At 44.0% G+C, this 57671-nt stretch carries 47 protein-coding genes and 1 pseudogene (1 of these 48 running past the window's edge); 26 read left to right on the top strand and 22 right to left on the bottom strand.

Translation table 11 applies throughout. The features are described 5' to 3' along the window. The 5 genes from RIN70_RS08500 to RIN70_RS08480 all read left to right on the top strand — a co-directional run. A protein-coding gene (locus RIN70_RS08500; protein WP_272144831.1) for a Cna B-type domain-containing protein crosses the window boundary here: on the top strand, nucleotides 1-2936 show its 3' portion. It extends 2464 nt beyond the left edge of the window; the window shows 2936 of its 5400 coding nt (coding positions 2465-5400); its start codon lies off the left edge, out of view; the stop codon is at nucleotides 2934-2936. Between the two features lie 333 nt (nucleotides 2937-3269). Then, nucleotides 3270-3872, top strand: a complete 603-nt coding sequence (locus RIN70_RS08495) for a hypothetical protein (protein ID WP_021153833.1) — start codon at nucleotides 3270-3272, stop codon at nucleotides 3870-3872. After that, the gene (locus RIN70_RS08490) at nucleotides 3872-4663 is read left to right on the top strand and encodes an energy-coupling factor transporter transmembrane component T (protein ID WP_173018767.1); all 792 of its coding nucleotides are present in this window, start codon (nucleotides 3872-3874) and stop codon (nucleotides 4661-4663) included. The genes RIN70_RS08495 and RIN70_RS08490 overlap by 1 nt, the downstream gene beginning before the upstream one ends. Continuing rightward, on the top strand, nucleotides 4639-5475 hold the full coding sequence (locus tag RIN70_RS08485; RefSeq protein WP_129823936.1) for an ABC transporter ATP-binding protein: 837 nt from the start codon (nucleotides 4639-4641) through the stop codon (nucleotides 5473-5475). The genes RIN70_RS08490 and RIN70_RS08485 overlap by 25 nt, the downstream gene beginning before the upstream one ends. Then, nucleotides 5462-6262: an energy-coupling factor ABC transporter ATP-binding protein gene (locus RIN70_RS08480; protein WP_003005192.1), complete on the top strand. Its 801-nt coding sequence runs from the start codon at nucleotides 5462-5464 to the stop codon at nucleotides 6260-6262. The genes RIN70_RS08485 and RIN70_RS08480 overlap by 14 nt, the downstream gene beginning before the upstream one ends. A gap of 81 nt (nucleotides 6263-6343) precedes the next feature. Here the strand turns inward: RIN70_RS08480 and RIN70_RS08475 are convergent, their stop codons facing one another. Then, a complete protein-coding gene (locus RIN70_RS08475; RefSeq protein ID WP_155200357.1) occupies nucleotides 6344-6496 on the bottom strand; it encodes a hypothetical protein in 153 nt (50 codons plus the stop codon). Beyond that, a complete protein-coding gene (locus RIN70_RS08470) occupies nucleotides 6477-6638 on the bottom strand; it encodes a hypothetical protein (protein ID WP_001062367.1) in 162 nt (53 codons plus the stop codon). The genes RIN70_RS08475 and RIN70_RS08470 overlap by 20 nt, the downstream gene beginning before the upstream one ends. Nucleotides 6639-6861: 223 nt before the next feature. Here RIN70_RS08470 and RIN70_RS08465 point away from each other — a divergent pair, with 223 nt between their 5' ends. Next, a complete protein-coding gene (locus RIN70_RS08465; RefSeq protein ID WP_129823937.1) occupies nucleotides 6862-7800 on the top strand; it encodes an AEC family transporter in 939 nt (312 codons plus the stop codon). A 49-nt stretch (nucleotides 7801-7849) separates the two neighbouring features. Here RIN70_RS08465 and RIN70_RS08460 read toward each other — a convergent pair whose 3' ends face one another. The 3 genes from RIN70_RS08460 to RIN70_RS08450 are packed head-to-tail and all read right to left on the bottom strand — an operon-like array spanning nucleotide 7850 to nucleotide 9242. Next, the gene (locus tag RIN70_RS08460; protein ID WP_031574580.1) at nucleotides 7850-8182 is read right to left on the bottom strand and encodes a hypothetical protein; all 333 of its coding nucleotides are present in this window, start codon (nucleotides 8180-8182) and stop codon (nucleotides 7850-7852) included. 34 nt (nucleotides 8183-8216) lie between these two features. Then, nucleotides 8217-8687, bottom strand: coding sequence for an HXXEE domain-containing protein (locus RIN70_RS08455; protein WP_129823938.1), 471 nt, complete (start codon nucleotides 8685-8687; stop codon nucleotides 8217-8219). Between the two features lie 15 nt (nucleotides 8688-8702). Then, nucleotides 8703-9242, bottom strand: coding sequence for a TetR/AcrR family transcriptional regulator (locus RIN70_RS08450; protein WP_155200358.1), 540 nt, complete (start codon nucleotides 9240-9242; stop codon nucleotides 8703-8705). Between the two features lie 132 nt (nucleotides 9243-9374). Here RIN70_RS08450 and RIN70_RS08445 point away from each other — a divergent pair, with 132 nt between their 5' ends. Next, complete coding sequence (locus RIN70_RS08445; RefSeq protein ID WP_129823939.1) at nucleotides 9375-10277, top strand: cation diffusion facilitator family transporter; 903 nt, start codon at nucleotides 9375-9377, stop codon at nucleotides 10275-10277. Between the two features lie 78 nt (nucleotides 10278-10355). Next, nucleotides 10356-11393, top strand: coding sequence for a zinc-binding dehydrogenase (locus RIN70_RS08440; protein WP_129823940.1), 1038 nt, complete (start codon nucleotides 10356-10358; stop codon nucleotides 11391-11393). 58 nt (nucleotides 11394-11451) lie between these two features. Here the strand turns inward: RIN70_RS08440 and RIN70_RS08435 are convergent, their stop codons facing one another. The 4 genes from RIN70_RS08435 to RIN70_RS08420 all read right to left on the bottom strand — a co-directional run bounded on the left by RIN70_RS08435 (nucleotide 11452) and on the right by RIN70_RS08420 (nucleotide 17373). Continuing rightward, nucleotides 11452-14166, bottom strand: coding sequence for a DEAD/DEAH box helicase family protein (locus tag RIN70_RS08435; RefSeq protein WP_129823941.1), 2715 nt, complete (start codon nucleotides 14164-14166; stop codon nucleotides 11452-11454). 149 nt (nucleotides 14167-14315) lie between these two features. Beyond that, nucleotides 14316-15734, bottom strand: a complete 1419-nt coding sequence (locus RIN70_RS08430) for a VWA domain-containing protein (protein ID WP_238676484.1) — start codon at nucleotides 15732-15734, stop codon at nucleotides 14316-14318. A gap of 301 nt (nucleotides 15735-16035) precedes the next feature. Continuing rightward, nucleotides 16036-16911: a LysR family transcriptional regulator gene (locus RIN70_RS08425; RefSeq protein WP_129823942.1), complete on the bottom strand. Its 876-nt coding sequence runs from the start codon at nucleotides 16909-16911 to the stop codon at nucleotides 16036-16038. Nucleotides 16912-17022: 111 nt separating this feature from the next. Then, the gene (locus RIN70_RS08420) at nucleotides 17023-17373 is read right to left on the bottom strand and encodes a helix-turn-helix domain-containing protein (RefSeq protein ID WP_070595451.1); all 351 of its coding nucleotides are present in this window, start codon (nucleotides 17371-17373) and stop codon (nucleotides 17023-17025) included. A gap of 392 nt (nucleotides 17374-17765) precedes the next feature. On the opposite strand from RIN70_RS08420, the gene RIN70_RS08415 reads away from it, so the two are divergent. Together RIN70_RS08415 and RIN70_RS08410 are read left to right on the top strand one after the other, a co-directional pair. Continuing rightward, a complete protein-coding gene (locus RIN70_RS08415) occupies nucleotides 17766-19391 on the top strand; it encodes a malolactic enzyme (RefSeq protein ID WP_070466726.1) in 1626 nt (541 codons plus the stop codon). Nucleotides 19392-19473: 82 nt separating this feature from the next. Next, nucleotides 19474-20421: an AEC family transporter gene (locus tag RIN70_RS08410; RefSeq protein WP_049506358.1), complete on the top strand. Its 948-nt coding sequence runs from the start codon at nucleotides 19474-19476 to the stop codon at nucleotides 20419-20421. A 100-nt stretch (nucleotides 20422-20521) separates the two neighbouring features. On the opposite strand, the gene RIN70_RS08405 is transcribed toward RIN70_RS08410, so the two are convergent. Both RIN70_RS08405 and RIN70_RS08400 read right to left on the bottom strand, forming a co-directional pair. After that, nucleotides 20522-21331 carry a Cof-type HAD-IIB family hydrolase gene (locus RIN70_RS08405; RefSeq protein WP_070588681.1) on the bottom strand — a complete coding sequence of 270 codons (810 nt, stop codon included), beginning with the start codon at nucleotides 21329-21331 and terminating at the stop codon, nucleotides 20522-20524. A 12-nt stretch (nucleotides 21332-21343) separates the two neighbouring features. Beyond that, entirely contained in the window at nucleotides 21344-22087 is a 744-nt protein-coding gene (locus RIN70_RS08400; RefSeq protein ID WP_070588684.1) for a DeoR/GlpR family DNA-binding transcription regulator, read from the bottom strand. Nucleotides 22088-22264: 177 nt separating this feature from the next. Here RIN70_RS08400 and RIN70_RS08395 point away from each other — a divergent pair, with 177 nt between their 5' ends. The 10 genes and pseudogenes from RIN70_RS08395 (at nucleotide 22265) to RIN70_RS08350 (ending at nucleotide 36826) form a co-directional block, all read left to right on the top strand. Beyond that, on the top strand, nucleotides 22265-22834 hold the full coding sequence (locus RIN70_RS08395; protein WP_031574556.1) for a sugar O-acetyltransferase: 570 nt from the start codon (nucleotides 22265-22267) through the stop codon (nucleotides 22832-22834). Further along, nucleotides 22831-23595, top strand: a complete 765-nt coding sequence (locus RIN70_RS08390) for a nucleoside phosphorylase (protein ID WP_070588686.1) — start codon at nucleotides 22831-22833, stop codon at nucleotides 23593-23595. The genes RIN70_RS08395 and RIN70_RS08390 overlap by 4 nt, the downstream gene beginning before the upstream one ends. 31 nt (nucleotides 23596-23626) lie before the next feature. Next, nucleotides 23627-25009, top strand: a complete 1383-nt coding sequence (locus tag RIN70_RS08385; RefSeq protein WP_070588687.1) for a TrkH family potassium uptake protein — start codon at nucleotides 23627-23629, stop codon at nucleotides 25007-25009. Nucleotides 25010-25018: 9 nt separating this feature from the next. Continuing rightward, nucleotides 25019-25684 carry a potassium channel family protein gene (locus RIN70_RS08380; RefSeq protein WP_023919047.1) on the top strand — a complete coding sequence of 222 codons (666 nt, stop codon included), beginning with the start codon at nucleotides 25019-25021 and terminating at the stop codon, nucleotides 25682-25684. 352 nt (nucleotides 25685-26036) lie between these two features. After that, nucleotides 26037-26132, top strand: a pseudogene (locus RIN70_RS08375) (CPBP family intramembrane glutamate endopeptidase); the annotation flags it as partial. 146 nt (nucleotides 26133-26278) lie between these two features. Continuing rightward, nucleotides 26279-28510, top strand: coding sequence for a glycoside hydrolase family 31 protein (locus tag RIN70_RS08370; protein ID WP_070595446.1), 2232 nt, complete (start codon nucleotides 26279-26281; stop codon nucleotides 28508-28510). Between the two features lie 69 nt (nucleotides 28511-28579). After that, nucleotides 28580-30187: an alpha-glucosidase gene (locus RIN70_RS08365; protein WP_070588689.1), complete on the top strand. Its 1608-nt coding sequence runs from the start codon at nucleotides 28580-28582 to the stop codon at nucleotides 30185-30187. 331 nt (nucleotides 30188-30518) lie between these two features. Further along, nucleotides 30519-32768, top strand: coding sequence for a 5-methyltetrahydropteroyltriglutamate--homocysteine S-methyltransferase (gene metE, locus RIN70_RS08360; RefSeq protein ID WP_070588691.1), 2250 nt, complete (start codon nucleotides 30519-30521; stop codon nucleotides 32766-32768). Between the two features lie 113 nt (nucleotides 32769-32881). Further along, the gene (gene metF, locus RIN70_RS08355) at nucleotides 32882-33757 is read left to right on the top strand and encodes a methylenetetrahydrofolate reductase [NAD(P)H] (protein WP_070588693.1); all 876 of its coding nucleotides are present in this window, start codon (nucleotides 32882-32884) and stop codon (nucleotides 33755-33757) included. 132 nt (nucleotides 33758-33889) lie between these two features. Next, nucleotides 33890-36826: an ATP-binding protein gene (locus RIN70_RS08350; RefSeq protein ID WP_070588695.1), complete on the top strand. Its 2937-nt coding sequence runs from the start codon at nucleotides 33890-33892 to the stop codon at nucleotides 36824-36826. A gap of 143 nt (nucleotides 36827-36969) precedes the next feature. Here RIN70_RS08350 and hutG read toward each other — a convergent pair whose 3' ends face one another. From hutG to RIN70_RS08310, 8 genes are all read right to left on the bottom strand, one after another. Next, the gene (gene hutG / locus RIN70_RS08345; protein WP_024054987.1) at nucleotides 36970-37962 is read right to left on the bottom strand and encodes a formimidoylglutamase; all 993 of its coding nucleotides are present in this window, start codon (nucleotides 37960-37962) and stop codon (nucleotides 36970-36972) included. Nucleotides 37963-38044: 82 nt separating this feature from the next. Then, entirely contained in the window at nucleotides 38045-39586 is a 1542-nt protein-coding gene (hutH, locus tag RIN70_RS08340; RefSeq protein ID WP_070595442.1) for a histidine ammonia-lyase, read from the bottom strand. A gap of 215 nt (nucleotides 39587-39801) precedes the next feature. Further along, nucleotides 39802-41145: an APC family permease gene (locus RIN70_RS08335; RefSeq protein WP_031576513.1), complete on the bottom strand. Its 1344-nt coding sequence runs from the start codon at nucleotides 41143-41145 to the stop codon at nucleotides 39802-39804. 21 nt (nucleotides 41146-41166) lie between these two features. Further along, entirely contained in the window at nucleotides 41167-41745 is a 579-nt protein-coding gene (locus tag RIN70_RS08330; RefSeq protein WP_003008647.1) for a HutD/Ves family protein, read from the bottom strand. Nucleotides 41746-41760: 15 nt separating this feature from the next. After that, nucleotides 41761-43434, bottom strand: a complete 1674-nt coding sequence (locus RIN70_RS08325; RefSeq protein ID WP_313790520.1) for a formate--tetrahydrofolate ligase — start codon at nucleotides 43432-43434, stop codon at nucleotides 41761-41763. Between the two features lie 35 nt (nucleotides 43435-43469). Further along, nucleotides 43470-44099, bottom strand: a complete 630-nt coding sequence (locus RIN70_RS08320; RefSeq protein WP_070588699.1) for a cyclodeaminase/cyclohydrolase family protein — start codon at nucleotides 44097-44099, stop codon at nucleotides 43470-43472. Between the two features lie 12 nt (nucleotides 44100-44111). After that, complete coding sequence (ftcD, locus tag RIN70_RS08315) at nucleotides 44112-45011, bottom strand: glutamate formimidoyltransferase (RefSeq protein ID WP_003008641.1); 900 nt, start codon at nucleotides 45009-45011, stop codon at nucleotides 44112-44114. An 83-nt stretch (nucleotides 45012-45094) separates the two neighbouring features. Next, entirely contained in the window at nucleotides 45095-47125 is a 2031-nt protein-coding gene (locus RIN70_RS08310; protein WP_070588700.1) for a urocanate hydratase, read from the bottom strand. A 199-nt stretch (nucleotides 47126-47324) separates the two neighbouring features. Between RIN70_RS08310 and hutI the strand changes: the two genes are divergently transcribed. The 3 genes from hutI (at nucleotide 47325) to RIN70_RS08295 (ending at nucleotide 53733) form a co-directional block, all read left to right on the top strand. Beyond that, on the top strand, nucleotides 47325-48572 hold the full coding sequence (gene hutI, locus RIN70_RS08305) for an imidazolonepropionase (RefSeq protein WP_070588702.1): 1248 nt from the start codon (nucleotides 47325-47327) through the stop codon (nucleotides 48570-48572). A gap of 290 nt (nucleotides 48573-48862) precedes the next feature. After that, on the top strand, nucleotides 48863-51247 hold the full coding sequence (locus RIN70_RS08300) for a phosphoketolase family protein (RefSeq protein WP_049483799.1): 2385 nt from the start codon (nucleotides 48863-48865) through the stop codon (nucleotides 51245-51247). Nucleotides 51248-51636: 389 nt separating this feature from the next. Further along, nucleotides 51637-53733 (top strand): surface-anchored 5'-nucleotidase, encoded by a 2097-nt coding sequence (locus tag RIN70_RS08295; RefSeq protein WP_272144001.1) that lies wholly within the window; start codon nucleotides 51637-51639, stop codon nucleotides 53731-53733. A gap of 66 nt (nucleotides 53734-53799) precedes the next feature. Here the strand turns inward: RIN70_RS08295 and RIN70_RS08290 are convergent, their stop codons facing one another. Genes RIN70_RS08290 through RIN70_RS08280 form a run of 3 tightly spaced genes read right to left on the bottom strand, consistent with a single transcriptional unit; the run spans nucleotide 53800 to nucleotide 56129 of the window. Next, a complete protein-coding gene (locus RIN70_RS08290) occupies nucleotides 53800-54207 on the bottom strand; it encodes a hypothetical protein (RefSeq protein WP_272144006.1) in 408 nt (135 codons plus the stop codon). Further along, the gene (locus tag RIN70_RS08285; RefSeq protein WP_021153798.1) at nucleotides 54188-55090 is read right to left on the bottom strand and encodes a phosphodiester glycosidase family protein; all 903 of its coding nucleotides are present in this window, start codon (nucleotides 55088-55090) and stop codon (nucleotides 54188-54190) included. The genes RIN70_RS08290 and RIN70_RS08285 overlap by 20 nt, the downstream gene beginning before the upstream one ends. Then, nucleotides 55077-56129 (bottom strand): bifunctional glycosyltransferase family 2/GtrA family protein, encoded by a 1053-nt coding sequence (locus RIN70_RS08280; protein ID WP_049488552.1) that lies wholly within the window; start codon nucleotides 56127-56129, stop codon nucleotides 55077-55079. The genes RIN70_RS08285 and RIN70_RS08280 overlap by 14 nt, the downstream gene beginning before the upstream one ends. A gap of 304 nt (nucleotides 56130-56433) precedes the next feature. Here RIN70_RS08280 and rpsF point away from each other — a divergent pair, with 304 nt between their 5' ends. From rpsF to rpsR, 3 genes are read left to right on the top strand one after another with little or no spacing between them, the layout of a single operon-like run. Continuing rightward, nucleotides 56434-56724, top strand: a complete 291-nt coding sequence (gene rpsF, locus RIN70_RS08275; RefSeq protein ID WP_003005040.1) for a 30S ribosomal protein S6 — start codon at nucleotides 56434-56436, stop codon at nucleotides 56722-56724. A gap of 20 nt (nucleotides 56725-56744) precedes the next feature. After that, nucleotides 56745-57242: a single-stranded DNA-binding protein gene (locus RIN70_RS08270; RefSeq protein WP_003008622.1), complete on the top strand. Its 498-nt coding sequence runs from the start codon at nucleotides 56745-56747 to the stop codon at nucleotides 57240-57242. A gap of 41 nt (nucleotides 57243-57283) precedes the next feature. Beyond that, on the top strand, nucleotides 57284-57523 hold the full coding sequence (gene rpsR, locus RIN70_RS08265; protein WP_000068664.1) for a 30S ribosomal protein S18: 240 nt from the start codon (nucleotides 57284-57286) through the stop codon (nucleotides 57521-57523). Nucleotides 57524-57671: the final 148 nt, after the last annotated feature.

The raw sequence follows: 57671 nt of genomic DNA, 5'->3' as shown, positions 1-57671 counted from the left end.
GACCAGTGACAGCTCCAGAAGGATGGACGGTCTACTATACAACTGATACAGGCGTTACGACAGATACCATGGCGCAAGCTGCTGACAAAGATATCTGGACGACAGCTGTGGCTGATTACAGTCAAGTAACAGGAATCAAGTTAGTTGCAAATGCAGGAACCACGATTCCTGCGCGTGGCGAAGCCAGCTTTGGTGTCCCAGTTGTAAATCCAAGTGAATTGACTGATGAAGTCAAGGCTTTGATGCAAAAACGTACCAAAGACAACGAAGACAACGGCGGTCGTTCTGGTCTTGTTCAAGCTCATAACCAGTTTGGTTACAAGGCGAAAGGTCATGAAGGAAATCGTGAGTCTAATACCGTAACTGCACAAATCTTCTCGGCTGCTTTCCAAGTCAAGAAGGTGGACAAGGATGATCCTAAGAAAGTTCTTGAAGGTGCTGAATTTACCTTAACTGATGCAAATGGTGCGGTTGTTGCGACGGCCACTTCTGATAAAAAGGGAGAATTCTCCTTTAACACCTTAACAGAAGGAACCTATACGCTCAAAGAAACCAAAGCACCTGAAAACTACAAGTTGGATGAAACAGAACATGCTGTGGTTGTCAGCTATGATGCGGACAAACAAATCTACCACGTCACGGTGGATGGAAAAGCGGTTGGCTCAAAAGCAGTCCCAGTTGAGATCGCTAATGAAGCAGATATCAAGTATATTGATCTTGAAGCTTCAAAAGTTTGGGATGACCAAGACAACCAAGAAGGGCTTCGCCCAGCAAGTGTGGAATTCCAACTCTATAAGAATGGCAAAACTCAAGGAAAACCAGTCACGGTTTCAGCCGCAACAGACTGGAAAGCCCACTTTACGAATCTTCCAGATAAAGACAGTGATGGTAAGCTCAATACCTACACTGTTAAAGAAGTGAAAGTTCCGACTCATTATACGGTCGATACAGAGGAAGCCAGCTTCACAGATGGAAAAGCCATCATAACCAACAAGCGCACTCCTGAGACCACGACGGTTACAGTCAAGAAAGTCTGGGATGATGCACAAAACCAAGATGGTCTTCGCCCATCTACCATCAAAGTTCACCTCTTGGCAAATGGAACAGAGGTGCAAGCTCTTGATCTGACTGGTGAAGGAGATGAATGGACTCATAGCTTCACAGACCTACCAGTCTATAAAGATGGTCAAAAAGTTGTCTATACAGTGACAGAAGACAAAGTGGACAATTACACTACTAAGATTGATGGAACTACGATTACCAATACTTACAAACCAGGTAAGACAAGCCTTACTGTTACGAAAAACTGGAAGGATGCCAATAACCAAGATGGCCTTCGTCCAAAAACAATCAAGGTTCAATTGTATGCTGGTGATCAAAAGGTTGATAAGGCTGTTGAATTGTCAGCAGATAACAAATGGACCCATACCTTCTCAAACTTAGACGAGAAGAAAGCTGGCCAAGTTATCAACTATACAGTCAAAGAAATCGATGTTCCAGAAGGCTACACACAAGCCGTCGAAGCTACGAACCCAGGTCAAGTAGTCGTGACCAATACGCACGAACCAGAAAAGACCAAAGTAGAAGTGAGCAAGAAATGGGAAGATGGAGACGACCAAGATGGTCTCCGTCCAGCCAGCATTCAAGTTCAATTGTACAAAGATGGCCTTCCAACAGACCAAGTATTAGAACTTTCAGCCGCGAATGACTGGAAAGGTGCATTTGAAAACCTTGATGCCAAGGCAGCTGGAAAAGCAATTGCATATACAGTCAAAGAAGTAACTGTCCCAGATGGTTACAAAGTAACGGTAAATGATAAGGACAAGGCTAATGTTGTCTTGACCAACACGCATGAACCAGCTCTTACAGAGATGAAAGTCACTAAGAAGTGGGATGATGCCAATGACCAAGATGGCCTCCGTCCAAAATCCATCAAGGTTCAATTGTATGCAAATGATGAAAAAGTAGGAGATCCGGTTCAATTGTCAGCGGACAATCAATGGACCCATACCTTTAGCAAATTAGCTGAAAAGAAAGCTGGTCAAGCGATCAGCTACCGTGTGGAAGAAGTAGATCTTCCAAAAGGCTACCAAGTCACTGCTGATACTTCTGATCCTGCTCACACGATCTTGACCAATACGCATACGCCAGATGTGATCGATATTCCAGTGACTAAGATCTGGAATGACCAAGACAATCAAGATGGTCTACGCCCAGCAAGTATCGTGGTAAATCTTCTAGCCAATGGTGAAAAAGTTGCTCAAAAAGAACTCACGAATGCGACCGATTGGAAAGAAAGCTTCACAGGTCTACCAAAATTCAAGGATGGAAAAGAAATCGTCTATACTCTTCAAGAAGAGAAGGTAGCTGAATATACGACTACAATTGATCAGGCTGCTTATACCATTACCAATACCCATGCACCTGGTAAGACAAGCGTCACGGTCACTAAGAAGTGGGATGATGAGAATGACAAGGATGGAATTCGTCCGAAGAGTATTCGCGTTCAACTCTATGCCAATGATCAAAAAGTCGGTCAAGAAGTAGAATTGTCAGCTGAAAACAAGTGGACCCATACCTTTGCAGATTTAGATGAAAAAGCAAATGGAAACACCATCACTTATACAGTGAGAGAAGTCAGTGTTCCAAAGGGCTATGAAGCTCGTAACGACGAGGATGGTAAAGGAAATGTTGTGATTACTAACAAGCATGTTCCAAAAGAAACTCCAAAACAACCAACTCCTCCAAGTTCATCTGAACCAAAGAAACCGGGTCAACCTGAACCTAAAAAACCAAGCCAACCAGAGCCGAAGAAACCAGGCAAAATCTTAGGATTCTTACCAAATACAGGTACGACCATCTCTATTATTAGCTTAGTTTTAGCCTTTGTCTTGGCAAGCATTGCAGCTTATATTTTGAAGAAAAAGAAAAAATAAGCTAGTGCTTCCTTTATAAAATGAAACAAACACCAGAAATGGTGTTTGTTTTTTTATAGTGGCCTATTATAATTGTCTAGCGATCATTCTCATGGGCGCTTGCTCTATTTTTCAATTCCCGAACGTTTTCAAAAAAAATTCAGAAAATTCTTGACTTCTATGAAAATAGGCGTATGATTAGTTGTGAACTGTTGAACAATCCTTTTCAAGAGAAACCCTGATGTCGACTAAGGGATCTGTGAAAGGTGAAGCGGTTCAACTATAAAAATCTATAGAGCGTTGCGTCCGAAAGTCTAAACAGACACGGCTCTTTAAAAACAAAAGGAGAAGATTATGAAAACAGAACCGATTCATCGTACCAGTATGTGGAAATTTAAGTTAAGTGCTGCCACCATGACTTTGATTCCCGCTGCCGTGGGGATTAACTATGTTGCCAAAGCCTTGGCGGAGGGGTTAAAGTTGCCCGTTTGGCTGGGGTCTTTGGGAACCTTTCTTGCCAGCATGTTGGCTGGGCCGGTTGCCGGTGCCATCAGTGGTTTCATCAACAACGTGATCTATGGGCTGACCTTATCGCCAATTTCAACCGTGTATGCGATTACCAGCATCGGAATTGGGATTGCTGTCGGAGTTTTGCACGCCAATGGGTGGTTCTCGTCAGCGCGACGAGTATTTGTTTCTGCTATTATTATTGCCATCGTTTCAGCTGTCATTTCAACGCCACTCAACGTCATCTTTTGGGGTGGTCAGACCGGTATCGCTTGGGGTGACTCATTGTTTGCGGTAATGGTCGCCAATCATGCACCAGTGTGGCTGGCCTCATTTACCGATGAGTTTGTCTTGGATATTTTGGATAAAGTCTGCGTGGCCTACCTGGCCTTCTTCATCTATCGTCAGCTGCCGAAGCGGATGGTGCACTTCTTTAGCGGTGATAAATGATGACTGATCAAACATTGATTTCTGGAGCGCCACGGGTCAAGCTCAAGTGGTACCAGGTGATCGATCCGATTACTAAGCTCTTGTTCATCGTGGACATGACGTTGTTGAGCTTTGCCAGTATGAATTTATTGCTTCAGGCCGGATTAATTCTTGTCGCAACACTGCTATTGTTATTTTCCAAATTGAGTTCTACCATCTTTAAGGCGCTGGGATTCAGCCTGTTTCTGATTTGCACCATGCTGATCATCCAAGGGTTATTTTACAGTCGGAATCAAACTTTGCTGTTTTCTGTGCTTGGGGTGTCGTTCTACAAAGAAGGCCTGATTTACGCCACCACTCTGGGTTGTCGAGTATTGGTGATTATTTTGACCAGTGGCTTTTTTATGGTGACCACGAGTATTTCAGAAAACGCGGCCTATTTGGAACTGTCCGGATTGTCTTATAAAACCGTCTACGTTCTGATGTCGGTGTGTTATATTTTGCCGGAAATGATGCGCAATATGCGGAAAATCCAGCAGGCACAAAAAGTTCGCGGAACCAATCCGCAAAAAACGTTGATTCAGAAATTAAAGTCAGTCCTGCCGGTTCTAATTCCATTGGTGATTAAGACCTTGGATCAATCGATGGCGCGGTCGATTTCTCTCCAACTGAGAGGTTTTGATAATCCCAACCGGACTGTCAGAACCTCCCAGCGCGTGTATCGCCTGTCGCGGACGCTGCACATTGGTCTGACTGGATTGGCAATTTTATTGATTGGGTGGAAGATATGGACGAAGATAAACGGATTGTAATTGAAAATTTGACCACCCGTTATCCGGGTACTGAGCAACCACAACTGCGTCAGATTAACGCGGAGGTTCATGCCGGCCAGGTGGTTGGGATTATCGGGAATAGCCACTCCGGCAAATCGACTTTGTGCCGTGTGCTGGCAGGGGTCATTCCCAAAATGGTGTCTGCTGAGATTGAGGGCGACTGGCACATGTTTGGCCAGCGATTGTCCGACAATTGGCCCGTTTATAATGCCATGAATGGAGTTGTACTGCAAAATCCAGCTGGCCAACTAAGCGGGTTGGCAGACACGGTTGCCGATGAAATCGCCTTTGACTTGATTAATCAGGGAATGGCTGAAGGACTGATTCAAAAACGGGTTGAAGAAGTTGCAACGCAAATGGGGCTGATTGAACAGCTGAATTTGCGTCCCGAGAGCCTTTCCGGTGGTCAGAGCCAGCGGTTGGCAATTGCCACGGCGATTGCGGCTAACCCGGCTGTTTTGATTATGGATGATCCGACCAGTCAGATGGATCCCCTTGGCCGCCGACAATTTTTCCAATGGTTGGCCCAAGTCAAAGAGACGACTGTCTTCATTGTCACCAGTGAAATTGACGATTTGTGCGAAGTCGCCGACGTTGTGTGGGTGCTGCACGAGGGTCAAATGGTAGCCCAGGGCAGGCCGGGTGAGGTGTTTAATCATTTGGCAGCTGACTGGCAGATTCCAGCCCCGACAATCCAGCAACTTGCTCAAAAAATGGATTGGCACTTGGCTGATGGCCGGTATCCGGTGAATGACGCTGAACTGAAGGAGGTTTTTTATGTCCACAATTGAACTGAACCACCTGACGTTCACTTATCCGGAACGGTCCTTTAGCTTGGATGTTGAAGACAAACACTTCGCCGATCCGATGGTGGCGATTGTTGGCCAAAATGGTGCCGGCAAATCAACGCTCTTCAAATTGTTGACGGGCTTGCTGACACCACAAACCGGTGTGATTAAGATCGATGGAGAAAATTTTAATGATCTTAAACCAGTCGAAAAGTTACTGAAGGTTGGGATTACTTTTCAGAATCCTGACGATCAGCTTTTCAACCCGACCGTTCAACGAGAGGTGGAGTGGAGTGTCGCGCAGGTCATGGATGACCACGACACGATTACGAGGCGGGCTTTAGCGGCCCTAAAAAGAGTTGGCTTGGATGATAAAACAGCTGAAAGTCCATATGACCTGTCATTGTCGGAACGCAAGCTGTTGAGCGTTGCCACAGTTTTGGCAGTGGATCCGGCGATTTATTTATTTGATGAGCCGATGATGTCGCTTGATTGGGAAAGCCGGCGCAAGTTAACCGCAATTTTCCATCAGTTGGCTGATTCGGGCCACCAAGTTGTGACCATCACCCATGACATGGATTGGGTCGCCGCCGAGTTTGAGTCGGTGTATGTTATGGAACACGGGAAGTTTGGCTTCGCCGGCAGTCCACGGGAATTGTTCAGCGATCACGAACTTGTCCAGCGAGTGGGATTACTACCACCGCGGATTATGGACATAGCGGAGTCGCTGGGTGATTCACAGACATATTTATCGGTTAATGATTATTACCAGAAAAATCGAGATGTATAGAAAAAGTCACCTCTGCGGGTTTTCCAGGTTGAAGGATTAACTTCAGCTTCTGGCAAGAACTCACATGGGTGACTTTTGTGTTTAATAACGTTTCATGATCATCGGGTGCTTCCTCAGATCACTCGGTTTGGTTTTACTTTGTTTCATGGTCATAATCATATACCATTTATTTTGGATCTTTTGTTTGACTAATACAAAATAGGTCTTCGCATTTTTAGCGCCCATTAGGATCATCAGTATAATTTTCTGAATTAGGAGACTGTCCCATCACTATTCGAACTTCGTCTCCCAACTTACGCTGTTCCCATTCATCCGTGAATCCTTTAAATCGCAATTCTGGAACTTTCTTTTTAACTGAATCATCTATTTTCGCCATAGTCCCCACCATTTTATTGGTTTTTCTTTATTTACCTTATCAACAGTCTAGTTGGTTGGTACCAATGGACGAAAGCTGCTAAGAAGGGGTATTAGTGACAATTAATAAAATACATGAGGTTGGGCATGTTGCCCCACCTCTTTTTATGATATACTAGAGTAGTTTTTGAGCCTTGTAAAAAATGATTTTTTTAGTTCAAATTTAAAAAAGAAAAGGAGAGAACATGGACATCTTTTTGAGGAGCATATCGGGGATCCTCGTCATCCTGGGCGTGATTTTAGTGGGCTTTGTCATTGGTGAAAAAGGCTGGTTTGATGACAAGTCACGTGGCCTACTCGCTAAATTGGTCACTCAAGTTGCTCTTCCCTGCTATATGCTCTACACCATCACGCAGCGCTTCACAGCAGCGGATCTACTTATAATGTTGCCAGCCTTGCGGTTTCCTGCCCTGTCTATGGTCATTTTACTTGGCATCGCGACAGCAGTAGCAAGGATCTTTGCAGTGAGGCAGGACCGCCGTGGCCTCTTTATTTCCATGTTTTTTAATTCCAATACGATTTTTGTGGGGCTCCCCATCAACCAGGCCCTTTTCGGGGATGCCAGCATTCCCTATGTTTTGATCTATTACATGTGCAATACGACCTTTTTCTGGACCTTGGGGACCTATCTGATTCAGCGAGATGGTGAGGGAGAAGCTCAGTTTGATCTCAAAACCAGTCTGAAAAAAGTCTTTTCTCCGCCCCTTATGGGCTTTCTCTTGGGACTAGTCTTGGTGATGCTACAGATCAAGTTGCCAGCTTTTCTAGCCAGTGATTTACAGTACCTGGGCAATTTAACAACCCCCTTATCCATGATATTCATCGGTTTGTCAGTGTCTCATGTAGGTGTGAAGCAGTTGGTTCTGGGAAAAGAGCAACTATTGATTCTACTAGGTCGCTTTCTGGTTGCCCCTCTCTTGATGGCCTCCATCGTCTACTGGGTGCCTCTTCCAAGTTTGATGAAGCAGGTCTTTATCATCCAGTCCGCTATGCCTGTGATGACCAATGCGCCAGTTGTTGCCAGACTCTATGGAGCTGATAGTGACTATGCAGCCGTCATGGTGACAGAAACGACCCTTGCAACCATGGTGGTGATCCCTATTCTCATGCTGTTGATGGCTTAACAAACAGAAAATACAAAAGCTCAAGTTTTTCTGCAAACTTGAGCTTTTCTTATAACAAGGCTAACAAGATGGTAAGGACTAAAGTGATGCCCATCCGAATCAGGTGGTGAGCTGGATGGAACACTTCTTTGCGTTTCCCATTCCAATAGGCCCCGTAGCAAATCAAACCACAGCCGATCAGCCAAAGGACTAGAGCGACAATCGGTAAAAAGAAGTAGAGGATGAGAGATAAGGTCGCAAGGCTGCTTCCGATGAGGAGAAATGTATTTCCTAGAGTGTGATTCCCTTTTTTAACTTCAGAAAGAGAAGCCAATAAGTGAAGAAGAGCAAAAGTAAGGGGAAAGAAGGCTGTAAAAAAGCTGAGAAGAATTGGGAGGAGCATAGGGTTTCCTTTCTAAGATATGATTGCCTGAGTACTATTTTTTATGACTGATTTTATGAATAATCATAAATGATACTACAAGATTTAAAATAATAACCAATAAGGTAAAAAGTGAGTAACCATAAAGTTTAATTGGAAATTCATTTTTGAGATTGTAAAGAGCAAACAAACTTGTTAAAATGCCCGTTAACAAGCCAGGAACATATTTTCGAAGGACGATTGTCTGAATCAGATGTCCGAACACATGGTAGATATAAGCGATTATGATGCTTGCGTAAATGCTGTAGTTGTTAAACTGGTAACTAAGATATAGCGATGTCATTAGGATCAGAAATTGCTCCAAGACAATGGCATTGAAAGCAAAAGGAGTGTAATAAGATAGGATTCGATTGTTTGGATACTGGATTGATATTTTTTTGACAAAGGATGGCATCCAAACGATTTCTTCCAGTTCGTGAAGCATGAAGAGTGATGGAAATAGAAAGTAAAATTGTACGCTGGTCATTGAAAATACTCCCTTCTAGTTCGACCCCACTTTTAAAATCTCCAAATAAAACTGGGTCACTTCTTGTTCGGTGTAGGACTTGCCTTTTTTCAACCACCAGCTGAGGGTTTCGATGAAGTTGGTAACGACCAGATGCTTGAGATAAGAATGAGGGATAGTTGGATGGGTCTTGATGAGTTCATCAGCCACCATTGGATAGACATCATGTTCTAGCTCTTTTCGCAGTTGCCGGATAAAATAATCGTTTTTAGAGAGTAAGAGACTGGTCACATGATCTTGATTTTTCTTGAAATGCTGAAAGATATGGGCCAGGTAGTCTTGTGGTGAGAGGTGTTCAGCACGCTCAAAGAGATGGTGAAAGAGTTTTTGACAGAGTTCATCCAGTAGTAACTCCTTACTCTCGTAATGGCTGTAAAAGGTCGAGCGCCCCACATCAGCAAGGTCTATGATTTCTTGAACCGTGATGGCCTCGTAGTCTTTTTGGTTGAGTAAGTGTAAGAAAGCCTGATAGATAGCTTTTCGAGTTTTGGTGATGCGACGATCCTGTGCTGTCATATGGACACTTAGAACAAACTGTTCAGTAACGTACACCCTAAACGGTTTGCCCCTATCCTTTCTGTTGTGAATGTTAGATAATGATAATGAACATGATGTTCATGAATCTATTATAACAAAGGAAATAGGATTATGAAGACAAAACATGCGGTCTGGATCGCTTTTTTCTTGAATTTGAGTTATGCCATTGTTGAGTTTATTGCAGGAGGGATTTTTGGATCCAGCGCAGTCCTTGCGGATTCGGTCCATGACTTGGGAGATGCGATCGCTATTGGGATCTCCGCCTTTCTAGAGAGTATTTCCAATCGTGAAGAAGACAGCCGCTATACCTTGGGCTACAAGCGCTTTAGCCTTTTAGGGGCCATGGTAACGGCAGTGATTCTCATGACAGGGTCCGTTCTGGTTATTTTGGAAAATATAACGAAACTCTTTCACCCACAACCTGTCAACGATGAAGGCATCCTCTGGCTTGGAATCATAGCTGTCAGCATCAATGTGCTAGCGAGTCTCGTCATTCGCAAAGGACAAACCAAGAACGAATCCATTCTCAGCCTGCATTTTCTGGAAGATACCTTGGGTTGGGTGGCTGTTATCCTAATGGCCATTGTCCTCCGATTTACCGACTGGTATATCCTAGATCCGCTCTTATCTCTTGCCATTTCCATCTTTATTCTGTCAAAAGCCATTCCACGTTTTTGGAGCACGCTCAAGATTTTTCTGGATGCTGTGCCAGAAGGAGTAGATATTCAGCAAGTTAAGAGTGATTTGGAGCAGTTGGACCATGTGGCTAGTATCAATCAGCTAAACCTATGGACCATGGATGGTTTGGAAAAAAACGCCATTGTCCATGTTTGTCTAGAGCATGTCAACCACATGGAGGTTTGCAAAGAAGCGATTCGTACCTTGCTCAAAGATTGTGGCTTTCAAAACGTCACAATTGAGGTTGATGAAGACTTGGCAACCCACCGAGCCCATAAACGCAAGATCGAAGAACTGGAAGCTGATCAAGGTCATGGGCATGATCATCACCATTAATGACGAGTTGGTATGAGTAGAAGCTCGATAAAAAGTGTATACTGTAGATAAGTAAGCAATAGAAAGTAGGTTGTTCCTATGAAGAAAACAGTCTATACAAAAGCTGGGCAAGTGGGTCTAGTAGAAGTAGAACGTCCACACATTGAAGCGCCAGATGATGTCATTCTCCGCATCGTTCGCACCTGTGTCTGTGGATCCGATCTCTGGAGTTACCGTAATCCTGATATTGAAGCAGGTCATCAAAATAGTGGCCACGAAGCTATTGGGATCGTCGAAGAAATCGGTGAGTCCATTACAACGGTTAAGCCAGGAGACTTTGTCATTGCGCCTTTCACCCATGGTTGTGGGGAGTGTGATGCCTGTCGTGCTGGTTATGATGGGACTTGTGACCGTCATATCGGCACCAACTGGTCTGATGGGGTTCAAGCAGAGTACATGCGCTTCGAATACGCCAACTGGGCTCTTGTCAAAATTCCAGGGCAACCTTCTGATTATACAGAAGCTATGCTTAAATCCTTCTTGACGCTAGCAGATGTCATGCCGACGGGCTATCATGCAGCGCGAGTAGCTAATGTGCAAAAAGGCGACAAGGTTGTCGTTATCGGGGATGGGGCTGTTGGTCAATGTGCGGTTATCGCAGCCAAAATGCGTGGTGCATCGCAAATCGTCCTCATGAGTCGCCACCAAGACCGTCAACAAATGGCCTTGGAGTCAGGCGCGACAGCTGTTGTCGCTGAGCGTGGTGAAGAAGGGATTGCCAAGGTGCGAGAAATTCTCGGTGGTGGAGCAGATGCTGCTCTTGAATGTGTGGGTACTGAAGCAGCAGTTGATCAAGCTCTTGGTGTTCTTCACAATGGAGGACGCATGGGATTTGTCGGTGTGCCTCACTACAATAATCGCGCCCTTGGTTCTACCTTCGCCCAAAATATCTCAGTGGCAGGTGGAGCAGCCTCAGTTACTACTTATGATAAACAAGTTTTGTTAAAAGCAGTTCTTGACGGTGATATTAATCCAGGACGTGTCTTTACCTCAAGCTATAAACTGGAAGAGATTAATCAGGCTTATAAAGATATGGATGAACGCAAGACTATTAAGTCTATGATTGTGATAGAGTAATGAAAAAGTCTAGTAGAAATGAATCTACTAGACTTTTCTTTTATTTTGAAATAAATTCTTATTTCAAATTGGACATCACTTGTTTCTTGGTGAAGGTACGCTCTTGTTTGTTAGCTAAGGCCTTGATGCGCGCATCTAGGAGAATGGCACGACCTTCGACACTTCGGGTATAGACGAGGTCATACTTGCCTATACTCTTTCGGATTTGTTCCACAAAGGCTTGGGCATCCTCTTTTCGTTTGTCAAAGAGGCTTGGTACGGCGAAATATTCTGTTTGATCGGATACCTTTTCTTGTGCTTTCAAGATATAGCGCTGATTTTCAATCGGTACGAAAAACTCGATCATGGTTTGCGAAAAAAGTTCTTTCTCTCGCATGGTTCCGCCCTTCAAATAGATCAGCGTGTTGATGGCATCCTTTCTGTCTCGTACGACTTGGATACGGGTCTCCTGGGTTTGAATATGCCCAAAGAGGAGCAGGGCTTGGTGAATAGCCTGGCCGAAGACTTCTAACCGTTTATAAGGACTCTTATAGAGATAGTAGCGGAGCCAAGCAAGGAGAGCGAGAACAGCTAAAACGACTAGAAGAATTAGAGACGCTTTATTCCCTCCTCCTCTATGTGAATAGTAAAAAAGGTTGGCGAAAGCATCAGTCAAAGCGGCGGCCGTCAGCCAACGAGCCAGCTTTCTAGCGTCAAAAAATAGGGCTAGAGGCAGGAAGTGTTTATCCACTTGGACCTCATTTGTAATCTCCATATTCTCCAGAATCGGAAGAGCTTTTTGCCAGCCGTCTCGGAGTTCTTGACGATGGGTGGAGCGCTCTAAGGTCTCTTCATTGAGTTTTTGCAACTGTTTTTTGGTATAGCGGATATTGTCAAAGGCTAGACGTTCGATACCGGATTCGATGAAGGGTTCCTTGTAGTGGAGACCTAAAAATTGCTTCATCCGTCTTTCTAAGAGCTCCAGATCAGGACTATATTCTTTCAACTGATCAGTGATAGCTTCGATCTCTTCTTTTTCAAGATCGGACTTTTCATACCATTTCTTTAGGGAAAGGTTGATAGAGACCAAGTGCCAGATGTTACTGGTCTTATTTGGATCTTCGGGCCACACTCGGATGGCGCGACCTCGCATTTGGTTACTGAGCATAAAGCTCCCTACAAAGCTCGCTAGGATCAGGGAATTGACGCAAGGAGCATCCCAGCCTTCTCCGAGAAGTGACTTGGTTCCAATGACGATTTGAATAAGCCCTTCTTGAAAGAGTTGGGTCACAGCTGTCACCAAATCATGTTGAGAACCAACCATGCGAACCTTGAGAAAGTCATCAGGAGATAATTGGCCGACACTTTGGTAAGTCAGTCGATTCCCTCCTAGAAGGTCTTCTAGTCTTGGCTTAGAGACCGTCGGGATGATGACGATGCTACCGGTCAAGACAGCGATGGCAGGAGGAGTTGCTTGCTCTAAGCTTTCCCTGCGAATAGATTCGAAATAAGAGAGCACTCCTAATTGAGTAAATTGGGCGTCCTTATCTCCTAGATGAACTTCAAAATCTTGACGAATATAGTCTGTTAAGATCAGTTGTCGTAGTTGGCTTCCAAGGGCCTGGTATTCAGCCTTGAAAATTTCTCGAACTGCATTGAGTTTTCCGAGGGATTGGTTGAGCAGAAGGTCTTGTTTTTTGTTGCGGACCAGTTTGACTTGTTTTCGATCGATCAAGCTGGCTGCTTTTAGTTCATGGAGAACTTGCTTCTCGTATTCCTCTGGTAAATTGTACCAGTGAGGTACCTGAAAGAGCAGACCTTGCAGGAGAATTTCAAGCCAGTCCAGGGTGAAAGCAGGTAGTTTCTTGGCTCCTAAGAGGTCCTGGAAACGTTTGGGGAAGTCGATTCCTTTGCTTCGAAGAAAGATCAGGGTAGCAGAGAGATACTGGGGCTCATTGAGCAATTCATCATCGCTGATCTGACCCGATAAGGCTTGGCAGTTTTGGAGGTATTGGCAAAAGAGGGGATCGGAAGTCAGTTGCTGCAAGAGAGCATTCTTTTGTTGGCTAAAAGCATCCAATTGCTCTTGCTCTTCCTTGGTTGGAAAGGCAAAGTAGACATAGTCTTGGTGAGGACAAAGGGTGTCTTCCTTGACCAATTCGGGAACCGTAATTTCCTCGTCAATCTCACCACACATGCGGATATAGCGATCCCAAAGGGCGGGATCCCCTTCATAGGGAGGGGTAGCGGTGAGGGAGATCATCTTTAAGTCTGGGAAGGCTTGACGAAAGGCTTCCAAGCTCTTCCACCATTCATTGCGTAAGTGGTGACACTCGTCTAAACAAAGGGTCCCGAGTGAGATGGCTTTGAAGGTAGTAAAGATATCAAAGCCTTTAAAATCAAATGTTTCAATCTCTGCCTGGTCATCGGTATCCTCAGCTTGTGATTGACCGACGACTTGGTTCATGGCGCTGTGTAGGGCCTGATAGGTAGCCACTGTCATCAGCTTAGGATGTTTTAAGTCTTGTGAGATCAGTTGCTGCGCTTGGCTTTCATCACTCAAGAATGCCTGGATAATCCGGTCCACCCATTGCTGACGAATGGTGACTGTAGGAGCCAAAATCAGGGTTGGCTGACCAAAGCGTCTGATAAATTCGATTCCCAGGGTTGTTTTTCCAGAGCCAGGAGCTGCTACCAAATGCAGGTGGCCATCCGCCATAAAAGCGTCGCTCTTATCGAGAACGCGTTTTTGATAGTGTCTCCATTGGCCTGTAAAGGCTAGTTCTTGTAACATTGGTTTCCTCCCTTGTACTGTCCCCATTATATCATAGTGGAGGACAAGAATCTCTTGGTAGAAGTTGAAGATTTCCGCTTTCTAATGAAAATAGCAAAGGGGAAATTTTGAGTGATAAAAAGCCCAATCAACGGATTAGGCTTTTCATGTTAGTCTTTCTTTGTTTTACGAGAGAGGCCAAAGGCAGCACTCATGCTAAGAAGACCAAGGCCAAGAGTTGTCAAGGCAATTGAGGTCTTGCTTCCTGTATTTGGAAGACTTGCTTCTTTTTGAGGAAGAGCTGCAGGTGCGATATAGACTGCTGTTTTGGCAGGCTCGTTTTTAGCAGGTGTGAATACAGTCGGTTTCGCAGGGGTTACAACAGCCGGTTTTTGAGGAGTAGGAGTCGGTGTTGCAGGCGTTTGGATGCTAGGAGTTTGTGGTTTTACTTTCGCCACACGATGAGTTTTTGAGATCAACTCATACTTGTCTGTTTGGACTTTGAAGACACGACCTTTTTGGACAGTTTCAACGACTTTATTGGCAAATTGAACGTTCAACAAGTTAGCAAAGTTTTTGTCGATATCTAAGTAGAGACCATTTGTTCCATTGACCAATGGATCAAAGTCTTTTTTTTCACGTGTTTCACCAACCACTGTCAAAGAGATACCAGCATCTTTAAGGGCTTTCAGTGTCGCTTCTTTTGTTGGTGTATCCTTTGTAAGATCAATGTCCTCATCTGTAATCAAGAAAGCAAAGCGATGGTTGTTTGCCCCAGTCCCCCAGTTGTAGTCTCCTGAAGTAGCGATATGATGCAATGGAACAGTAGCATTTTCATAGTAGCCTTTAGTTTTAATGGTTTTCAAAGCAGAAATGAAACTTTCTGTATCACTTGTGAACTTAGATCCATTGAAATCATGGTATTTAACTTCACTAGCTCTTTCGTATTCAACCAATCCTAAACGAGCTTGAATATTTTTTGCCGATAGATTGCGAACGAAGGTCTCGACATTCTTCATCGTATCCCTGATGTGAGAATCCATTGAAGTTGATTTGTCGATGACAAAGACGATGTCGGATGTTCCTTGAACTTCTTTTTTATTGACGATATCGGCTTCTTTTGTAACTTCGACCACAGTTGTTTTATTGACTGTTTCAGTTGTTGTCTCAGTGTAGTCAGCTGTTTCTTTAGTGGATGTAGCTGTCTTGGTAGAAGAGACTGGTTTTGAAGTGCCAACAGGTGTGTCTTGATCTGCTAAGCTAGTCGTTTTGATGGTTGCTGTTGAGGTAGTGGTTGTATCTGCACCGTCTGTTTTAGCAGATGGGCCAGTTTTTTTAACGTCCACAGCGATAACATCCCCAGTTTTTGCTTTATCAACAGGAACAACTGGTGTATTGGCTTTGGCGTTGATTTCTTCGGTTGCAGCCGTGATAGGCGATTTTGCTGCTGTAGTAGCTGCAGGAGTAGCTTGGGTTGTTGCAGGTGCAACGTCATCAGCAGAAGCAATAGTTGTTCCTGTGAAGACAGTTCCTAAAACAACGGAAGCTAAAGTTAAAGTTTGTTTACGTGAAATAGTATATTTTTTCAAAATACGTCCCCTTTTTAATAAACTTTTTTCTATCATACAGGTTTTTGAAAAACTTGTCAACGGTATAATAATCAAGGGTTTTGTCTACTTTTATATCCCTAATTATTAATAAAAAGCCTAACAAGAAAAATATACACAAAATAATTTAAATATACAAAGTGTATAAAAGAAAATAGGATTCCCACAAATTTGCAGGAATCCTTATTTTATCGGCATTTCTACTATTTTTTTTAGTCGTAAAAAATACTAGCTAGTCACTTTTTTTATGTTTCTGCATTAGCACTAAGAACAAAGACTACGACTAGTTTAGTAATTTTTCAAAGAATTGGATGACCTCCGGTTTGAGATTACTTTCCTTCGGTTCAACTAGTGAAACGTAAAAACTAATCCGTTCATTTTCTGCCATCGGAATTGCGATCAGTTCTTCTTCACCATCTGTTAGTGCAAGATCTGCTAGTAAACTGATCCCCACTTGTTTACGAAGGAGTTGTTTTAGAAGCTGAATATCATCCGTCTGAAAGAAGGGCGTAGCCTCATGGTGATAGCGCTCATTCAACTGTTCAAAGGCTTTTAAATGAACAAAGTGCTCATCTGGAATGATAAAATCTTCATCGATGACGTCTGAAAATTGTAATACTTTTTTTGAGGCTAGTGGATGGTTGTGATGAAGGATATAGAAGAGATCTCGTTTGGCCATTTCTCTTACCTGGAAGCGATGATCTTTAATCGGTTCTAAACTCCCTAAAAAACTAGCATCTAGTTCTCCTTTGGAAAGCATTTCTAAAAGTTCAACAGACCCTTCTTGGACAGGATGGATACTTTGAAGAGCTGCAACATTACTGATAAAGGCGGGTTGTTTTCGGACAAGATAGTCAATGATGATTGGTGGGAAACCAATCGTATTGAATTGAGAAAGACTCCGGAGGATCTCTTTTTTAGCCCCTTGGATCTCAGGTAAGATCTTATGAATATGTCGTAGCAAGATTTCTCCTTGGGGCGTTAATTTGAAAGTACGGTGAGAAGGATCGTGCGCGATTAATGGGCAGTGAAATTCCTTTTCTAGTCGTTTAACCGCATAGGAAACGGATGGTTGACTGATCCCGTGTTTTTGGGCAACCCCAGTAAAGGATTGCTGTTGACTAAGATCAAGAAAATAATAAAAGTCCTTAAGATTCATTGGGCTCCCTCTTCTAAATAGACAGACATGGATAAGCAAAAATTATCCGTGATAGCTAATTTGACTATATGATTTTTTGTTTGTTACAATCTGAGGTGAGTCAGAGGACCATTAAAGGCTATCTAAAAGATCTTCGAAAATCGTTAGGATCTTCTCCCTTTTTCCAACTGGAAGTTGCTTAATTTTCATATTTACTCTCTTAAGTGAAAGGCTGTCGGTAGAATCTGAAGACACTTCGAGTGAATTAAAATTGAAGAATTCTTCAGGCGTTAACTCAAGAGCAGCAATGACTTTTTCAAGACTGTGAATGGTCAGATTCACGTTTTGATTTTCCAATTGATTGATGTATTTTAATCCAAGATCTGCCCGTTCCGATAGCTCCTCTTGACTCATGTTTTGTTTTTTTCGCAAATATTTGACCTTTTGCGCTATATACCGTTGTAAATAATGTTTTGTTTTCATGTAACCAGAATACAAGTTTTAAATGACAAAAATAACACCTTAAACAAAACAAAGTATTTTATAACAAACATATTTTAGATTTATTATCTATGGTTTTTATAGGTATTGATCATCATAAGTGGAAAAAAGAGTACCTGAAAACAGTGGATCTTTTGATGAGAATAACCTTCTAAAAGGTGGAAAGGAACAGGCTTTTTTAAGAGATGACCGTGACTATCTAGGAAGTGATGGATAAACCTATTATTTTGTTATCTATTGAAATCGCATCATTTTCGGTTGTATCGCCTGAACTTTCATTGAGTGATTCATTCATATTGTATCATATATAGAACAAAGTGTCATTTAATGCAAATAAGTGGTATAATAAATTAAACTAATAAGGAGGTCACATGATGACTGCACATGATATTTTAAACAACCCTTTCCTCAATAAAGGAACTGCCTTTACTTTAGAGGAACGTAAGCAACTAGGTCTCATTGGCCTCCTACCACCTTACGTTCAAACCATTGAAGAACAAGCAGCGCAAACTTATGCGCAAATGCAAACAAAGGTTAATGATTTGGAAAAACGTTTGTTCCTAATGGAAATTTTTAATACAAATCGTACTCTATTTTACTACCTATTTGCTCAACATTTGGAAGAGTTTAATCCCATTGTTTATGATCCAACTATTGCCGATACCATCGAAGGCTATAGCGATCTTTTTGTAGACCCACAATATGCGGCCTATCTTGACATCAATCACCCTGAAAATATCGAAGCGACTTTGAAAAATGCAGCGGGTGATCGTGAAATTCGTCTTATTGTTGTGACAGATGCAGAAGGTATTCTCGGTATTGGTGACTGGGGTACAAATGGTGTCGATATTTCTGTTGGGAAACTGATGGTCTATACTGGAGCTGCAGGAATTGATCCTTCAATGGTACTTCCTTTGGTCATTGACGCAGGTACCAATCGTGAAGAACTTCGTAACAATCCTAATTACTTGGGAAATCGCCACGAACGTGTGCGTGGTGATCGTTACTATGATTTTATCGATCAATTTGTCCAAACTGCAGAACGTCTTTTCCCTAAACTCTACCTTCACTGGGAAGATTTCGGTCGCTTAAATGCTGCCAACATCCTTGAAAAATATCGAAAACAAATCCCAACCTTTAACGATGATATCCAAGGAACTGGTATTGTAACCCTTGGTGGGATCTTTGGGGCATTGGATATTACAGGTGAAAAATTAACGGATCAAGTTTATCTCTGCTATGGTGGTGGGACTGCTGGTGCAGGGATTGCTTCTCGTGTCCTTCGTGAAATGGTTAGTGAAGGTCTGCCTGAAGAAGAAGCTTATAAACGCTTCTTTATGGTCGACAAACAAGGTCTCCTTTTTGATGATATGGATGACTTAACGCCGCAACAAAAACCATTTGCTAAGAAACGTTCTGATTTTGCCAATGCAGATCAGTTGACGGACCTTCTTGAAGTAGTGAAGACGGTTAAACCAACCATTCTTGTGGGAACTTCAACTCAGCCAAATACTTTCACAAAAGAAATTGTAGAAGCTATGTGTGAAAACACTGAACGTCCTATCATTTTCCCATTGTCAAACCCAACCAAACTAGCTGAAGCAAGTGCCAAAGATTTGATCGAATGGTCAGACGGAAAAGCATTTGTTGCAACAGGAATTCCAGCTGGTACAGTTTCCTATAAAGGTGTGGACTACGTGATTGGTCAAGCGAATAACGCACTGATTTATCCAGGTCTTGGACTTGGTATGCTGGCTTCTGAAGCGAGTCTGTTGACGGATGAAATGATTGGAGCTGCCGCACATTCATTGAGTGGTATTGTCAATCCAGGCGAACCAGGAGCACCAGTCTTACCTCCATTCAAGTATGTAGCTGATGTGTCTATCAAAGTAGCAGAAGCAGTTGCTAAAAAAGCGCAAGAACAAGGTCTTGCGCGTGCTCAAGAAACAGATATGGCTAAAGCGGTCCGTGATTTGAAATGGTACCCAGAATATAAATAAGTAAATGGGAATGGGGTGTACGAGTGCGACGGGATGCCTCGTACACCTTTTGTGTATGTCTTGTTAGATAGAAAGGGAGACTATGGAAATCTTTTTAACGTCAATTCAGAGTATTGTACCCATTATCGTCATCATCATTCTTGGTTATTTCTTGCAAGTCCGCGGTTGGTTCCAAGAGAGTTTCGGAAATGACTTGTCTAAGCTCATTATGAACGTGGCCATGCCTGTTGCAATTTTCACCTCTGTTCTTAAATATTTAACTTTAGATAAGCTGATTAGCTTGTCTGGCGGTTTGTTGTACACGTTTATCGCCTTCATTCTTGGTTACCTAGCGGCCTTTATCGCAGTGAAAGTTTTTAAAGTGCGCCCAGGTCGTCGAGGGACTATGATTAATACCTTTGTTAATGCCAATACCATATTTATTGGTTTGCCTTTAAATATCGCTTTGTTTGGAAATCAAGCCCTTCCTTACTTCTTGGTTTATTATATTACAAATACAGTATCTACTTGGACATTAGGTGTCTATCTGATGACTTCTGATAGTAAAGAAGGGGCTTCAAAACAGGCTCAAACATTTAATTGGAAGAAGCTTTTCCCAGCTCCTTTATTAGGTTTTCTCGTAGCCCTCGTCTTTTTGGTGTTGCGTATTCCTGTTCCAAGTTTTGCGGAAAGTACCTTGACTTATATTGGTAGTTTAACAACGCCCTTATCTCTTGTCTATATCGGTATCGTCCTAGCTAAGGCAGGACTTAAGACGATTCGCTTTGATAAAGATACCATTATCACACTGGTTGGTCGTTTTATTCTTGCACCGGTCATCATGCTCTTGGTTCTGAAGTTCTTCTCTCCAAATATGGTGGCACCAGAATTTAGAACCTTTATGATTCAATCAGCAACACCAGCCTTGGCAGTTCTTCCTATCCTTGCCAATCAAGGTAAAGGTGATGTTGAGTTTTCAACGAATGTGGTCACTCTCAGCACAGTCTTATTTGTGATTGTGGTTCCAATTCTGCAGACATTGTTGGGATAGCATTTATATGAAAATGGTGTAGTTTTAGTGCTATACATTCGTCAATAGATCTATAAAAGGACGTCGGGTATTATACTCGACGTCCTTTTTAAACGGATGACTAAATCAACACATAGGTTTCAACCGCTTGCCCAGCCCCGTTTTCATTGTTGGTCTTTGTCACGACTGCTGCTCCGTCTTTCACCTCTTGAGGAGCGTTGCCCATAGCGACCCCGATGCCTGCTTTTTTGAGCATAGGAAGGTCATTGAAGTTGTCCCCCATGGTGAGGACTTCTTCTAAGATCAAGTGGTAGTGGTTGGCGAGTTCAACCAGAGCATCCTCTTTAGAGACGTGCTTAGCCGTGACTTCTAGGTAGTTGGCTTTGGAGAGATAAAAGGCGGTAGAAGGGAAGTCGTCGGTAGAAATAGCACGATAGAGGGCTTGGATCTCTTCTGCTTCCCCAATTAAGAGCAATTTGTGGAGGGGCTTTGTCGCATCCAGTAAAGGATCCAATAGGGGAAGAATGATAGGTTTTTCTCCTGTAATCCGGGCCTCCTCTTGGCTCCATTGGTCGAGATGATCGGTCATCCAGTCTTTTCCACTATAGAGGTTGATCGAAACCTGAGGAAAGTGTTGGTTGGCCCAATCAATAAATTGACGGGCTTCAATCTTGTCTAAGGGATGCTCAAACAGAACCTGCTCTCCTTTTTGGATCAAGGCTCCATTGTAGCAGGCCATAGGACAGTCTTCTATGCCGAGCTCTTTGGCAATGGGTGCCATCCCTTTTGGAGAGCGAGCAGAGGCCAGCACGAAAGGAATCTTTTCACGCTTTAAATCCGGGATCAATGATGCTAACTGTGGATCGATCTGATGGTGGTCATTTAAGATGGTGCCATCGATATCGCTGATGATGAGACGAATGTGAGACATAAAGATTACCTCCTAATAGAGAATAGTGGTTTCGTTGCCGACTTGTTTAAGGATTTCAGGGCTTGGTTTTTGGTCGGTAATCCAATAATCAAATTGCTTGAGACGAGCAAGATAGTAGTTGGCATTTTGGGAGAACTTGCTGCTTTCTGCCACAAGGATCTTGGTACGAGCTCGTTCAAAAACGAGAGACTTGACGGCAACGTCTTCAGCATCCTCAAAGGTGACTTCGCCATTGGCTAAGCTACTCGCTCCAAAAAAAGCGAGATCAAAGCGAAGATTGTCCAGTATTTGTGCTTGATTCGCGTCATAGTAGAAGCGGTTTTTAGGGTAGAATTTTCCTCCTAAAAGATGAAAGTCAACCTGGGAATGGCTACTGAGCTGGATGGCATTGTCAAGGGAATGCGAATAGATTGTGACTTCCTTATTAAGCAAACCAGCAAGCAGGGTCATCGAGGTGGAAACATCGAGAAAGATCACTTGTCCATCTTGGATCAATTGCAGGGCCTTTTGAGCCATGGCAGTCTTTTCCTTGTTGGCTTTCTGACTACGGTCTAGATAAGAAGGGCCGGGTTCTTTGTTTAAGGGAAGGAGACCACCATGGGTTCTGCGGACCAGCTGGCGTTGGCTAAGAAGGGCAAAGTCTCTGCGAATAGTATCTTTTGAAACCTTAAAGTAATCAACCATTTCTTTAGCCGATAGCTGTTTTCGCTCTTCTAAGAGTTCTAATATTTTTTCGAGTCGCTGTTCCTGGTACATGAATTCGCTCCTTATTTCTGTTCTTGTCTTCATTGTACACCATTTTGTAAGTGGATGCAAGTTTTGTTAAGTTTTTTTAAGTGTTTACGATCTTTTTTCTTGCAAACCCTTATTCTGACGTTTGTTTTAAAGGGGGAATTCTGCTATAATATGTCAAAATAACGTGGAGGTTTCCTTATGGCCAGTGAATATGAAAAAATGATTGCGGGTGACTACTATAGACCTGCGGACCCTGAATTACGGGCTTTGGCCCAATCCTCTCGGGAGAAACAAGAAGCTTTTAACCAAGAGGTGGATCCTAAAAAAGGGGCAGCTATCATCAAAGAGTGGTTTGGATCAACCGGTGAAAACCTCTATCTCAATCGTCAGGTTCTTGTGGATTATGGGGTCAACATCCATCTAGGAGAAAATTTCTATGCCAATTACAATTTGACCATGTTGGACATTTGTCCCATTACGATCGGCAATAATGCCATGATTGGTCCCAATTGCCAATTTTTGACGCCCTTGCACCCACTGGATCCAGACGAGCGCAATTCTGGTCTCGAGTACGGAGCTCCGATTACGATAGGAGACAACTTCTGGGCAGGAGGAGGCGTTACTATCCTTCCTGGAGTGACGCTGGGTGATAATGTGGTCGCTGGCGCTGGGGCAGTGGTCACCAAGTCCTTTGGAGACAATGTGGTCCTTGCAGGAAACCCAGCCCGTGTCATTAAAGAAATACTCGTCAAAAAGGAGAAACAATGATCCATAAACATGAAATACCCATTTTAGAGTTTGACGACAATCCGCAGGCAGTCATTATGCCGACCCATGAGGGGTTAGACCTGCACCTACCCGAAAAATGTGTTTATGCTTTCCTGGAGGATGAGATTGATCGCTTTGCCAAAGCTGTTGGAGCCAAACAAGTAGCTAGCTTTGTCTCAGCTACCAAGGTCTATCCGGTCTATGTTATGGAGCACCAAGGAGAGGAAATCTGCTTGGCCCAAGCGCCAGTTGGATCTGCAGCTGCTGCCCAATTCATGGATTGGTTGATTGGCTATGGGGTGAAGAAGATTATATCGGCAGGTAGCTGTGGGGTCTTGGTGGACATAGAAGAAAATGCCTTCTTGATCCCTACCAAGGCCTTGCGAGATGAGGGAGCCAGTTACCATTATGTGGCGCCCTCCCGTTATATAGAGGTGGACGGCCGTGCCCTGACTGCTATTGAAACAGTTCTCAAACAAGCGTCCATTCCTTATCAAGAGGTCATGACCTGGTCGACCGACGGTTTTTATAGGGAAACACCTGACAAGGTGGCCTATCGCATCGAAGAAGGGTGTAGTGTGGTGGAGATGGAGTGCGCCTCCCTTGCTGCAGTGGCTCAACTTCGTGGGGCGGTTTGGGGCTTGCTCCTCTTTACCGCAGATTCTCTTGCAGACCTGGAAAATTATGACCAGCGTGACTGGGGCTCTGAAGCATTCGAGAAGGCCTTAGAATTATGCCTAGAAATGGTTCATTACTTGTAGGTCTATTCTCTTTTTATGATACAATGAAGCTATGTTAGTGAAATCATATTTTAAACAATGGCGAGCCAAACTGACTCGCCTGTCTCCGGCAAGGCGGATCTTTCTCAGCTTTGCCTTGGTTATCCTGATGGGCTCGCTCTTACTGAGTTTGCCCTTTGTCCAGCAAGTAAGCTCAACAGCAGGCTATATCGATCACCTCTTTACAGCAGTCTCTATGGTTTGTGTGACGGGGCTTTTTACCCAGTCGGTGGCTTCGACCTATAATGGCTGGGGGCAATTGATTTGTATGCTCTTGATCCAGATTGGGGGATTAGGGATTTTGACCTTTATCGGTCTCTTCTTTATGGAAGGTCGCCAAAAGCTCAGTTACAAGGATCGGCAGACCATTCGGGATAGCTTTAGTTTTAGCAATAACCAGAGTTTGGCCCGTTTTGTCCGCTCCATCTTTATTACCACCTTTACCATCGAAGGACTGGGGGCCTTGCTCCTCATGACTCGCTTTATTCCTCGCTTTGGCTGGGGCCATGGGATCTTTAACTCCATCTTTGTTGCTGTCTCGGCCTTTTGTAATGCGGGCTTTGATAATTTTGGGGGCGATAGTATGATGAGTTTCCAGACCGATTGGTTGGTCAATCTGACCTTGTCTGCTCTGATCATTACCGGAGGCTTGGGCTTCATGGTCTGGTTTGACCTAGCCACCAAGGCCCGCAATCAATCAGGGCGGCGAACTCTTCGCTTCCATACCAAGGTGGTTCTCTGGTTAACAGCTGCGATCCTTCTCTTTGGGACAGTGACTAGTCTTTTGACCGAGTTTAATAATCCAGCAACGATTGGGTCCCTTCCATTAGGAGAGAAGATCTTGGTCAGCTTCTTCCAAACTGTCAGTATGCGGACAGCTGGTTTTGCTTCGCTAGATTATACAGCAGTCCGGCCAGTGACGCTCTTTATCTATCTCTTACAGATGTTCCTAGGAGGAGCACCAGGCGGGACAGCAGGAGGGATGAAGATCACCACCTTCTTGGTGCTGATTCTCTTAGCGCGCAAAGAGTTGCTCGGCTTGCCACATACCAACCTGGGTAAACGCACCATCGCACCAGACTTGGTCCAACGCTCTTTGGGGACGGCAGTGATTTTCCAGTTGACTTTTCTCCTTGGACTCTTTGGTCTTTGTCTCGTGACTCCGGATGGTCAACGCTTTTTGTACCTGGTCTTTGAGGCAGTATCGGCTCTAGCGACAGTAGGTGTGACAGCCAATGTGACCTCGACCTTAAATGGGGCGGGACTAGGCATTATCATGGTCCTCATGTTTATCGGTCGGATCGGCCCCTTGACCCTTATGGTCAGTTTGAACAATTACAAAGCTAAGAAGGCAGATGCCTTGCAATATGCTAAAGCAGACATCATTATCGGATAGGAGAGACTTATGGCAAATCGTACCATTGGAATTTTAGGATTAGGAATTTTTGGACAGAGTGTCCTGAAAACCCTGCAAGACCAGGATGTGGATATTGTTGCGATTGATGATCACGCAGATGTGATCAACCAATATGAATCCATGATTACGACTGGAATTGTTGGAGACATTACGGAGTTGGACCTCTTGGATGCAGCAGATATTGGGAACTGTGACACAGTCGTGATCGCGACGGGTGAAAACCTGGAGTCCAGTGTGCTGGCTGTCATGCACTGTAAGGCACTAGGTGTCGAGCACGTCATTGCCAAGGTCAAAAATGAAGTGACCAAAGAAATTCTGGAAAAGATTGGGGCTGATTTGGTCATCCTGCCAGAGGTAGAAGCAGGCATGTCCCTCGCTAAAATGGTTCTTTTCCAACACCGGATTGAAGTTTTCCAGTTGGATGAAGAAGTGGTAGTAGTCGAGTTTACGGTTCCATCCAGCTGGGTAGGAAAAAGCCTTCAGGACTTGGCTGTCAGAGAGGAGTACCATCTCAACATTATTGGTTATCGAGATGCGGAAGATCAACCGCTTCATATTCAGATTGCTCCCGACTTTATCTGGCCAGAAGGGGTGCGCGTGATGGCGGTGACAGACAACCAGTATCTGGATAGAATCCAAGACTTGTTAGACTAATCGTGTAATTGAGAGTGGGACAGAAATCGGTAATTCATTAGAATTCGATTTCGTCGTCCCACCTCCGCACAGTTGAGTAGGGCTGTAAAAGCTGATGAATCAGCGTAGTAGAGCCCACTCAACCACTGCGTCTTGCTCAACAATCCAAAAACAATTAAGAGGCTAGGACTTTTGTCCCGGCCTCAGAATGTTGATAACCTATTTCTTAACTAAAATAGGTGAAATGATTCTGCAGAAATATGATTTTTAATTTTTACTCCGCAGACACCCTCTGTATCTTAATTTAGTCATGGAGCTTCCTGGATTGCTGAAATCATCCACTGGATAATTTCACCTAACGTCCGTCCTCAAGGTCGTCAAGAATCTCTTGCCATTTTTCCTCATGCATGCCTTGGCAGATATGTTTGGATCGAGTCTCATGTATCTCTTGATCCATTGGGGAAGTTGATCTTATAAAATTTTAGGAAAGGCTCTGTCAGGTGTTGACAGGCCTTTTTTTGAGTGCTATAGTAAAATCGTAAACGCCTACACGGAGAGGCGGAGCAGATAAAAAGCGGGCAGTCAGATGCCCTATAAAAAGAGGAGGAAAGACAAATGGCAGGATCAGTGATACAGGGAGAGAACTACCGAATCTCCGTATTAACGGAATCTTTGGTTCGCTTGGAATACTCAGAGGATGGTGTTTTTGAAGATGGTCAGACGCAAGTTGTGCAAAATCGTGATTTTGGACCTGTTGCTTATGAGGTCGTAGAGACAGAAGAGGTCCTCGATCTGCATACGGAGCATCTCCACCTTCATTTTGAAAAGGGACCTTTTACACCGGATCGGCTTTTTATCGAGCTCAAGGGTCAGTATGCAGTCTATGGTAGCCGGTGGCACTATGGAGATCAGCCTGAGACCTTGAAAGGGACCAGTCGGACGCTTGACGAGGTCGATGGAGCTATGGAGTTGGAAGATGGGATCTTGAGCAAGGCCGGTTATGCTCTTTTGGACGATTCCAGTTCCTACTTGTATGATGTCGAAAGCGGATATAGAGCACGGCCATGTCCAGAAGTGGATCTGTATTTCTTCGGTTATGGGCGCGATTATCTAGGGGCCTTGAAAGATTTTTACCATCTGACGGGACAACCACCCCTCTTGCCACGTTATGCTCTGGGAAACTGGTGGAGTCGGTATTGGCCTTATACCAGTCAGGAGTACACAGATTTAATGGATCGTTTCAAAGCTGAAGGGGTGCCTTTGGCTGTCAGTGTGATCGATATGGACTGGCATAAGACAGCGATTCCTGCTCGCTTTGGAAGTGGTTGGACGGGCTATAGTTGGAACCGGGACTTGATTCCTGATCCAGCAGCCTTCTTACATGGTCTTCATGAGCGTGGTTTAAAGGTGACCTTAAATGTCCATCCAGCAGATGGCATTCGCGCCTTCGAAGATGCTTACCCTATGGTTGCAAAACGCTTGGGATTAGATGCGGAAAAAGAAGAAGCGGCTAGCTTTGACTTTTACAGTCCAGCCTTTCGCGAAGCTTATTTCGAAGATGTCCACCATCCCTTGGAAAATCAAGGAGTCGACTTTTGGTGGATTGATTGGCAACAGGGAAGTCATGGCAAGATGGATCCCCTTTGGTTGTTAAATCACTATCATTATCTAGACAATTGCCGAAAAGGCCAAGCTGGTCTCATCTTATCGCGTTATGGGGGTCCTGGCAGCCACCGGTATCCGATCGGTTTTTCAGGGGATACCATTGTGACTTGGGAATCCCTAGCCTTTCAACCCTATTTTACCAGCACAGCTTCAAATATCGGTTATACGTGGTGGAGTCACGATATTGGTGGCCATATGCGGGGTTACTATGATGAAGATTTGGCTCTTCGCTGGTTGCAATTTGGGGTCTTTAGCCCGATCAATCGTCTCCATAGTTCTTGTAATGCCTTTAACAGCAAGGAACCGTGGTTTTACTCGCCTGAGACCTGTCGCTGGATGAAGCAGTATTTGCGCCTGCGTCACAGCTTACTGCCTTATCTTTACACCATGAATGTGGCGACGCATGAAGAAGGACTGCCTTTGGTTCAGCCTCTCTATTACCATTACCCAAACGAAGAAGAGGCTTATGAGGCTAAAAATCAATATTTCTTTGGTAGTGAACTCATGGTGGCCCCAATTACAGAGGCTCTGGATCCTGTCTATCATAGTGCTTCTGTGAGTGTTTGGTTCCCAGACGGAGTTTGGTATGATTTCTTCCATGATTGGAAGTACGAAGGAAAAGGCAAGCTTACAGTCTTTAGAGCTAGCCAGGATATTCCGGTCCTTGCGCGTGCAGGAGCCATCATCCCTATGGATGCACAACCGCAGACAGGGGTAGAGCTCCCAGAAATGCTGGACTGGCATCTTTTCCCAGGTGACAATCGTTCCTTCGTACTCGTCGAAGGAGAAGGAGATAACAGGGTTGAAACCCGCCTAACTGTCAATTGGGATGAAAGAAAGATTAGGCTGGATGTAACAGGTGATCGAACGCTGCTTCCTGAAAAGAGACAGCACCGGTTCTTCCTCCATACCTTTGAGACAGCCCCTATCTTAGTGGACAATCACAGTCAGGAGATTGCGATGGGTGAGCTGCAATCGCGTCCTACCGCAAAAGAAGATCGGATGTTTGAGCTCTTGAAATCTGCCAACCTGGCCTACGATAGAAAGAATGAATTATTTGCGACTTGTTCAACAGCCAAGGATTGGAAACAGTTGATGAAGATCATTACGCCTTTAGAGGAAGGTTTGCGTCAACGTCTCTTTGAAGTGATTTATTCCAGTGAAGAGAATGAAGACTTGTAAATTCTTGCAATTTCACCCCTATTATTGTAAGATGAAAGTGATTTCACAATCATAAAGGAGAAGAAAAAAATGGAACAAAAATGGTGGCATAATGCCGTAATTTACCAAGTTTATCCAAAGAGTTTCAAGGATAGTAATGGCGATGGCATCGGGGATCTCAAGGGGATCACGAGCAAGCTAGACTACTTGGAAAAATTAGGGATTACAGCGATCTGGCTCTCACCAGTCTACAAGAGTCCCATGGATGATAACGGCTATGACATCTCGGATTACGAGGATATTGCCTCCATCTTTGGGACTATGGAAGATATGGAAGAATTGATCGCAGAAGGCCATAAACGCAAGATCAAAATCATCATGGACTTGGTGGTCAACCATACCTCTGATGAGCATGCTTGGTTTATCGAAGCACGTGAAAATCCAGATAGTCCAAAGCGGGATTTCTATATTTGGCGCAATGAGCCCAATGGTATTATTTCTGCTTTTAGTGGCTCTGCTTGGGAATTGGATGAAGCATCAGGCCAATACTACCTGCATAACTTCAGTAAGAAGCAACCAGACCTCAACTGGGAAAACGAGGAGCTTCGTCATCAGATCTATGACATGATGAATTTCTGGATTGACAAGGGGATTGGTGGCTTCCGTATGGATGTCATCGATATGATCGGTAAGATCCCAGATCAGGAAATCATCAGCAATGGTCCCATGCTCCATCCTTATTTGAAGGAAATGAATCAAGCTACCTTTGGCGATAAGGATCTGCTCACCGTGGGAGAAACTTGGGGAGCGACTCCAGAGATTGCTAAGCAATATTCCAATCCAAAAAATCAAGAATTGTCCATGGTCTTCCAATTTGAACACATTGGTCTTCAATACCAACCGGGTCAACCAAAATGGCACTACGCTAAGGAATTGGATGTGCCAAAATTGAAAGAAATTTTCACCAAGTGGCAGACGGAATTAGGAAAAGACGAAGGCTGGAATTCCCTCTTTTGGAACAACCACGATCTCCCACGGATTGTGTCAACTTGGGGGGATGATGGCGACTACCGTGTCAAATCTGCCAAGGCTTTAGCAATTCTGCTTCACTTGATGAAGGGGACTCCGTATATCTATCAAGGAGAAGAAATCGGGATGACCAATTATCCATTTCAGACCCTCGAGGATGTAGAAGATATCGAGTCAATCAACTATGCCCATGAAGCCTTAGAAAAAGGAGTGCCACTCGAAGTGATCATGGATCAGATCCGCCATATTGGTCGGGACAATGCACGGACACCGATGCAGTGGAATGATGAGGCAGAAGCTGGCTTTACGACAGGTCAACCATGGCTTGCGGTCAACCCAAACCACAAAGAGATCAATGTTGAGGCTGCTCTAGCAGATCCAGACTCCATTTTCTATACCTATCAAACTCTGGTGGCCTTGAGAAAAGAGTATCCTTGGCTTGTGACGGCTGATTATGAATTGGTGGACGCAGTAGACAAGGTTTTTGCTTACAAGCGGGTAGAAGGAGTGCAAGCCTACCTCGTCGTTGTCAATCTCTCAAGTCAAGAGCAAGACTTACCACTTGTCAATGGAGTTGAAGAGGTTCTCATTGCCAATACCAAGGTGGAGCAGGTCCTCGAATCGGGCAAGTTAGCCCCTTGGGATGCCTTCTGTGTCAAATTAGCCTAATGAAGCAAATGAAAAAAATTAAGGAACGAACTTCCTTATAAAAGCAGGTCTTTCTCAGTAGAGAAGGCCTTCTTTAGTTTTTAGGGGCTGTTCTTCTAGCAGAATCCGCTCAAAAATCCGCTTAAAATCCGCTCAAAAATGGTTTTGGGGATGCTTGGGTTATAGGAAATATTTATAAGAAGTCCTAGTTTTTGATTTTGATTTCTGCTCTCAAGGCCTATTAAATCTGTGTTATAGTTTTTGGCTATATCAAAATTCGTGTAAAAGCAATTATACAAGACGGCTATCTTCTGATATGATAGTGTCAATTAGAATTTTTGGAGGACACAACATGTCAACTACAATTATCGGTTTCCCACGTTTGGGTGAATTCCGTGAATTAAAATTTACAACTGAAAAATACTTTAGAAAAGAAATCTCAGCAGACGAGCTCTTGGTAGCTGCTAAAGACTTGCGCGCAAAACACTGGAACATTGTTAAAGAACAAGGCATCTCAGAGATTCCTTCAAATGACTTCTCACACTACGACAATTTCCTTGATGCGGCCTTCCTTTTCAACGTCGTGCCTGCATCTGTTCAAAACTTGGATTTGACAGACCTTGAACAATACTTCGCTTTGGCGCGTGGTTACCAAGGTGAAAAAGGGGATGTCCGTGCCCTTCCAATGAAAAAATGGTTTAACACCAACTACCATTACATCGTTCCTAAATTTGAAAAAGCGACAGAAGTGAAATTGGCTGGTCACAAGATTTTTGATGAGTACCAAGAAGCCAAAGAATTGGGGATCAACACTCGTCCAGTAGTGGTTGGACCATTCACTTTCCTTCAATTATCTGACTTTGAAGATGGTGTGAAAGCTGAAGACTTCGTCGACAGCTTGGTTGCTGCTTACCAAGAAGTCTTTGCCAAATTGGCTGAGCTTGGTGCGACTCGTATTCAACTCGATGAGCCAGCTCTTGTCAAAGATTTGTCAGCTGAAGAAAAAGCTCTCTTCTTGAACCTCTACAACAAACTCTTGGCTGACAAGAAAGGCCTTGAAGTCTTGATCCAAACTTACTTTGGTGATGTTCGTGATGTCTACAATGATCTTGTGAACTTGCCAGTAGATGGTATTGGTCTTGACTTTGTTGAAGGCAAGAAAACACTTGAACTCGTTAAAGGTGGCTTCCCAGCTGATAAGACCCTTTATGCAGGTATTGTGAATGGGAAAAACATCTGGCGCAACAACTATGAAAAGAGTTTGGAAATCTTGGATCAAGTTCCAGCTGAAAAGGTTGTCTTGACGACTTCTTGCTCCCTTCTTCATGTGCCATTTACAACGGCTAACGAAGATTTTGAACCAGCTATTTTGAACCACTTCGCCTTTGCAGTTGAAAAATTGGGTGAATTGCGTGACTTGGATGCCATCCGCAATGGTCAAGGGGCAGAAGCTCTTGCTGCCAACAAAGAACTCTTTGCAACAGAACGCGTTGGAGCAAATGCTGAACTTCATGCTCGTATCGCAGCTTTGACAGAAGCAGACTACACTCGTTTGCCAGCTTTCGCAGAACGTGAAGAAATCCAAAAAGAAGCCTTCAAGCTTCCAGCACTTCCAACAACTACCATCGGTTCATTCCCTCAAACTAAGGAAGTACGTGCCAAACGTTTGGCCTTCCGTAAGGGTGAATTGACACAAGAAGAATACGATGCCTTCCTTGCTGAAACGATCGACGAATGGATCAAATGGCAAGAAGAAGTTGGATTTGACGTACTTGTACACGGTGAATTCGAGCGGAACGATATGGTTGAGTACTTCGGTCAAAACTTGTCTGGTTACCTCTTCTCTAAAAACGGTTGGGTACAATCATACGGTATGCGTGGGGTGAAACCACCAATCATCTGGGGAGATGTGACTCGTCTCAACCCAATCACTGTGAAATGGTCTAGCTACGCACAAAGCCGTACAGACAAACCTGTTAAAGGGATGTTGACTGGACCTGTTACCATTCTTAACTGGTCATTCCCACGTGAAGACATCTCTATCAAGGATTCTACTCTTCAAATCGCTCTTGCCATCAAGGATGAAGTTCTTGACCTTGAAGCTGCAGGCGTGAAGATCATCCAAATCGACGAGGCTGCTCTTCGTGAAAAATTGCCACTCCGTCGTAGCGACTGGTACGAAGACTACCTTGACTGGGCGATTCCAGCCTTCCGTTTGGTACACTCAACTGTAGCACCAGACACCCAAATCCACACTCACATGTGTTACTCAGAATTTACAGATATCATCCCAGCTATCGACAACTTGGATGCTGACGTCATCTCATTTGAGGCAAGCCGTTCAAACCTTGAAATCTTGGATGAGTTGAAAGCAAAAAACTTCCAAACAGAAGTTGGACCTGGGGTTTACGATATCCACTCACCACGTGTCCCACAAGACGGTGAAATTGATCATACCATCGAAGCAATCTTGGCAAAAGTACCAAGTGGCAAAGTTTGGATCAACCCTGACTGTGGTTTGAAGACTCGTGGAATTAAAGAAACAAAAGAAAGCTTGATCAAACTCGTTAATGCTGCTAAAGAAGCGCGTGAACACTTGTAAGAAATGTTTCGAGGACCTTCTATCATCGTGTAGAGGGTTTTCGAATCGTTCCCTTATCTTAGAAATAGTGGCTCAGAGTTCTTGATCAAAGAAACAAAAGAAAAGGATAGAATATGTCACAACACACACCGTCTCTGTCATTTGAAGTTTTTCCTCCAAATCCTGAAGTAGGCAATGCCAAACTCTTACGTGCTTTGGCAAATATGCAGGAGCTAGCTCCTCACTTTATTAGTGTGACCGCTAGCAATAATAAATACAATATCAAAGAGACGACGGTTGCTTTAGCCAATTACATTCAAAATGAATTGTCTATTCCGACGATTGCTCACTTGCCAGCCGTCTATTTGAGCAAGGAAAAAGTGGCCGATACTCTTCATGAGTTAGATGAAGTAGGGGTTCATCGGATTTTGGCTCTGCGTGGGGATATTATTCCTGGTGTGGAACCTTTAAAAGACTTTCGTTATGCAACGGATCTGATTGAATTTATTAAAACAGAAGCTCCTCATTTTGAGGTAATTGGTGCTTGCTATCCTGAGGGACACCCAGATTCTCCAAACCAAATTTCAGATATTCAAAATCTTAAAAAGAAGGTAGATGCAGGGTGCTCTAGCTTGGTCACTCAACTTTTCTTTGACAATGAGCGATTCTATGATTTTCAGGATAAGTGTACCTTGGCTGGGATCGATGTTCCTATTCATGCAGGAGTGATGCCGATTCTCAACCGTAATCAGGCTCTTCGTCTCCTTAAGACTTGTGAAAATGTTCATATCCCACGGAAGTTTAAAGCCATTCTGGACAAGTATGAGCATGATCCTGAGTCACTCAGAGCAGCAGGACTTGCCTATGCAGTCGATCAAATCGTTGATTTGGTCACTCAAGATGTGGCAGGTGTCCACCTTTACACCATGAACAATGAAGATGTCGCTTACCACGTCTACCAAGCAACAAAGGCGTTATTTGATCATCAACCGAATTTTGAAGGGAATTAATCAACACTTTTAGTAGGAAGTGTAGAGATTGAGAAAGAATCGTTCTCAATCTCTTTTTATTTGGATAAATCACTTGCTAAAAGCCAACTTTTTTTTTATAGTATAACTAAGACGATTTTGGAGGCGCTTGCAATGAAGAAAGATCTCACGTTAAAGTTATTTGGACCCCCTAAGGTTGTTTTCAATCAGAAAGATATTCGGTTTTCTTTTTCGAAGATGGAGGCCTTGCTTTATTACTTGGCGGTCATGGGGCAAGTCAACCGTGATGAAATAGCCGGTATCCTCTGGGGAGATAAGGAAAACCAAGTCGCTCGCAAAAACTTACGGAATACGGTTTACCAAGCCAATAAAATCTTTGAAGGAGATATCATTGTCTCACCAAGCCGGAGTAGTTTGGCTCTTAATCCTGAGTTGAGTCTTTGTTTAGATGTTCAGCGTTTTGAAAGAGACCCACTAAGTGCCTTGGATATCTATCAGGGAGACTTTCTAGAGGGCTTCTATGTCAAGGATGATGAAGACTTTGATCAGTGGGCTTCTCGTAAACGAGATGCTTATAGGAAGCTCTATGTCGAAAGCTGCTATCAAAAAATTGAGCAGGTCGGTTTTGCAGATCCTAGTATAGAAATCTTGCTCCATCATTTGGTAGAGCTGGATGAATTTGAAGAGAAAAACTACCAGCTCTTGATGGAGTATTATAGCTTCCATCATCAGCTAGGAAAATTTTTTGAGACCTACTATAAGCTAGTCGATTTATTGGATCGCGAGCTCAGTGTGCGTCCCAGTCGAGCGATTGAGGAACTTTATCACTCCGTTTTGGAAGCCAAACGAACTCATAAACTGAGTCATCGCTTAAATATCCATGAACTTCCCTTCTTTGGTCGGAAACAAGAACTCTCGCAACTCGAGGAATACCTTTCCTTAGTCGAGACGGGTGAGGCGGTAGGTCCTTTTCTCGTGATAGGGCAATCTGGAACAGGTAAGAAACGTCTGTTACGGCAGTTGGTCTTGATGTCCAATCGCAGTTTTAACTTTATCAAGGTGGAAGGAAAAGCTACTAGTCAACGCTATGAAGGAAGCGCCTGGAATGATCTCAGACAAGCGCTAGAGAAACTGGGGGATGAGATGGGGATTTCCCTTCTGGAAGAGGAGGATGATCTCATTTCTGTATGGAATCAGCTTCAGAGCCTTAGCAAAGAAAAACCGCTCCTGATCCTGCTTGAAAACGCCCAGTGGTTCGATGCAGTGTCTCTAGAAAAAGTGAAACAACTAGAGGAAAGAAGAAACCAGGAGAAATGGCAACTGATTTTTACAGCTGAAGAGCCTCTGCCAGCTTTCTTCGTCAACTTCTTGGGGGGCTTGAAGGTAGAGAAACGCTTGTCCCAACTAGAGTTGACCAATTTTGCCCCAAGTGAAAGTCGTGCTCTCTTGAAAGGGGAACTGGGAGCAATAGAGCCTGCAGTGATGGAGCAGATGGTCGAATGGAGTGAAGGCAGTCCGTTCTTTCTGTCCAGCTATATCGAAGAGTGGAAAGAAAATGAAAATTTAGAACCCTTGCCTGATATCATTCAAGCCTATCTTTCTCAGGAGCTTGGGGATATGAGCAGTGAGGAAGAGGCTCTTCTACACTACCTATCTTGTTTTCATAAGCCAATTTCTCTGTCTATCTTAGCAGAATTGACGGCTACAGAGCTTCCTGTTTTGACAGAATTAATCGAGCCTTTATCTGAAAGAGCGATCGTCTCAATCGTAGAAGAAGGCGAGGCTCTCATGGTTCAATTCTGCAAGCAATTGGTAGCCATGTACTTTTACCATCTTCTTTCGCCAGCTAGACGGCGGCTCTTCCACCAACAAATTGCGCAAAAATTGGAAGAAACTTTAGAAGATTCGACGGACCTTCTTCTTTATAAGGAAATTGCCTACCAATACAAACAATCCCAAAATCTTTTGCGTTCCATATCTTTTGAGTTGACCTATTTAGAAGAAATCCTTCAGCTGGAGCATGAGCTGTTTCCGATTTATTCCAAGGTAGATGAGGGGTTCCTATCAGATGGTACAAATAGCCATTTGGACATTTTTGGAGAGCTATCCCGCATTCGCCAAGAATTAGATAACCTCTTTTCAAGGCACCAAAGAGATAGAGAATACAAGCATTTACAACTGCGTTACTTGTACCTAGAAGGTCGCTATTTTATTCGAAGTGGGGAGTATCAAAAGGGGATTCATGATATCCAAAAAGTCATCTCCTATGCGCGGGAACTCAAGCAATCCGACTTCCTCTTAGAGGGTTATCGGCAAATCATTTATTATTGCATTCAAACGGAAAATATCTCTGAGATGGCCTATTATACAGATTTAGCTTTAGAAGATGCCATCCAAGCTAATAATCATGAGGTCATCGCGATCCAGTTGCGTTTGAAGGGCTTGTATCACCTGATGGTTGGGGATGAGGAGCAGGCAACCCGGCATCTGTATCGCTCTATTGATTGCTTTAGTTTGACCAATAGCATGCAGGCCAAGTATGCCATTCAAATTGCAGCTTCTTTGGCCTACCTCGCTGAAATCGAGCAAGTGAGAGGGCATTTCCAAGTAGCGGTCATCCACTTAGAAGAGGTTCTGCGTTTGGTGGGAGATCAAGCTGTTGATTCCGTCCGCGTCGTCTTTGATATTGATCTTGGGATCGCCTATTATTGGAAGGGAGATTTGATTCAAGCTCGCCTCTGTTTTGACAGAGCTCAGAAGATTTTGTCCAGTGTTCGTTTCCCTTGGAAGGAAGAATTGCTCGAATTTTACCAATCTTTGATTGCTTGTCAGCAAGGGGATCAGGAGAAGGTTGCGGATTATCTGGCTCGAAAAGAAAGGACGATGAATCCATCTGCCAATTCGCGGGATAAGGGGATGGTTCATTATCTATTGGCTTTCTTATCTAATCAAAAGGAGAAGGGAGAAGAGCTCGCTCCTGCCCTGAGCACCTTCTTGAAAGAAGATAAGAATTACTACAAGAAGGTGGCAGAGCAACACTTGAATCCCTACAGAGATCGTCAGTTTCTTAAGAAATTAAAAGACCTGTAGTGTCTCTTGCCTAAATCATAAGAGAAGGCTAAGTGGCCTGTCCTCTTTTCAGGCAAAGATCATTGTGTCTGAAAATGAAGAAAAAGCATAGAAATGCCCTAGCAATGGGTGTTTCTATGCTTTTTATGTGTGTAGAAATCTTCTTAGTTCAGTTTTTGTTGCGCCAATATTTGGGTCAAGTAAAAGATAAAGGTCGCAGCAAGATTTGAAGTATGGTTGTCAATGTCATGAGGAGGAGAAACTTCCACGACATCAAATCCGATTAGCTTACCACTGGCAGCAATGTGTTGGAGAAGCAGGAGGGCTAGTTTGGGATCGACACCAAGTGATTGGATGGCGCTAACACCAGGAGCAGAGCCGACCGCAAAGCAATCCATATCAATAGACAGATAGATCGCGGTTTGGTTTTCTAAAAATTGATCGATTCGATCCAGAATGGCTTGGTGGCTCATCTGGAAGAGATCTTGGCCAGTTAAAAAATCAATGCTTGGTGTTTTAGCAACATAATTAAAGAGGAAGAGGTTATTATTGTGCTCTTGGATCCCCAGGATGAGGTAAGGGAAGTCCTGACCTTTTTCTTTAGCATGATCAGCCATTTGACGAAAACCTGTTCCAGAATTGGGACCGGTTTGGTCGTAAGGTCGCAAATCAAAGTGGGCATCCAGATTGATCACAGCCAGTTGTTCATCTTTTTCTAAACTGGATTGAATCCCTAGATAGTGGCCGTAAGCAGTTCCGTGACCGCCTCCTAGGACAATGGGTTGAATCCCTAATTGGTACATGCGCTGGATCGCTTGTGAGAGGCTTTCTTGGAGTTCTTCTAGTGAATGGTTAGGCCCGTCAATATTTCCCACATCATACACTGTCACATTGGTTCCCCAGTGCCATGGAAGTTTAGCGATTTGAGAACGGATGGCTGTAGGACCCTCGACTGCTCCTACACGCCCATTATTGATATAGACTCCTTTGTCACTCTTAAAGCCGATGATCCCAAAGGTCATACCCTCAAATGGAGTGAGGGTCTCGTCGTTTAGGTCTAAAAATTTGGTGACCATTCCCCATTTGGCCGTGTAGGGATTGTCCTCGATGCTACCTTGGTAGTAGCTGTAGGTCATTGGATAGTAGTTTGTGAGCAAGCTTGTCGCCTCCCTTATTTTTCTGAAAGCAGGCAGAGGCTGAGAAGATCGCCAGCCTCTGTTTTGCTTTATTCTTACTGTATCAGTATTGAATGCTTAAGTCAACTGCTTTTTCGATGGTTGCTAAGAATTCTTCGCTTTCGACAACAGCAGATGCTTTATTAAGTTCTTCAAAGATTTCGATATCTTTGTCAAATTCAATGAAGTTCAGTTTTTGACGAATCAGCTCATAAGCTGGTTTTGTACCTTTACCAAGTTCATGATTTTCTGGCTTGAGATCCAAGGCTTGGCAAGCTGCCATGATTTCAGTAGCAACGATGCGACGGGAGTTTTTAAGAATTTCTGCTGCTTTACGAGCGGCAGTCGTTCCCATGCTGACGAAATCTTCTTGGTTTTCACAAGATGGAATAGAATCGACACTAGCAGGGTGAGCCAAAATTTTATTTTCCGATGCAAGGGATGCACAAGCATACTGGGTAATCATGAAGCCTGAGTTGAGTCCAGGGTGTTTAACCAAGAAGGATGGTAATTTACTAAGCTGGCTGTTGACCAAGCGTTCCACCCGACGTTCAGATACGTTTCCGATTTCAGAAAGGGCGATCCCTAGGAAGTCAAATGGTTGTGCCATTGGTTCTCCGTGGAAGTTCCCGCCGGAGATGACGTGGCCTTCTTTAGTAATAATTGGATTATCTGTCACAGAGTTGATTTCGATTTCAACTTTTTCTTTTACATAAGCAATAGAATCCTTGCTAGCTCCATGGATTTGAGGGATACAACGGAGTGTGTAAGGGTCTTGGACCCGTTGTTGGGTTGCTACCGTTGTGTTCTTGCTTCCTTCAAGGAGGTTGCGGATATTGCGAGCGGTTGCCAATTGTCCACTTTGAGGACGGATGGTATGAAGGTCTTCTTCGAATGGACTGGTAATTCCATTGTGAACTTCCATTGAGAGAGCACCAGCGATATCAGAGAGTTTGAGCAATTGGATACCATCATAAGTCGCAAGAGCACCGATACCGGTTAGGACAGTCGTACCATTGATCAAGGCAAGCCCTTCTTTGGCAGCTAATTGGATCTTTTCAATTCCAGCACGATCTAAGGCTTCTTGACCACTGAGAAGTTCTCCTTTGTAGTAGGCGCGTCCAAGACCCAACATTGGTAAAACCATATGAGAAAGAGGAGCAAGATCTCCAGAAGCTCCGAGAGAGCCTTTTTCAGGGATATAAGGAGTGACTCCTTTGTTGAGCAATTCTAACAGTTTTTCAACGGTTGACAGACGAATGCCAGAATAACCTTTCAATAGTGAGTTAATACGGATCAGCATGATGGCACGAACGGCATCTTCAGGAAGTGGATCACCGAAGCCAGATGAGTGAGTTCGAATCAGGTTTTCTTGCAGTTGAACAGTATCTTCTGGAGAGATGCTGACATTACAGAGGGAACCAAAGCCAGTGGTTACACCATAGACGACTCGTTTTTCCCGGACAATGTCATCAACGATTTTACGGGATGCGATAACGGCTTCTTTGGCTTGTTCATCAAGCTCACATTGGGCACCGTGCCGAGCTACAGCGATGACTTCTTCGAGTGTTAAGCTATTACCATCTAAATGAATCAATTGAGTCATATAAAACCTCCGATTATGAATAGTTGTTCTGTGGAAGTAGTGTTGTTTACTTCGGTTTGAATACCAAACATGGGCCCATTGTCTATTGATCTAAAGAATTGAAAAGAGTCATAGAGAAAAGGGCTCAGGTTTGATATTCGTGGAGTCCTAGATGGGTTAGGGAGCAAAACCGAGCTTCACTCCCGTCTCTGTTCCCATCTAGTGTGTAAAGAAAATTAGTGAGGAAGGGTTTTCGATTTATGTAGTTTATCGCCGTGGAAAACAAAGTAGAGTCCACTTGCGATCACGAGACCGATGGCACCCCAAACAAAGTTCATCATGTTGTCCCCTGCAATCATCAAGATACTGATCACAACAGCTAGAACTGGGATAACAGGACCAAATGGTACTCGGAAGGTAACCTTTTTGTCTGGGTACATTTTTCTGAGTTTGATGGCTGCCAAAGCAGTTGGAATGTATTGGAAGAAACGGAAGACAACACTGAAGGTTGCTAATGTTTCGAAAGAGCCAGATAACAAGAGTAAGAAGGCGAAGATACCAGAAATGATAATGGCAATGACAGGGGCATTCTTAGAGTTTGTTTTTCCAAGCCCTTCTGGCAAGAGTTTTTCAGTTGCTAATGCGGCACCAAAACGAGGGACCATGATGGATTCACCGATGTTTAGACCGGCGATTGAAATGAGGGCTCCGTAAGAAACGAGTGGAGCTCCGATAGGGCCAATCATTTCGACAAATGCGTCTTGTACTGGTGCACCAGTTTGCATAATGCGACCACCAAGCATGGCGATTGTTCCTGCGATGATCAACATGTAGAGAACAGATACAATACTGATAGAACCTAGAATAGCGCGGGGAACGTTCTTTTCAGGGTTGCGCATTTCCCCTGCAACGATAGACATGGTTTCAAATCCGATGAAACCGTAGAAGATGTAGACGGCTGTACTAGAAATAGAACTGAAGAGGTTTGTTCCACTTTCCAATTGAAGGAAAGGTGTGAAGTTGCCCTTGCTCACGCCACCGGGAATGAAGAAGATGGCAAAGAGTGAGAAGAGGACAATTGGAATTAATTTTGCAACAGTAGCTGTCAGAGTAAACATCTTAGAGGTTTTCAGACCGGCAATGTTCATCAGACTCAAGAGAATCAGCATACCGATACTGATCGGAAGGTTGTAGCCTTCAAATGCTGGGAAGGTGATGATGAAGATCTTAGCAAATCCGGCTAACATGGCAGCCCAAGCGATAACAGTAACGGCCCAACCGAGAATCCCAACGTTAAAGCCAACGAAGTCTCCGAAAGCGGCTTTTGAGTATTGCATGGCTCCACCGTTTTTGTCGAAGTAGCCAGCTGTTTCAGCCAGACAGGCTGATAGTAGCATGACGAGAATGGCAACCCCGAACATGACAGCTAGAGAAGCTGGTCCGAGGCCAGAATAAATTTTTTGAGGAAGGAGGAAGATACCAGATCCGATTACGGCGTTGATACCGTAAAGAGTGGCACCGCTAAAGCTGAATTTCGCTTTTTCTTGTTCCTCAATCGACTGTTTATGTGCTCCGTTCATAATGTTTCTCCTTTGTGAACATTATTGTAGTCCAGTCCAGATAGCAATCGGTTGCTCCCCAGACTGATGGGGTAAAAACGTGATTGTCATCTCTTGAAGAGGAGATGCTTGTTCGATCACCAGGAGCTCGTGAGTTTGGAGAGTTTGAGAATGATTGTTTCCCCATTCGAGTGTTAGTGGACAGAGAGCGTAGATCAATTGATAGCGACTCTGACTTTTGACACTCTCTTTTGGGGATATAGCACTCATATGCCCCTGATAAGAAGGTTTGTAAATCAAATTAAAGTCTTGACAAGTCCCTTGGCTAGATACAGGATCTCCCCCATCAAAGAAGTAGCTTTGAAAGGGGTTCAAAACCACTTCTTTATGGTGATGGGTGAGCCTAATGGAGGCATTCAAGGGCATCAAGATTCGGTGGTAGCCCGTGAGATCGGTAAAGTTACTTTTTTCAACCTCTACCGTTGCAGTAGAGAGGCGGAAGTCAAAGGTCCGATCTGGATAGCTTCCTCCCTCTGGGGAGAGAAAGAGTTGGGTGGTTTGGCCACCGGACCAGGTAGAAATTTGATAATCTGCGGGGGTAAGATGAAGGAGAGTCACCATAGGACGCCTTCTTTCTTAAAAGAGACCAGTGATATTGCCGTGGTCATCGATATCAATCTTTTCACTGGCAGGAACTTTAGGTAGGCCAGGCATGGTCATAATGGTACCAGTGAGAGCTACGATGAAGCCAGCTCCGGCAGCCACCTTAAGGTTACTGATTTTAACTGTGAAATCTTTTGGTGCTCCCATCTTCTTCGCATCGTCTGAGAAGGAGTATTGGGTTTTGGCCATACAGATTGGGTAGTTCGAGAAGCCCAGAGCTTCCAATTCTTTGAGTTCGCGTTTGGCCGCTGGTGTTAAGCTGATGCCTTTACCACCATAGACTTTTGTGACGATCTTAGTCAATTTTGTTTCAATGCTGTCTTCTTCGTCATAGACATAAGAGAAGTGGTTTTCTTCTTGAGCCAGTTGAATGACTTTTTCAGCCAAGTCACGACCACCAGCTCCACCATGTGCCCAGACATCTGAAATGACCACATCTACATGGCGTTTCTTACAAGATTCATAGACAGCTTCTAGCTCTGCTTCTGTATCCAGTGGGAATTTGTTAATGGCAACGACCACTGGTAGACCATAGACTTCTTGAATGTTGGCCAAGTGTTTGTCTAGGTTTGGTAGTCCATCGATAACGGCTTGGACATTTTCGGTAGCCAAGTCTGCTTTGGCAACTCCACCATGCATCTTGAGAGCACGGTTGGTTGCGACGAGGACAACGGCAGCAGGTTTGAGCCCGGCCATGCGGCACTTAATATCGATGAATTTTTCAGCACCGAGGTCTGCTCCAAAACCAGCTTCTGTCACGACATAGTCTGCATATTTGAGGGCTAGTTTAGTAGCCAGCACACTGTTACAGCCATGGGCGATATTGGCAAATGGTCCACCGTGGATGATGGCAGGAGTATGTTCCAAGGTTTGCACCAAATTTGGATGGATGGCATCTTTGAGGACAGCTGCCATGGCACCTCCAGCCTTGAGATCTTTGGCTGTGACCGGTTGTCCTTGGTAGTTGTACCCAATAATGATGCGATCAAGACGTTCTTTGAGATCAAGGATATTTTCAGAGAGACAGAGAATGGCCATGATTTCAGAAGCCACGGTGATGTCAAAGCCATCTTCACGAGGAACTCCGTTTGTTTTTCCTTGAAGGCCATCGACAATATGACGGAGTTGACGGTCGTTCATATCGACCACCCGTTTCCAGGTGATGCGACGAGAATCGATGCCCAACTCATTGCCGTGATGGATATGGTTGTCAATCAAGGCTGCAAGGAGGTTGTTGGCAATCCCAATGGCATGGAAGTCTCCGGTAAAGTGAAGGTTGATATCTTCCATTGGAACCACTTGGGCGTACCCGCCACCGGCAGCTCCACCCTTGATCCCAAAGACAGGGCCAAGAGACGGTTCGCGGAGAGCAATGACGGCTTTTTCACCAATAGCTGAAAGAGCATCGACCAAGCCAACAGAGGTGGTTGTCTTTCCTTCTCCAGCAGGTGTCGGTGAGATGGCTGTCACGAGGATCAGCTTTCCATCTTCCTTATCCTTGAGTTGTTCCAGTTGGTTGCTATCAATTTTTGCCTTGTATTTTCCGTAGAGCGAAATATCGTCTTCGGTCAATCCAAGTTCAGCAGCGATATCGGTGATGGGCTTCATTTGGACAGAATTGGCGATTTCAATATCCGATAAAACCATAGAATCCCTTCTTTCTTTATTTTTATTTGCTAGGTTTAAGATAGACTTTCTAAAATGGTTTGGTAAATGTTATCTGCAAGATCAGAACCGGTTTGGAGAAGTTTGAGTCCCTTGCTGTGGTATTCTTGGACGAAGTCTTGGTCCTTGATTCCTGAAATGTTGATCAAGACATTGAGCCAAGCACCTTGAAGGCCAGCTTTAAGATTCAGAGCAGCTACCCCTAGGTCACTAGCCGCATTGGTGTTGGACTTGCCAACAGCTTCTTTGGTGGTTTCAAGAGCTTCAACGATGAGCTCCATCATAGAGAAAGGAGATACTGTCGCATGTTTCAAAGCTTTTTGCATGGCTTCACGACGAGCGGCTTTCTCTTCTTCCGTTTCTTTTGGAAGATCAAAGACAGCTGATACGACGTTGAAAGCTTCTGTATCTTTATCGATGGCTTCTAGTAATTGGTCTTGGAGTTGAGCGCTTTTTTCATGAACCCCTTTGATGTGGTCTTCAAATTCTGCGTATTTTTTCTTTCCAATGGTCAGTTCACAGACCATTTTTGTAAGGGAAATCCCATTCGCAGCAGATAGAGCAGCAGCAGAACCACCACCTGGAGCTGGAGCATCTGAACCAAGAACTTTGGCAAACTCCGTAATACTTAAGTCAACTAGTTTCATAGAACTCCCTTTCTAACCCAACAAGTGATTTTCCAAGACTTGTTTGCTGTAGTCAAAGTCTTCTAATTGCAAGTAGTATTCAGCAGAGTCGATCAAAGCCTTAGCAGGAGCCAGTCCAATGAGTTCTGTTCCGATGATGCGAACACCATAGCGTTGCGCTTCGAAACGAACGGTTTCAACGACACGATACAATGGGAATTGTTCCAAGTTGACCATGTTGATGGAGACTTGGGCGATGTTGCGATCTTCTAGCATGACACCGATCGCTTTACAGTATTTGTATCCACCGCTTGATCCACGAATGATTTTAGAAATCTTATTGGCAATCTCTAGGTCGTCTGTGTCAAGGTTGATATTGAAAGCAACGAGTGGCATCCGGACACCAACAGCTGTAACCCCTGCAGTTGGGTGAATCTTGCGTTCACCGTAGTCTGGCTTCCAGTCTTCTTCCAACAATTTTTCTGGCATTCCTTCAAATTGTCCTTTACGCACTTTGGCCAAGTTCTTCCGTTCTGGGCGAGTTGCAGCATCTTCATAAAGGAAGATTGGAATACCTAATTCACGATTGATGCGTTCGGCTACTTTATTAGCGATCTCAACGCATTCAGCTGTAGTGATATCTTTAACCGGAACGAATGGACAAACGTCTGTTGCTCCCATACGAGGGTGTTCGCCTTCGTGCTTGGTCATATCAATGTTTTCAGAAGCGTATTTCACCAATTGGAAAGCCACTTCTTGAATGCTTTCTTCATCCCCAACGAGTGTAAAGACGCTACGGTTGTGGCTGGCATCGGACGAGTAGTCTAGTAACGTAACACCTGGAATACTTTTTGCTGTAGCTGCTAATCCGTCGATCACAGCCTGATTGCGTCCTTCAGAGAAGTTTGGAATACACTCAACAATTTTTGCCATATGATTACCTCTTTTTATAGGAGAAGTTGGGGAGGAGGAGTCTTTGTATTTTCCTCCCCTTTCTCAGTTTTTATTTTTTGATGTTAAAACAATTTTTGAACGGCTTCTTTGACCAAATCTTCATCTGCCAGATAAGGAATGGTGATGTGGTCTGTTCCTGCATGGAGACGGTTGTACTCGATCGCTGTTTCGATAGCATGATCGTTCCGTGCCCAGTTCCGACGAGCAACCCCGCCCATGGTATCCCAGGCAATGGCAGACTTGATGATTTCATCGATCCGGTGGCTACCGTCTAGAACGAGACCAAATCCACCGTTGATGGCTTTACCGATACCAGTACCACCACCGTTGTGGAGGGCAACGAGACTCATACCGCGAGCAGCGTTACCAGCGTAACATTGAACCGCCATGTCACAAGTAACGTTTGATCCATCTTTGATGTTTGATGTTTCACGGAATGGAGCATCCGTACCAGATACGTCGTGGTGGTCACGTCCAATCATGACAGGTCCAATCTTGCCTTGGCGAATGAGTTCATTGAATTTCAATGCAATATTGACACGGCCCATGCAATCTTGATAGAGAATACGAGCTTGTGTACCAACCACCAGTTGGTTCTTCTCAGCATCGCGAATCCAGTTGTAGTTGTCGCGGTCTTGGTAGCGACGAGTTGGATCGATCGCTTCCATAGCTGCGTGGTCAGTTGCAATCAAGTCTTCATGTTTACCGCTGAGGCAGACCCAACGGAATGGACCGTATCCATAGTCAAAGAGCATAGGTCCCATGATATCTTCTACATAAGATGGCCAAATGAAGCCGTCCTTGTCATCCAAGCCATTCTTAGAAATTTCCTTGATGCCTGAGTCGTAAACAGATTTCATGAAGGCATTACCGTAGTCGAAGAAGTAAGTACCTTTAGCCGTCAAGGCTTTGATCACTGCAAAGTGACGAGCCAAGGTTTCATCAACCAAACGGCGGAAGGTTTCTTTGTCTTCTGCCAGCAAACGTGTACGCTCTTCAAAGCTGATGCCAACTGGGCAATAGCCACCATCATAAACGTTGTGGCAAGAGGTTTGGTCAGACAAGAGATGAACGTGAACATTGTGTTCATTGACATATTCGAGCAAATCTACGATATTACCATGGTAGGCAATCGAAGTGGATTCACCAGCTTCAAGGGCTGCTTGAGCCAATTTCACAGCTTCTTCGGCACTATCTGTCACTTGGCTAATCCAGCCTTGAGAGTGACGGGTTTCGATCCGAGAGCGGTCCACTTCTGCAACGATGGCAACCGCTTTTGCGATTTCAGCTGCTTTCCCTTGAGCTCCGCTCATTCCACCGAGACCAGATGAAATAAAGAGTTTACCAGTTAAGTCGCCGTCATCAGGCACACCGAGTTTAAGACGACCAGCATTGAGAAGGGTGTTGAAAGTACCGTGAACGATCCCTTGAGGACCGATGTACATCCAGCCACCAGCCGTCATCTGACCGTAGTTGGTTACTCCCATTTCTTCAGCGATTTCCCAGTCGCGCATATTGTCATATTCACCAATCAAGAGACCGTTAGTAATGACGACACGAGGAGCTTCTGGTTTCGATTTGAAGAGGCCTAGAGGGTGACCCGATTCAACCACCAAGGTTTGGTCTTCTGTCATGACTTCCAAGTATTTCTTGATCAAGTTGTACTGCATCCAGTTGGCGCAGACAGATCCTGTTTCCCCATAAGTGACCAATTCATATGGATAAAGGGCAATTTCAAAGCTCAAGTTGTTGTCGATCATGACCTGCATAGCCTTAGCAGCAGTGCATTTTCCTTTGTACTCATCGATTGGTTTTCCGTAGATCCGATCTTTTGGACGGAAGCGATAGCCATAGATCCGACCGCGAGTTCTCAGTTCTTCCAGAAATTCTGGGATCAACTCTTGGTGGAATTTTTTAGGAATGTAACGCAAAGCATTTTTAAGGGCAATTTCAGTCTGAGCTTGCGTTAAGCGGAAGCCTCTATCAGGTGCACGACGGATGCCTTCTTGAAAAGTCGCCTTTTCAGGTAGGACATCAAAGTCAAGTTTGACAGACATAGCAGCTGCAATTTCTTTCTCGTCTATAAATGACATAGCAGAACCCTCCTTATAGTTGGACTGTGAATTTATATTTTCTTTATTGTATCGAAGAAACGTCAATAAAGAGTCAAAAAAAAATATAATTTTTAATAAAGCAAAAAAAAATGAGGGAAAAACTTTTTGACTTTTTTTTGACGCTTTTCCTGTAGAATTGTAAAATGAATAACAATGGAAATAGAAAGGAATGTTTCATATGTCTGCTGATATCCTATTAACCCACTTTAACCAATTGTTTTGTCCGAATGATCTAGGCCATCCTCTCTATGGAAAAGAGATGGCAGAAGCGCAAATCCTTTCCGATGCTTATATCGCTATTAAGGATGGAAAAATTCTTGCAGTTGGGACAGGTCAACCAGAACCAGAACTGATTGATGACCATACGGAAGTGAAATCCTGTGAAGGAAAAGTTGCGACTCCTGGCCTGATTGACTGCCATACCCACTTGGTCTATGGAGGTAGTCGTGAACATGAATTTGCGAAAAAATTAGCGGGTGTTTCTTACTTAGACATCCTCGCCCAAGGCGGTGGAATTCTGAGCACGGTTCGGGCGACACGGGAAGCTTCTTTTGAAAATCTCTATGACAAGTCCAAACGACTGTTGGATTACATGTTGCGTCATGGAGTGACCACTGTCGAAGCCAAGAGTGGCTATGGTTTGGATTGGGAAACTGAAAAACGCCAGTTGGATGTTGTGGCTGCACTGGACCGTGATCATCAAATAGACTTGGTTTCGACCTTTATGGCAGCCCATGCGATCCCAACAGAGTACAAGGGCCGTTCCCAAGAATATTTAGATCTCATTGTGGAACAAATGCTTCCCAAAGTGAAGGAAGAAAAACTAGCTGAGTTCTGTGATATCTTCTGTGAAAAAGGTGTCTTTACAGCAGATGAATCTCGCTATCTTCTTTCAAAAGCTAAGGAGATGGGATTCAAACTGCGGATTCATGCCGATGAGATCGAATCCATTGGTGGCGTGGATGTGGCGGCGGAATTGGAATCTACAAGCGCAGAACACTTGATGGTGATTACGGATGAAGGCATTCAAAAATTAGCTGCAGCAAAAGTGATTGGAAATCTTTTGCCAGCTACAACCTTCAGCCTCATGGAAGATACTTATGCACCGGCTCGTAAGATGTTGGACGCTGGGATGGCCATTACCCTAACAACGGACAGCAACCCAGGGTCTTGTCCAACAGCCAATCTCCAGTTTGCCATGCATCTAGGTTGCTTCATGATGCGCCTAACTCCAGTAGAAATTCTCAATGCAGTGACCATCAATGCGGCCTATTCAGTTGATCGTGCTAAAACAATCGGCTCTTTCGATGTTGGCAAACAGGCCGACATTACCATCTTTGATGCACCAAATCTAGATTATCTCTTCTATTTCTTTGCGACAAATCTCGTGACAGATGTCTACAAGAAAGGTCAAAAAGTCATTTAACTGACTCCATTTCATTTGGGACTTTGCTGGTTTGCAAAAATCAGCAAAGTCTTTTTTTAAAACCTATCCCTGTAGGGAATGGAACCACTTTAGTAGGAAATTAAAATTTGACGTTCAAAGAATATTTTTCTTACTTTCTGATGTACAAAAAGGGAAATTCTTGATAGAATAGAAGTAATATTGAATATTTTCTTCAATATCATCTGTTTGATTGAAAACAGATTGTTTAAACTATTGATCAAACGAACAGGTTATTCAACAGACCTGTCTAGAAATTGTGAGGAGACAAGATGACTGTCGATTATAACAGCAAAGCTTACTTGGATAAAGTAGACGCTTGGTGGCGTGCAGCCAACTACATTTCAGCTGCTCAAATGTACTTGAAAGATAACCCATTGTTGAAGCGCGAAGTCGTTGAAAATGACTTGAAGGCTCACCCAATCGGACACTGGGGAACTGTACCAGGGCAAAACTTTATCTATGCTCACTTGAACCGTGCCATCAACAAATACGACTTGGATATGTTCTATATTGAAGGACCAGGTCACGGTGGACAAGTAATGGTATCGAACTCTTACTTAGATGGTTCTTATACTGAATTGAATCCAAACATCCCACAAAATGAAGAAGGTTTCAAACACTTGTGTAAGATCTTCTCATTCCCAGGAGGAATTGCTTCTCACGCAGCGCCTGAAACACCAGGATCTATCCACGAAGGTGGAGAACTTGGTTATGCCCTTTCTCACGCTGCTGGTGCTGTATTGGATAATCCAGATGTGATTGCTGCCACAGTTATCGGTGACGGTGAAGGAGAAACAGGTCCATTGATGGCTGGTTGGTTGTCAAATACTTTCTTGAACCCAGTCAACGATGGGGCTATCCTTCCAATCTTCTACCTCAACGGTGGGAAGATCCACAACCCAACCATCTTCGAACGCAAAACAGACGAAGAATTGGCCCTCTTCTTTGAAGGTCTTGGATGGAAGCCAATCTTTGCGAATGTCACTGCAATTTCAGAAGACCACGAAGCTGCACACGCTTTGTTTGCTGAAAAATTGGACGAAGCAATTGAAGAAATCAAGAAAGTCCAAGCAGAAGCTCGTAAAGGTTCTGCTGAAGAAGCAACTCAACCAGTTTACCCTGTCTTGATTGCTCGTATTCCTAAAGGTTGGACTGGTCCAAAAGCATGGGAAGGAACACCTATCGAGGGTGGATTCCGTGCGCACCAAGTTCCAATCCCAGTAGATGCTCACCACATGGAGCATGTCGATGCTCTTCTTTCATGGTTGGAATCTTACCGCCCAGCTGAATTGTTCGACGAAACTGGTAAACTAGTTCCTGAAATTGCGGAAATTGCACCAAAAGGTGACCGTCGCATGGCGATGAACCCAATCACAAATGCTGGTGTGATCAAACCAATGAACACAGCTGATTGGAAGAAACATGCCCTTCAATTCAACACACCAGGTGAAATCATGGCTCAAGACATGATCGAATTTGGTAAGTATGCGGCAGACTTGGTAGATGCGAACCCAGATAACTTCCGTATCTTCGGTCCAGACGAAACCAAATCAAACCGTCTTCAAGAAGTCTTCACTCGTACAAGCCGTCAATGGTTAGGACGTATGAAACCAGACTACGATGAAGCCTTGAGCCCTGCTGGTCGTGTCATTGACTCTCAATTGTCAGAGCACCAAGCAGAAGGTATGCTTGAAGGATATGTCTTGACAGGTCGTCATGGATTCTTCGCCTCTTACGAATCCTTCCTTCGTGTTGTGGATTCTATGATCACTCAACACTTCAAATGGTTGCGTAAGTCTAAGACACATACAACATGGCGTAAAAACTACCCAGCCTTGAACTTGATTGCAACTTCAACTGTTTTCCAACAAGACCACAATGGCTACACTCACCAAGATCCAGGTATCTTGACTCACTTGGCTGAGAAAACTCCTGAATACATCCGTGAATACTTGCCAGCAGATACCAATAGCTTGCTTGCGGTAATGGATGAAGCCTTCAAGGGAGAAGATGTGATCAACTTGATTGTTTCTTCTAAACACCCACGTCCTCAATTCTACTCAGCAACTGAAGCAGAAGAATTGGTTCGTGAAGGATACAAGGTGATCGATTGGGCATCAACTGTTTCAGCAGATGAAGAGCCAGATCTTGTTATTGCAGCTGCAGGTACAGAGCCAAACTTAGAAGCTCTTGCAGCCATCACAATCTTGCACAAAGCCTTCCCAGAATTGAAGATCCGCTTTGTCAACGTTGTGGATATCTTGAAATTGCGTCACCCATCCGTTGATGCGCGTGGACTTTCAGATGAAGAATTTAACAAAGTCTTCACAACGGATAAACCAGTCATCTTTGCTTTCCATGGTTACGAAGGCATGATCCGTGATATCTTCTTCAACCGTCACAACCATAACCTTCGTGTACATGGTTACCGTGAAAACGGGGATATCACCACACCATTTGATATGCGTGTGATGTCTGAGTTGGATCGCTTCCACTTGGCACAAGATGCAGCTAATGCAGCTCTTGGAGATGCAGCAAGCGCATTTGCAGCGAAGATGGATGAAACAATCGCCTTCCACCATGACTACATCCGTGAAAACGGAGACGACATTCCAGAAGTTCAAAACTGGAAATGGGAAAACGTGAATAAATAAGAAAAGAGAGTGGGACAGAAATCGGTAATTCGTTAGAATTCGATTTCGTCGTCCCACCTCCGCACAGTTGAGTAGGGCTGTAAAAGCTGATGAAATCAGCGTAGTAGAGCCCACTCAACCACTGCGTCTTGCTCGACAATCCAAAAATAATTGAGAGGCTAGGACTTTTGTCCCAGCCTCTTTTGTGATGAACAGCAAGTAACAAAAGTAAGAGGATGAGAATAGATGTTCGGAAATCAAGCGCTTTCCAATAAAATTGTAAGAGTTTCTAGGAAAATATTGAAGTAAAACCGAAAAAATAGTAAAATGGAAGAGCTGATTGCAGCAAATCAACTGTTCTGCGTTCTCCTTTTTGGAGAAGTGTTCTACATTAGAAAATGGAGTATTCTATGAAGAAAAAAATTATCTTGAAAAGCAGTATCCTAGCGGTCGCTGCAGGTCTTAGTGTTTTTGCGATCAATAGCGTTTTTGCAGACGAATTGCCCGTACAGTTCATGGGCGTTAATGACTTCCACGGTGCCTTGGAACAAACAGGGACAGCTCGTTTAGAAGGCGAAACTGTGAAAAACGCAGGAACAGCCCCACTTTTGGCAACCTATTTGAACGATTCGCAAAAAGACTTTGAAACGGAGAATGCCGGAACGCCAAATGCCAGCATCCGTGTGCAAGCTGGAGATATGGTCGGAGCTAGTCCAGCCAACTCTGCCCTCCTTCAAGATGAACCAACTGTAAAAGTCTTCAATGAAATGAACTTTGAATACGGAACCCTTGGAAATCACGAGTTTGACGAAGGACTTGGTGAATTCAACCGGATCATGAAGGGGGAAGCCCCAACACCTGGTCAATTCAACAAGATCGTCGATGAGTATCCTCATGAAGCTTCTAAACAAGAAGTCGTGATTGCCAACTTGGTTGACAAAGATACCAACAAAATCCCATTTGACTGGAAACCTTATACCATCAAAGAAATCCCAGTCAATGACAAGACTGTTAAAGTCGGATTTATCGGGGTTGTTACGACAGAATTCCCAAATCTTGTCTTGCGTAAAAATCATGAACAATACCGGGTTTTGGATGAAGCAGAATCGATTGCTAAATATGCTCGTGAATTAAATGACCAAGGGGTTCATGCTATTGCTGTCTTAGCCCACGTTGCTGCCACTAGTAAGAATGGTGTAGCAGAAGGTCCTGCTGCAGACATGATTAAAAAATTAAACCAAATCTATCCTGAAAACTCAGTGGATATCGTCTTTGCAGGTCATAACCACCAATATACAAACGGGATGGTTGGAAATACCTTGATTGTTCAAGGTACGTCTCAAGGGAAAGCTTACTCGGATGTCCGTGGGGTCCTAGATACGGATACAGCTGACTTTGTCAAAGCTCCAACTGCTAAGATTATTGCGGTAGATCCATCGAAAGGCAAAGCAAAAGATGCCAAGGTTCAAGCGATCATCGATGATGCCAATGCGACGGTTAAAAAAGTAACAGAAGCAAAAATCGGTACAGCAGACAAAGCTGAAATATTTACCCGTGAATTGAATGCGCAAAAAGAAAGTGCTGTTGGAGATTTGGTCACAGCAGCGCAACTAGATATTGCCAAAAAATCAGGTTATCCAGATGTTGACTTTGCCTTCACCAATAATGGAGGAATTCGTGCAGACCTCGTGGTGAAACCAGACGGAACAGTCACTTGGGGTGCAGCTCAAGCAGTGCAACCATTTGGAAATATCCTCCAAGTAGTAGAAATCACTGGGGACCAAATCTACAAAGCTTTGGATCAACAATATGATGAGAAAGAGCTTTACTTCTTGCAAATGGCAGGGATCAAGTACACCTATACGAAACCAGCCGATGCAACGGAAGAAAATCCTTATAAGGTCGTGAAAGCTTACAAGGCAGACGGAACTGAAATTGATCGCAACAAGACCTACAAGGCGATTATCAACGACTTCTTGTATGGTGGTGGTGATGGCTTCTCAGTCTTCCGCGATACAAAATTGATCGGTGCTATTAATCCAGATACAGAAGTCTTTATCCAATACATCGAAGATGTGAATAAGGCAGGGAAGAAGTTATCTGCTTCAATCTTGGGTAACAAGACATTTGTGGAAAAAGTGGAAGAAGAAAAACCAACTCCAGAACCTCAACCACAACAGGAACCACAGCCATCGCCAGTTGATCCAGTAAGTCCTGTAAATCCAGTCCATCCTGTAGCTCCAGTGACTCCTACTACCCCAACATCTCAACCTGAAAACCCAGTAACTCCAGCTCAACCAGCTGCAAGCGAAACAAAAGAAGTGGCAAGTGTCAAACCAGTCGCTGTCACTTATCATACGGGTGGCCAAGCAGAAGTAGCTGCTACACCAGCAACGGGTCTTCCAAAAACAGGTCAAGAAGAATTGGCTTCCACAGTCCTTAGCCTCTTTGGCATGACCTCACTAGCTTTAGCAGGCTTTGTAGTCAGCAAAAAACGTGAAGGTTAAGTTCTTCATCCGTTAACTTACCCTAAAAAACGTCCGTTTTTTTAAGAAACGGACGTTTTTCATGTCTTAGGCTGTTTTTTCCACCCAGACACTGCGGACAAAGAAGAGGCTGATCAGAGCTAGTGCTAGAAAGGCAACTCCAAGGTAATAATAGGGTTGATCCATTGTAGTAGATCGACCAGAGAGGTTAACAATCCCTCGGTAGAGGGCTCCGGCTGTGAGCGTAGCCACTCCAGAATTCCAAAGATTGAGACTCAGGCGAGAGAAGCCTTTCACCATCAACTGTAGAAGCACTAGTAGGGTGCCACCGATCAAAGGAATCAAGAAGAGGTAGTGCATGAAGGCAGAGGTTTCGCCAAAACTAAAATGTTCATAGATGCGACTTCCGACAAAGAAGAAAGCTGAAATCAGAATATACCAGAGAATCGTTTTTTTCAACCGTTGTTTAATAGGATTAGTAACCGATATAGACAATGTCACTCACCGCCCTTTCTGAGATAGTACCATTTGTTGTTGGTTTGTTAATAACTTGACCATTGAAGTAAAGGGTAGAAGATCCACCCCCATCCAGGTTGTAGGCTGTTTTGACGCCATACGATTTCATCACTTCCGCTAATTGGTAGAGAGAAAGCCCTTCACTCTCTGAAGTCCGTCCGTCTGACACGACGATAATGTAGTGGTTTTCATCGATGATCCCAATCGCTGTCCGTGGATTTGACGCCATAGATTGCCCGACCTCTGAGTTGGTATCGACAGTTATTTCCCCATTTTCAACTAAGGAAGGACCGAAAGCGAGGAGATTGACGACCCCGTCTTTGACCAATTGATCCGCAGAGATCTCATCTTCATAGATAATTTTGAAGGATCCATCCTTGTAAATGGCTAGGTCACCATTGCTTGAATCTTCCCGAACGGTATCGCGGTAGACCACTCCATTTCGGATGACGTATCCTGTACTGTTAGCCCCGTAATAGTCACCATTCACTGCCAGAATAGCACTGTTGTTGGCAGCTGTGACAGAGGTCTTGGCTGTCACGTTGGTTCCGTAAGTGTTTTGTGCAAAGGCTGTTTTGAGGTAGTCAGATGAGCTGACTGTGATATCTGCAATGTAAACCTGGGTATTTTCAACCGTTTTTTCTGTTAGGCTTACCTGGATATTGTCATCTGAATAGCTAGTATCAGTTGTTGTAGCCGATGCAGCTGCTTTTTTGGCTGCCTTGGTGTCCGTAGTCGTAGCTTTTACGGTTTGGATGGCATCGGATAAGACAAAGGTCTTGAGCATAGAGTAGCTAAAACTGCTGGTCAAAAGAAGGCCAAAGCAGGCAGCATAGGTGTAGGATTTTTTAAAGAATTTCATGGTGGGGAGCAGTCCTTTCTTTGAAGATCACTTTTTTCTGGATCACCCATGAGACCAGAAAGAGGAGGAAGCCAACGACAATCTTACTGATCAGGAGATTGAGCCCGAAAGCAGTATAGAAGAGTCGAATCAAGAGCGTATCGAGAATAAAGAGGCCAAGGGCTAGGCCAAAGTAACCACTTCCAGTTTTAGCGACACTGTCTTTGTTCTTAAAGACCAGGTGCTTATTGGTCGAGTAGTTAAAGATGGAACTCGTCACACGAGCGATCCCATTGGCTAGGAGAATACGTAGACTAATGGGCACGGCCATCATCACGAAAAGGAAGAATGCGTAGACCAGATAGTCAACGATAAAACTACTCAGAGAGGAGAGGGCAAACTTAAACATGTCCTTGTATATCATGAGACCATCTCGAATAGGTCGGAAGTGGGAGCCTTCGTTGTCATTGATGTAGACCGTCTCGATGGGAACTTCCACGATGGGGAAGGACTTGCTTGCTGCGAGGAGAGCATTCATTTCATATTCATAGCGCTGTCCTTCAACTTCAAGCATGAAAGGCAAGAGATTCGTAGTAAAAGCTCGTAAGCCTGTTTGGGTATCGCTGACTGCCACTCCTGTTTGTTGCTTAAACAAGAAGCGGGTCAATTTATTCCCGAAAGCAGAACGCAAAGGAACTTTTCCAGAGAAGGCGCGGGCTCCTAGAATAAGTGCTCCAGGATGCTCTTGAGATTGCTTAACAACCCTGAAAATATCCCAAATTTTGTGCTGACCGTCTGCATCAGCTGTAACAATGCTTCCATAGGTACCTCTTTCTAGAATGTAGGCATAAGCAGTCTTGAGAGCTTGCCCTTTTCCTTGGTTGTGCTCGTGAGTCAGAACTGTCGCAAGACCCTCCAATTTGTCAAAAATCACTTTCTTGTCAGCGTCACTCCCATCGTCGACCACGATGATGTTAAGATCGCTCTTAGCGTGGACCAAGCGAACCAGTTTGACAAGATTCAGATCCGGTTGATAGGCGGGGATGATAAGATAATTCATAATCGTTCCTCGTTTCTTGAGATTTGTTGTAGCTAGTATAAAGACTCAAGCTTAAAGCTAACTGATATCAGTTTTCTTTAAGGAAAGGAGAGGAAGAAGGGGAGTAGTTTCTACTATAAAATGTCATTTTTTAGGGCATTTCTTTCTTTTTTCTCGAAGGGGACGTCCAGAAATCATTTTTTAAATCCTAAAGATAATTCTTGCCTTTGTTCGAAAAGTCTGGTATAATAGTTTCTTGTGAGTAAACCTCACTTACCCCTTGCAAAGACAGGGGGTCATTAGTCCAAAAGGAGGAACATTATCAATGGCTAAATACGAAATTCTTTATATTATTCGTCCAAACATTGAAGAAGAAGCTAAAAACGCTTTGGTAGCACGTTTCGATTCTATCTTGACTGACAACGGTGCAACTGTTGTTGAATCAAAAGATTGGGAAAAACGTCGTCTTGCATACGAAATCCAAGATTTCCGTGAAGGACTTTACCACATCGTAAACGTTGAAGCGAACGACGCTGTAGCTCTTAACGAGTTCGACCGTCTTTCAAAAATCAACGGTGACATTCTTCGTCACATGATCGTAAAAGTTGACGCGTAAGAAATCATCAGAGGTGACTTATGATTAACAATGTTGTACTTGTCGGTCGTATGACCCGTGATGCTGAACTTCGCTACACTCCAAGCAATCAAGCAGTTGCTACTTTCAGCCTAGCTGTCAATCGCAACTTCAAGAGTCAAAATGGAGAGCGCGAAGCCGATTTCATCAACTGTGTGATCTGGCGTCAGCAAGCAGAAAACTTAGCCAACTGGGCTAAGAAAGGTGCTTTGATTGGGATTACCGGTCGCATTCAAACACGTAATTACGAAAACCAGCAAGGTCAACGTGTTTATGTCACTGAAGTCGTAGCAGACAGCTTCCAACTATTGGAAAGCCGTGCAGCACGCGAAGGGCATGCAGGTGGTGGCTATTCATCGGGCAATGGTGGTTTTGCTGGAAATGCAACCCCAAGTTTTGGTGGATCTGAACCAAGCAATGCAGCGCCAAACTTTGGTCGTGAAGAAAATCCATTTGGAGCCAATCCAATGGATATCTCAGACGACGATCTTCCATTCTAAGAATGGGTTTAACGAATTAAAACTATAAAGGAGAATTAAACATGGCTCAACAACGTCGTGGCGGATTCAAACGCCGTAAAAAAGTTGATTACATCGCAGCAAACAAAATCGAATATGTCGATTACAAAGATACTGAGCTTCTTAGCCGTTTCGTTTCAGAACGTGGGAAAATCCTTCCTCGTCGTGTAACTGGAACTTCAGCGAAGAACCAACGTAAAGTAACAACAGCTATCAAACGCGCTCGCGTAATGGCTTTGATGCCTTTCGTAAACGAAGATTAAAGAAAAGACCCGGGTGGGTCTTTTTTTCAGGTCCGGTGGACCTCTTTTTCACGAGCTTGAAAATAAAAAAGCGAGTAAGGCCCTTACGGGTCTTTTTTTCACGAGCCTGGAAATATAAGAGCGAGTTGAGGTCCGGTGGACCTCTTTT

This window comes from Streptococcus parasanguinis (assembly GCF_032163505.1).
GTDB lineage: Bacteria > Bacillota > Bacilli > Lactobacillales > Streptococcaceae > Streptococcus > Streptococcus parasanguinis_V.
Note: the sequence above shows the minus strand (reverse complement) of the source record. Positions and strands in the feature narration are given on the sequence as shown.

Bases quoted from the DNA above. Each gene is read 5' to 3' on its own strand.
- RIN70_RS08495 (WP_021153833.1), top strand. From the start codon at position 3,270: ATGAAAACAGAACCGATTCATCGTACCAGTATGTGGAAATTTAAGTTA.
- RIN70_RS08490 (WP_173018767.1), top strand. From the start codon at position 3,872: ATGACTGATCAAACATTGATTTCTGGAGCGCCACGGGTCAAGCTCAAG.
- RIN70_RS08485 (WP_129823936.1), top strand. From the start codon at position 4,639: ATGGACGAAGATAAACGGATTGTAATTGAAAATTTGACCACCCGTTAT.
- RIN70_RS08480 (WP_003005192.1), top strand. From the start codon at position 5,462: ATGTCCACAATTGAACTGAACCACCTGACGTTCACTTATCCGGAACGG.
- RIN70_RS08475 (WP_155200357.1), bottom strand. From the start codon at position 6,496: ATGATCCTAATGGGCGCTAAAAATGCGAAGACCTATTTTGTATTAGTC.
- RIN70_RS08470 (WP_001062367.1), bottom strand. From the start codon at position 6,638: ATGGCGAAAATAGATGATTCAGTTAAAAAGAAAGTTCCAGAATTGCGA.
- RIN70_RS08465 (WP_129823937.1), top strand. From the start codon at position 6,862: ATGGACATCTTTTTGAGGAGCATATCGGGGATCCTCGTCATCCTGGGC.
- RIN70_RS08460 (WP_031574580.1), bottom strand. From the start codon at position 8,182: ATGCTCCTCCCAATTCTTCTCAGCTTTTTTACAGCCTTCTTTCCCCTT.
- RIN70_RS08455 (WP_129823938.1), bottom strand. From the start codon at position 8,687: ATGACCAGCGTACAATTTTACTTTCTATTTCCATCACTCTTCATGCTT.
- RIN70_RS08450 (WP_155200358.1), bottom strand. From the start codon at position 9,242: ATGACAGCACAGGATCGTCGCATCACCAAAACTCGAAAAGCTATCTAT.
- RIN70_RS08445 (WP_129823939.1), top strand. From the start codon at position 9,375: ATGAAGACAAAACATGCGGTCTGGATCGCTTTTTTCTTGAATTTGAGT.
- RIN70_RS08440 (WP_129823940.1), top strand. From the start codon at position 10,356: ATGAAGAAAACAGTCTATACAAAAGCTGGGCAAGTGGGTCTAGTAGAA.
- RIN70_RS08435 (WP_129823941.1), bottom strand. From the start codon at position 14,166: ATGTTACAAGAACTAGCCTTTACAGGCCAATGGAGACACTATCAAAAA.
- RIN70_RS08425 (WP_129823942.1), bottom strand. From the start codon at position 16,911: ATGAATCTTAAGGACTTTTATTATTTTCTTGATCTTAGTCAACAGCAA.
- RIN70_RS08420 (WP_070595451.1), bottom strand. From the start codon at position 17,373: ATGAAAACAAAACATTATTTACAACGGTATATAGCGCAAAAGGTCAAA.
- RIN70_RS08415 (WP_070466726.1), top strand. From the start codon at position 17,766: ATGACTGCACATGATATTTTAAACAACCCTTTCCTCAATAAAGGAACT.
- RIN70_RS08410 (WP_049506358.1), top strand. From the start codon at position 19,474: ATGGAAATCTTTTTAACGTCAATTCAGAGTATTGTACCCATTATCGTC.
- RIN70_RS08405 (WP_070588681.1), bottom strand. From the start codon at position 21,331: ATGTCTCACATTCGTCTCATCATCAGCGATATCGATGGCACCATCTTA.
- RIN70_RS08400 (WP_070588684.1), bottom strand. From the start codon at position 22,087: ATGTACCAGGAACAGCGACTCGAAAAAATATTAGAACTCTTAGAAGAG.
- RIN70_RS08395 (WP_031574556.1), top strand. From the start codon at position 22,265: ATGGCCAGTGAATATGAAAAAATGATTGCGGGTGACTACTATAGACCT.
- RIN70_RS08390 (WP_070588686.1), top strand. From the start codon at position 22,831: ATGATCCATAAACATGAAATACCCATTTTAGAGTTTGACGACAATCCG.
- RIN70_RS08385 (WP_070588687.1), top strand. From the start codon at position 23,627: ATGTTAGTGAAATCATATTTTAAACAATGGCGAGCCAAACTGACTCGC.
- RIN70_RS08380 (WP_023919047.1), top strand. From the start codon at position 25,019: ATGGCAAATCGTACCATTGGAATTTTAGGATTAGGAATTTTTGGACAG.
- RIN70_RS08370 (WP_070595446.1), top strand. From the start codon at position 26,279: ATGGCAGGATCAGTGATACAGGGAGAGAACTACCGAATCTCCGTATTA.
- RIN70_RS08365 (WP_070588689.1), top strand. From the start codon at position 28,580: ATGGAACAAAAATGGTGGCATAATGCCGTAATTTACCAAGTTTATCCA.
- metE (WP_070588691.1), top strand. From the start codon at position 30,519: ATGTCAACTACAATTATCGGTTTCCCACGTTTGGGTGAATTCCGTGAA.
- metF (WP_070588693.1), top strand. From the start codon at position 32,882: ATGTCACAACACACACCGTCTCTGTCATTTGAAGTTTTTCCTCCAAAT.
- RIN70_RS08350 (WP_070588695.1), top strand. From the start codon at position 33,890: ATGAAGAAAGATCTCACGTTAAAGTTATTTGGACCCCCTAAGGTTGTT.
- hutH (WP_070595442.1), bottom strand. From the start codon at position 39,586: ATGACTCAATTGATTCATTTAGATGGTAATAGCTTAACACTCGAAGAA.
- RIN70_RS08335 (WP_031576513.1), bottom strand. From the start codon at position 41,145: ATGAACGGAGCACATAAACAGTCGATTGAGGAACAAGAAAAAGCGAAA.
- RIN70_RS08330 (WP_003008647.1), bottom strand. From the start codon at position 41,745: ATGGTGACTCTCCTTCATCTTACCCCCGCAGATTATCAAATTTCTACC.
- RIN70_RS08325 (WP_313790520.1), bottom strand. From the start codon at position 43,434: ATGGTTTTATCGGATATTGAAATCGCCAATTCTGTCCAAATGAAGCCC.
- RIN70_RS08320 (WP_070588699.1), bottom strand. From the start codon at position 44,099: ATGAAACTAGTTGACTTAAGTATTACGGAGTTTGCCAAAGTTCTTGGT.
- ftcD (WP_003008641.1), bottom strand. From the start codon at position 45,011: ATGGCAAAAATTGTTGAGTGTATTCCAAACTTCTCTGAAGGACGCAAT.
- RIN70_RS08310 (WP_070588700.1), bottom strand. From the start codon at position 47,125: ATGTCATTTATAGACGAGAAAGAAATTGCAGCTGCTATGTCTGTCAAA.
- hutI (WP_070588702.1), top strand. From the start codon at position 47,325: ATGTCTGCTGATATCCTATTAACCCACTTTAACCAATTGTTTTGTCCG.
- RIN70_RS08300 (WP_049483799.1), top strand. From the start codon at position 48,863: ATGACTGTCGATTATAACAGCAAAGCTTACTTGGATAAAGTAGACGCT.
- RIN70_RS08295 (WP_272144001.1), top strand. From the start codon at position 51,637: ATGAAGAAAAAAATTATCTTGAAAAGCAGTATCCTAGCGGTCGCTGCA.
- RIN70_RS08285 (WP_021153798.1), bottom strand. From the start codon at position 55,090: ATGAAATTCTTTAAAAAATCCTACACCTATGCTGCCTGCTTTGGCCTT.
- RIN70_RS08280 (WP_049488552.1), bottom strand. From the start codon at position 56,129: ATGAATTATCTTATCATCCCCGCCTATCAACCGGATCTGAATCTTGTC.
- rpsF (WP_003005040.1), top strand. From the start codon at position 56,434: ATGGCTAAATACGAAATTCTTTATATTATTCGTCCAAACATTGAAGAA.
- RIN70_RS08270 (WP_003008622.1), top strand. From the start codon at position 56,745: ATGATTAACAATGTTGTACTTGTCGGTCGTATGACCCGTGATGCTGAA.
- rpsR (WP_000068664.1), top strand. From the start codon at position 57,284: ATGGCTCAACAACGTCGTGGCGGATTCAAACGCCGTAAAAAAGTTGAT.